Consider the following 57,671-nt stretch of genomic DNA (forward strand, 5'->3'; position numbering starts at 1 on the left):
TAGTTGATGTGAATGACCAAAACAAACGATACGTGCAGCAACTTCTTTTGCTCTTAAGCTTAAACCTAATAATGAGGATTTCACACCGTACAGATGACCATGTGTAATCCATACATTGCCGTTATCTGTATCTATTAATTCTTCGTTTTTATAGCGAGCATCGGTATCGCAATTCCCTCTCACTGCGACATACCCAGCCATTTCAGCTTGGTCGCTACTTAATTCAGAGTCCCCACAATGAATCATATAGTCGACATTTTGACTGTGACGTGCTTTTAGTTCTTGCAGGATGTCACCATCACCGTGGCTGTCACTAACGATGAGTAACTTCATGTTATCCTCCTCCTTAAAGAATAGTTGGAAGATCTTTTTCTAATTGCTTTAATGCATGTCCTCTATGGCTAATGGCTGCTTTTTCTTCTGATGTTAACTCTGCCATCGCCTTGTTCTTTGCATTCGCCCAAAAGATGGGATCATAGCCAAAGCCATTGGTTCCTTTTCGTGCATAAAGAATTTTACCTTCACACGTTCCTGAAACGGTATATGTTTTCTTTCCAGGGATAGCTACCGCCAATGCACAATAAAACCGAGCATCCCGCTTATCTTCCGGTATATGTTTCATTTCTTCCAGTACTTTATCTATATTCGCTTCATCATTTTTTTCTTCCCCTGCATAACGAGCGGAAAATATTCCTGGGCGTCCTTCAAGGGCATCAATTGATAATCCGGAATCATCAGCGATCACCGGTCGATTCATTAAGCGCGAAATTTCTTCTGCTTTTAAAACGGCATTTTCTTCAAAAGTCGTACCCGTTTCTTCCACATCTGGCATATCAGGATAGTCATGTAATGTTTTCACTTCATAACCGAGTGGTGCAAACATTTTTTTAAATTCCTCTGCTTTGCCTTTATTCTTTGTGGCAATAATAATCTCAGACATATAGCGTTTCCTTCCTTTTATGTTCGTCATAAAAAATAAAGAGAAGAGGAGGCCCCTTTCCTCACTCTTCTCATTCTACTATAAAAGGATGGTGATACCAATTAATAGCTGCCAGTATTCACACTTTCAGGTCTTGAAACAGGCTCTAGCTTTTCGCCATCTTCATCAAGTAAATCAGCCTCGCCATTCACTGTCACAGCAACAGATTCAACATCTGCTTGTTCTGTCAGTGATAACGCTAAAACTTTTAATACATTTTCGCTAATGACATTTTCTTCCCCACTTGAGAAAATCGATTCATCGAAATCAAGCGTAATCGTTCCCTCTTCTACTTTCGGTTCACCTAGTAAAGCGACTTCACTCGGCAAGACAGCAGAAAGTTTAGATCCTAAAGAAGGGTCCCCTAACTCGTCAATGATTGCCATTACATTATTGTCGACATTATTTGATACTCGTTTTGTTACTGGGACGAAGTACTTTTCCTCTTCTTCGCCACCCATGTAATAAACGGTCACTGGTTTTGTATTTGTAATATCTGTGACAACAGAGTTATCATAATTGATACCGATAGAGCGACTTACTTCTTCGCCAATCGGTGTACCATTGACTGGCATTTCTTTAATCGCATTCCCATTTATGCTTAATTTTACTTGTTCTATTTCATCAAATTGGGTCAATGTCCATGTGACTGATTGCAGGACTCTTGCTTCATCTTCTGGATTATACTCAGCAAATTCCTTAGAAAAATCAACATGAGCCACTTTATCTTTTACATCAACCGTCATTTTTGTATCAGCTGGTAACACTGCGCGGAAATTATTTGGTAAGAGTTCAGTTACTTTTCCATCTACCACTAAATATTCTAACGCTTGTTTAGCAACAGAATTCGTACTCGGTAAATCTAATGTTTGTGATACAACATAGCCATTATTGTCAATTAAGTATAATTCTGTTGGAATCGTTGTTGTCTCTGCCGCCTCATCAGCAGCTCCACTTTCCTCACCAGTTGTCTCTTCTGTCTCTACATTGGCATCTTCGTTATTAATGGACATTTCACTCGGTGGGTCAATTTTCTCTTTCTCCTCTCCACCAAATAATCCACAACCTGATAACAAAGCAGATGAAACTAATACAGCGGACACTGCGATGGTCGCTTTTTTATTTAAAGACATAACCTTTCCCTCCTAAGACAGTTTGTACTACATGTATACGAGCCTATTTACAAAATAGACCGCCTTTAGGAAAGAAAGTCTTCTATTCTTTTAGACAAATTTGGACAAAGCTTGTTTAAACAAGATGATGTTTCGTTAAAACAGCCTTAATTTGAAAATAATCAATTGTATCATCATTGAGTTCATCCTTAATTGGCCTTAACTTTTCTACACCGACTTTATCTGCAGCTACAAGTACTTCCTCTTCTACCTGCTCATTGAAAACTTGGTCCCAATCAATCGGATGGCCTTCTGCTACCGCTCTAAAAATATGATTTTGAATCGTTATCGGTGAAAAAGAACGCTCTTTAGCAATCTCAGAAATTGTTTTACCTAATTGAAAGGCTTCATAGGACTGAATATGACTTCCTGTCCCTTCAGCCACCTTTTTATTTACAGGTTGTGCCTTCACAAAGTGTTGCTCTTTGATCTCGATGTCATTTTTCTCAGTAAAAACTTTAATCGCTTCTAGAAAAGCTTCCCCATATTTACTATACTTCATTTCACCAACACCTTTGATCGATAGCATTGCTTCTTTCGTAGCAGGGAAATACGTACACATTTCCTTTAAAGCCGTATCAGCAAAAACAACATAGGGCGGTACACCTTGTTCTTGTGCTAAGTTTTTTCTTAACTCCCTTAAGATAGCAAATAACTCGCTATTTTCTTCTCCAGCCGAACGTTCTTCTATCTCTTTATCTTCAGAAATTTTCATATATACTTGGGCTTCTCTTTTTAAAACCGGGATCGCTTCATCTGCTAAAATAACGGTCGGATATTGTCCATCTGTCATGGAAAGATAGCCTTCCGCAAGTAAATAATTGATCATATCAACAATTTGCTTTTCTGTTTTTTCTTTCATAAGCCCGTATGTCGTAAGTGTATGAAAAGACAATTGCTTAATCCGTTTATTCGCCGATCCTTTTAACACTTGAGCTGTTAGCTTAACACCAAAGCGCTCTCCCATTCGTTTAATACACGAGAAAATCATCATCGCTTCATTCGTGATGTCAACAGATTGTCTTTCATCTAAACAGTTAGAACATTTATTACATACTGAGACATCCTGATTGGCAAAGTAAGCGACAATATAGGATTGCAAGCAACTCTCTGTATGACAATAATTCGTCATCTGTCTTAGTTTTTCATATTCTTGTTCGCGAAGGCTTGTTGAAAGCTCGCTCTTTTCTATAAGGAATTTTTGTAGGAGAATATCTTGAGGAGAGTAAAGTAAAATACATTCACTTTCTTCCCCATCTCGTCCCGCTCTTCCAGCCTCTTGATAATAAGCCTCGATGTTTCGCGGCATATTATAGTGCACCACATAACGTACATCCGGTTTATCAATCCCCATCCCGAACGCATTGGTAGCAATCATCAACGACACTTGATCATGGACAAATTTTTCCTGAGCGTGTTTACGATTATCCTCAGAAAGACCAGCATGGTATCTTTCCACTTTATAACCTTTCTTCAGAAAATGTTCATATAATTGATCCGTCTGTTTTCTGCTAGAAGTATAGATAATACCTGATTCTTCTTTTCTACTGGATACATAGGCTTCTAAATACTTGCGCTTATCTCTTCCTTTTAACACTTGAAAAGAAAGGTTCGTTCGGGCAAAGCCCGTAACAAAAATATGCTCTTTTTCTATATGCAATAAGCGACTAATATCTTCTTCTACATTTTTCGTTGCTGTCGCTGTTAATGCAGCAATCACAGGCGTATTCGTAAGGGAGAAAATCCTGTCCACAACGGAACGATAACTCGGTCTAAAATCATGTCCCCATTGAGAAATACAATGCGCTTCATCAAAGACAATCATTGACAAATGAATGTTCTCCATAATCGTTAGAAACTCCATTGATTCCAGACGTTCCGGAGCTATGTAGACAAGCTTATATTCCCCTCTTAACAGTCGCTCTTCTGTTTCCGCATATTCCTTGTAAGAAAGACTACTATTCATATAGGCTGCAGGAATTCCTGCTTCAAGAAGGGCATCTACTTGGTCTTTCATCAGTGAAATTAAAGGGGAGATAACGATTGTCACACCGTCATTCATAAGTGCGGGTATTTGAAAGGAGAGTGATTTACCACCGCCAGTTGGTAAAATGCCAAGTACATTGTGGCCATGATTTAAATGCTGAATAATATCTTTTTGACCTGGTCGAAAACTTGTATATCCGAAATACTTCTGCAAATGCTCCTCTGCTGTTTGCATATTCCACCCTCACCTCATTTTTTTATTTATTTATATTTAAAAGCATAACGCATCCCGTTTCTTTCTCGCAATCTATTCATTAAAAAAACACCAAATACAATCAATGATCGTTCATTGATTGTATTTGGTGCCTCCATATTATCCGAGTTGTATACGCTCCACATCGTTTATCTCTCTATGCAACCATTTTGTGGCAATGTCTTTGAACATCGCTTCAGAACCTGTTGTGAAAAAGCGGTGCTGAGGCTCTTCTTCACTCGTGTTTAAAAAGCCGCGATCATAAAGAATCGTGCTCGCTTCTCGAGCGGTTTCATCTCCGGAACTAATCACGTTAACACCTTCACCCATGACTTGTTTAACTAAATTCTCTAGCAGTGGGTAATGTGTACAGCCCAATATCAATGTGTCTAAACCTTTATTTGTTAACGGACCTAACGTTTCTAGAACGATTTTCTTTGCAAACACACTCTCGTACTCTCCACTTTCTACCAGTGGGACAAATTTAGGGCAAGCTAAGCTATGAACGACCGTACGATTATTGATCCCTTTTAAAGCGAGTTCATAAGCACGACTCTTCACTGTTCCCGCTGTACCAATGATGCCAATAATATGATTTTCTGTGACTTTTAGCGCTGTTCTAGCTCCAGGAAAAATAACGCCAATGACCGGAATTGGTAGCTCATTTTTAATATCATCTAATGCCACAGCAGTCGCAGTGTTACAGGCAATAATGAGCATCTTCACTTCTTTTTCTAATAAAAACTTGGTCATTTGCCATGTGAATTCTTTTACTTCTTCCCCAGACCTCGGACCATATGGACACCGAGCTGTATCTCCTAAGTAAATAATATTTTCATTAGGTAACTGACGCATCACTTCTTTTGCAACAGTTAATCCGCCAACTCCTGAATCAATAATACCTATCGGTTGTTTCACTTTCTTCTCGCCTCAATCTCTTTTCATATCTTGATGCAACTTTCTTAGATTCTCCCTTAAATGAACGACCTCTTCACCGGAAAAATCCTTTAATACTTCTTGCAAATAATCTTGTCTTTTGTCGATTACTTCTTCTATAATTCTTTCGCCTTCCTCCAATAGATGGATTCTTACAACGCGGCGATCATTAGGATCTTTTACTCTTTTTACTAATTCACTTTTTTCCATACGATCGACTAAATCTGTCGTTGTACTAAAGGCTAAGTACATTTTATTCGATAATTCGCCAATTGTCATGTCCCCGTCCTCTAATAACCATTGTAAGGCAATAAATTGCGGAGGTGTAATCGTATAATTGCTTAAAATTTCACGGCCATGTTGCTTAATGATTCCAGAAATATATCGTAAATCCTTTTCTATATCTGCTACAACTTCATTTACATGTTCATTTCTATGTTCTCTTACGTTCATTCGCTACACTCCTATATATCATCGAAATATTCGGTTATTCCGTTACTTTTTAACCCTCATTTTATTGTCACCTTTTTCAGAAGAAAATTCAAGCGAGAACTGTAAGCAAACTAAAAAAATATGTCAAGAAAAGAAAAACGAGCATAGCGCCCGCCTAGAAATACTAAAACTCTATTACATTGATAACCGGCAATCCAGTCGGACTGCCGGTCTAAAATTATAACTCTAGCTCTCCCATACGAAGGAGCTCTACAACAGCTTGTGAACGCCCCTTTACACCAAGCTTTTGCATGGCATTAGATATGTGGTTCCGAACTGTCTTTTCGCTTATAAACAATTCACCAGCGATTTCCCTAGTTGTTTTATCTTGTACTAGCAGCTCGAATACTTCCCTTTCTCGTTTTGTGAGTAACGGCTTGTGAGTATAATCATTCTCCTTCAAGTATTGTAACCCTCCTTGCCTTTCGCCAGCCATGAATCGCGGGGTGGGTGTGTATTAGTCACCATATCATATGTATAATAAACAATGAGAGTGACTGAAATTCTTGAAGTAGAGAATGTTTATTTTTATAAATGTACGCCTGTCCCTATCTAAGATTGAGGTACATTTATTTTCTCATGAAAAGCATGCTTCATTTCATCGGTCCACGGCGCACCTTTACCAGTTAATTTAGATACCTGAACAATCGTTCCTCTACCTGTAAAGCAAATGTCACCATTCTCTCTTTTACCCATGTAATGAATATCTACCGAAGATTGTCCAATCCTGCCCGCTTTAACATAGATTAAAAGATTCTCATCGAAAAAAACTTGCTTTATATAGTCACATTGAAGATCTGCGACAACAATAAATGTTTCGTTCTCTTCCTTCACCCAATCATCCATAAGATTTAGACTTTTAAAATACTCGATGCGAGCCTCTTCAAAATATACAAATGGCACCGTATTATTCAAATGACCAAACATATCTGTCTCAGAAAAACGCACCTTAACAGGATGAGCAAATGTAAACTCTTCTTCCCATGCCACAATATTTTCTATATAATCAGTTTTTTTCATCTTTAGATCCTCCTTGAAAATGAATGAGCATTCAGTCGTTCTTTTTCTTATTATATCTTTTTTAAAGCGGATACAAAAGAAGAAATTCTTAGATATTCTTATGTTTCTTTCTCTGATTTTGTACCTGTAATGGCTTAAATGGATTATTCAAGTTAAATAATATTTAAGATAGGCCATACTAAAACGATTTGTGTGACATTTGGACAGGATGCCCTAACTACAATAAAAGCCCCAGCACATTCTTTTACGAAGGTGTTGGGGCTTACTTTAAATATATTCTATCCTAAAATCCAAACCACTTTTTAATCATTTCCCAAATCCATCTTGTGAATTCTCTTACCTTATCCTTCATGTGATCAATGATTTCTTGTTTACACTCAGACCAGCTAGTATCAGGGCCTGGAATACATGCGCTCGGCTCTTCGGGATTTTCTGGTTCACCTGGCTCTCCTGGATCCGTTGATTTCTCTTCTGCAATAATTCTTCCTTCCACATCCGGAGCCACTGGATTATGGTTTTCTAAATAGGTGGCAAACACATCATAATCCACTTCAAATAGTTCAGTCATTCTGCCCTCATCCTTGGCTGTTTTGAACATATCATATCCGTCTCCACCATCGGCTGTGAAAGCGTTGGTCGCAACGGTATAGGTTTCCTCTTCATTGATTGCTGTATATTCACCGTCTACTTTCACTTCAACGCCATGGACACGTTCACCCACTGGCTGTGCTTGGTCAAATTTAAAGCGAAGACCTGCCACTTGCATAAATTGGCCGGCACCTTCTTCAATATTTGCTACACTATGTTCTAATGCTTGTTTTATTTCTTCTCCTGTTAAATCAAGTGTGACTAACATATTACCGAAAGGCAACACAGTAAGAACATCGCCAAGCGTAATTTCACCTTGAGCAATAGATGCACGAATACCGCCACCATTCTGCATCGCAATTTGTGTTGGCACAGATTCATTAGCTTTAGAGAGCATACCATCTGCAATCAAGTTCCCTAAATTGGTCTCTTTCGTACGAACATCAGTACGTTCACCATTCAAGTCAACTTCACTGTACCCAACCACTTCTTGTTTTAATTCCTCAAGCGGTTCACTTAACTCATCAAGTTTATTCCGTGCCCATTCATCTTCTTCATAAACATATTCACCGTTCTCATCTTGACTAACAAGATCAAGTAACTCACCATTCCACTCTGACAGTACGCCTTCTTCATCAAAAATAATGTCTAAAGAGCCTAAATATTTATGATACTCATTAGCTTGAACGATTAAAGTTGGTTCTCCATCTTCATTTTTCACCACTGGCTCTTCTAATGTCGTATGAGAATGGCCTCCAACAATCACATCGATTCCTTGAACAGCTTCAGCTAATTCCTGATCGGGCGTATAACCTAAATGGGAAAGTGCTATAATCTTATTAATTCCTTCTTCTTCAAGGGCTGCGACTGTATTGCTAGCCGTTTCAACTGCATCTTCAAAAACAATGGCTTCATCTGGATTCGCCAAAAAAGAAGTGTCCTCTGTCGTTAAGCCAAATAATGCTACTTTTTCGCCATCTACTTCTTTAATGATGGCAGGATAAATCTTACCGTTTTCTCCAGGATTACCAAACTCATTTACTTTTAATTCACTTAAAATCACATCATTATCAACATTCACATTTGCACTAACAAACGGAAATTCTGCATTGGAAACAAAGTCAGCCAGCACTTGCGAATCTTTGTCAAACTCATGGTTCCCAAATGTCATAGCATCATAACCTAAGCGATTCATAAATTGTAAGTCCGCTTGCCCTAAGTACATATTAAAAAATAATGTCCCAGAGAATACATCTCCAGCATCGACTAATAGTGTATTTTCTTTTTCATCTCTTAGTTGATTCACTGCAGTAAATAACCTTGGTACATTTTCTAAATGAGCATGGGTATCATTTGTATGAAGGATACTCATTGAAAATGGTCCGTCATTTTCCTCTTCTACTGCGATGTCTAACTCAACTAATAACGGGTCATGGTCACTAGCTCTACCATGCTCCTCCATGTATAGAGAATTGATATTTAAAACATCTACTTTGGCGGTTTCTACCAAATGATTCGATACTAAAATATGATCAAGTACTTGCATATTTCCTTGGTAATTATACGTGTACTGTTCGTTTTCCGGTAAAGCCTCAATCATATTCGTTAGCTCTTCACCTTTTAATGTTTCTAATACTTGAGTGAATTGAAAATCATTCATATCCCCTAATACAACCACATTCGCCTCTGGGTTTTTAGACTTTATATCTTTCACGAATCCATTTACAGCTTCTGCCAACTGTAATCTTTGTGCTTCACTCACTAATTCTGGTGGTTGATTCTTCCCAAATAGTGGTTCATCACCTGACTTAGAATTAAAGTGATTCGCAACGATAATCACATCTTCTCCATTAAATTCAAACTGTGCAGCTAGTGATTTTCTTGTATCTTGAAAAATTTCGTTCGTTGGATCAATGCGACCTGGATTCAATGTTAATTGACCGTCTTCATATGCAACCGCGTCGTTAGCCCCACCTTTTGGTGCCTCTTTTAATGTGACTCTCTCTGGATTATAGAGATATCCAACTCGAATATTCCCACCCGGTTGACCGCCATCTTGCTTGTCTTCTGGTGCGATATCTACCCAGTCATACGTCGGACCACCGCTTGCGGCAATGGCTGCAATTAATTTTTCATAACTAGCTTTTGCAGTTGTGGTCCCATCATCCGTCGGGCCATTATCATCTTGTACCTCTACAAGACCAATAATATCAGGTGAATTTAACTCATTGACCATTGACTGTGCGATTCTATTCGTCTTTTCTTGGCTTGTACCTGCATAATAATTTTCTATATTATAAGAGGCAACCGTTAATTTTTCTTCATCTTGGCCAAGTTCCGTTGTTACTACTTTTTTTTCTGATTCAATTAGATCTGGTAATGAATCCATATCCACTAACACTTTAAAATTGCTATAACCATAACTAATTACACCGGTGACTGTACCATCAAAACGATCACCCGTTTTAGCTACATAATCATCCTCTTCTAATAAAAGATGCAACCTTTCTGGATTTGCATTATCTTCCGTTAATAATATCCCGCCTTGATCAGTATAAAGTTTATCCTCTTCCTGATTGGCAATGACAGGAATTTCCCCATATTTTTGAGGTGCAACGACTTGAGGATTCTCTACTGCGATGCGCATACCTTCTAAACTCTCATAAAAATCGATACCATCTTCCTCAGGGTCAAAAGTTTGCAATTCATCATTATCAATAATATCATGAGGAATAGGAAGATCTTTTCCTAAAACAATGGCTTCTGGCAAGTCATTTCCTGATGATTCAATGTTTATCCTTCCATTTTGGGCATTGATTTCTGTCATCGCTAAATCTGTTTCTAACTTTTCACTATATCCGTCAAGAACCCATTCTTTCACAAGCCCATCCACTGCAACTCTATCTCCAACTTTCACTTGATGCGTAGGCTTGTAAACGAGTATGCCTTCTGATGTATGTAGATTATCATCTGGCGTATCATCTTGCATATAAAAATTACTGTTATCTACTACTTTTGTTACAATACCTTGTACGGCTTTCACGTTTTGATTTACATAAGGAGACGCATGCCCCGCTCCTTGTATATCATGAATCCTCAGACCTTCAATACCATCCGATGGCTCTTCCTCTTCACCATCGTCAGGGTTTCCATCAGCAAATGTAATTGCAGTTGGATTTTTCAAGCCAGGTACGGTAAAATATGCTTCAAGATTCCCAGTTATTTGTACTTTTTCACCTATAATATCAGGATTAGACTGTAAGCCAAACGTCGCTCGAAAACTACTAGACACTTGAACAGGTAAAATCTTTGACGCATCTTGCTCATTCGCATCATCAGCTATCGCAATATTATAATCATTACTGAAAGGTGGATTAAAATTGTAATTATTCGTCGAAACTGTATGACCTACTATGTAACCTTCTACTGTTGCATTACCTTCGTTATTTTCAATCGCTTCACTCACTGTCAAAACATCTTCTTGTGCTGCTTGTCCCGCTAGAGGGCTGAAGCTAGAAAATACTAACATAAAAATGATCAATAAGGCCAACCATCGATTACTAGCTAATTTCATTCTGTTCCTCCTTCAAATTATTATTAATCTTTCAACAACTGAAATATACCAGTTTTTCTATGATTCGTGTTTATTTATAACAAAAATTCTACATTATTTGTCAAAAATAAGCGGAAAGTACTTTTTTTATTAATCAAATAATAGGTATTATGTTTTATTATTATGAATTTTCAGTACAAAAGACTCAATTTGATTAATAACATTGCTTTTTAAATGAAGATACATACGTTTAACTTTAATTGAATAAAAAAAACACTGAGGCTATAAGCCTCAGTGTTCTATAAAAACTATTACACACGGTCACTTCCAAAGAAATTTTTGAAAGATTGTAATGTTGTATCACGGTTAAGCGCGGCAATTGATGTTGTTAAAGGAATACCTTTAGGGCAAGATTGCACACAGTTTTGTGAGTTACCACAGTTAGCAAGGCCACCGTCACCCATAATTTCCTCTAAACGATCTGCCTTATTCATTTCACCAGTTGGATGAGAGTTGAATAAACGCACTTGAGAAAGTGGTGCTGGTCCGATAAAATCAGATTTACTGTTTACATTTGGACATGCTTCTAAACAAACACCACAAGTCATACATTTTGATAATTCATAAGCCCATTGACGTTTTTTCTCTGGCATACGCGGTCCTGGACCTAAATCATATGTGCCATCAATCGGAATCCATGCTTTTACTTTTTTCAATGAATCAAACATGCGACTACGATCAACTTGTAAGTCACGTACAACCGGGAATGTTTTCATAGGTGCTAAACGGATTGGTTGTTCTAATTGGTCAATCAAGGCTGTACAAGATTGACGCGGCTTGCCGTTAATAACCATAGAACAAGCTCCACAAACTTCTTCCAAACAGTTCATGTCCCAAGTAATTGGTGTTGTATGCTCCCCTTTTGTATTTACCGGGTTTCTTCGAATTTCCATTAGAGCAGAAATAACATTCATATTTGGACGATAATCAAGTTCAAATTCTTCTACATAAGGATTTGAATCAGGACTATCTTGTCTTGTAATTTGAAATAATACTGTTTTAGACTTTACTGCTGCTTCTGACACGATTAATTACTCCCCTTTCATCGAGTTTTTCTTAATGTTTCTTTGTATAGTCACGTTTACGTGGCTTAATCAAGCTGATATCCACTTCTTCGTAATGGAATTGTGGCGCTGATTTGCCATCAACGAATTTAGCCATAGTTGTTTTTAAGAATTCATCATCATTTCGCTCAGGGAATTCTGGTTTGTAATGAGCACCGCGGCTTTCGTTACGGTTATATGCACCAATTGTAATGACACGAGCTAATTGAAGCATATTTTGTAATTGACGAGTAAACGCTGCCCCTTGGTTACTCCATTTTGCTGTATCGTTAATGTTGATATTTTCATATCTCTCTAACAATTCAACAATCTTAGCATCTGTTTTTAACAAACGATCATTATGACGAACAACTGTTACATTATCAGTCATCCATTCACCAAGTTCTTTGTGCAGGATATATGCATTTTCTGTTCCATCAAGAGACATGATTTTATTCCATTTCTCTTGTTCTTGTTGAACTGCACCTTCAAATAATGAAGAAGATAAATCTTCACTTGATTTTTCTAATCCTTCAATATATTCAAGTGCTTTTGGTCCAGCGACCATACCACCATAAATAGCAGAAAGTAATGAGTTAGCTCCAAGACGGTTACCGCCATGTTGAGAATAATCACACTCACCTGCAGCAAACAATCCAGGGATATTTGTCATTTGATCATAATCTACCCATAATCCACCCATTGAATAGTGAACAGCTGGGAAGATTTTCATTGGTACTTTACGAGGGTCATCACCTTGGAATTTCTCGTAAATTTCAATAATACCACCCAATTTAATATCTAATTCTTTCGGATCTTTATGTGAAAGATCAAGGTAAACCATGTTTTCACCATTGATACCTAGTTTTTGGTTTACACAAACATCAAAGATTTCACGTGTAGCAATATCACGAGGAACCAAGTTACCGTAAGCTGGATATTTTTCCTCTAAGAAATACCATGGTTTCCCATCTTTATATGTCCATACACGACCACCTTCACCACGTGCAGATTCACTCATTAGACGTAGTTTGTCATCCCCTGGTATCGCAGTTGGATGGATTTGAATGAACTCACCATTTGCATAGTAAGCACCTTGTTGATACACGATTGATGCGGCAGAACCTGTGTTAATAATAGAGTTAGTAGATTTACCAAAGATAATTCCTGGTCCACCAGAAGCCATAATGACAGCATCTGCTGAGAATGATTGGATCTCCATTGTTTGTAGGTTTTGTGCCACTACCCCGCGACAAACACCGTCATCATCAATGACAGTCCCTAAGAACTCCCAACCTTCATATTTTGTTACTAACCCTGCTACTTCGTGACGACGCACTTGCTCATCCAATGCATAAAGCAATTGTTGACCTGTTGTCGCACCAGCGAAGGCAGTACGGTGATGCTGTGTTCCGCCAAAGCGTCTAAAATCTAATAATCCTTCAGGTGTACGGTTGAACATAACACCCATACGGTCGAATAAATGTATAATGCCAGGTGCTGCTTCTGCCATCGCCTTAACTGGAGGTTGGTTGGCTAAGAAGTCACCACCATAAATTGTATCATCAAAGTGAATCCAAGGAGAATCCCCTTCACCTTTTGTATTTACCGCTCCGTTAATACCACCTTGGGCACAAACAGAGTGAGAACGTTTAACCGGCACTAAAGAAAATAATTCTACTTGTCCGCCAGCTTCAGCAATTTTAACAGTTGCCATCAATCCGGCTAATCCGCCACCGACAACAATAACCTTTCCTTTACCCATATCTGACTCACTCCCTTAATACTAATACCTCTAAAAACCGAACAAATTATAGAAAAATGTATGTATTCATTATACAAAAGCAAAAATAGCACGAATACCTACAATTGATAATGCGACAAAAATGACTAAAGTTACATAAGTTGAAATCAATTGTGATCTAGGAGATACTGTAATTCCCCAGCTTACCATGAATGACCATAAACCATTTGCAAAGTGGAAAATTGCAGATAATACACCAACGATGTAAAATACTAACATGAATGGGCTAGACAAAATATCAGCCATCATATCATAATTTACTTCAGCACCGAACATTGCTGCAATACGTGTTTCCCAAACATGCCATACGATGAAAATCAATGTAATTACACCGGTTACACGTTGAACAAAGAACATCCAGTTTCGGAAAAATCCGAATCTTGAAGTATTATTTTTTGCTGTAAATGCAATGTAAAGTCCGTAAATTGCATGATATAACAAAGGTAAGAAAATAATAAATATTTCTAGGAAATATCTAAAAGGAAGACTTTCCATGAAATGTGATGCGTTATTAAATGCCTCTTCTCCCCTAGTTGCAAAATGGTTCACTACTAAGTGTTGGATTAGAAAGACCCCAACAGGTATAACTCCAAGTAATGAATGCAATCTGCGATTAAAAAACTCTCGATTACCCGCCATAAGTTTACCCCCTTGAATTTGTAGCATGACACGCTGAATATGTACATAACAAATCCTTCGCATCACTAAGAAAATGCAAATCATTTTCAAAACATTTATATGACATGTCCATTTTACTCCCATAGCCCATAAGCGTCAAGAAAACGGATACAGATTTTGTCGATATTACGAAAATTTTTTCTATTCTACTTTCACCCAAAAAACCATTGATATAGTTTTTTCTAACTCTATTTTGCGGTATATTAAAATAGCTTAGAATGCGCAAAAATATTCATTTATTACGCATAAACATACATTTTTATCAGGGTATTATTAGTGTTAAGATTATTCCCATAATTTACACTAGCTTTACAAACTAAAAATTTTTCCCTTTTTACTGTACGTATTCGTTTTTTCCAAGTAAATTGTATATATTAGACTTTAAGAAAGAGGGGAGATTTAGCATAATATGCCATCTCAAGAAGCCCAAATAGAAGAAACCGAAAACATGACAGAACCAATCGAACCAAACAAAGAAGTGATTCCAGCCTTTGGTTATGAATTAATTAGAGAAGAACTTTTACATGATTTGCTAGGAAAAGACGCACCAGATATTTTATACTGGGCAGGCAAGAGACTAGCCCGTAAATATCCTCTTGAAACAGAAGAAGACTTATTCAGCTTCTTTATCGAGGCTGGCTGGGGAAACTTGACGAAAAACCTCGAAAACAAAAAAGAAATCCAATACGAGTTGACAAGCGAACTCATTCAAAAACGTTGTAAGGAAAAGGCCCATGCCACATTCCAGTTAGAAGCTGGTTTTATTGCTCAACAAATCGAACAGAAAAAAGAAGTGATTTGTGAAACTTTCGAGCACCCACGTAAAAAAGGGGGGAAGGTTCTCTTCACAGTCAAATGGGATAAAAAGGACAATATCCATACCTAATAAATAGGTAAACAGTAAACAAAAAAATCCAAACTTCATTCTATTAAGGCATTGGAATGTTGTTTGGATTTTCCTGTCTTATTTAATTTTTTACTAAATCCCCGGCTAAATCAAACGTTTGATGCAAAGCTTGAGCAGCATTTAACATATGCGCTTGGTCTATCACAGCCGAGACTTTTATTTCCGATGTACTGACCATTTTTACAACGATGTTATTAGCAGCTAATACATTAAACATCTCAGCTGCTACCCCTGGGTTTGAGATCATTCCTGAACCAACAATCGAGATTTTCGCCAATTGTGATTCCCATTCAATCTGATCATAACTTAATGCTTCTCGATTTTTTTCTAGTATTTTAACAGTCTCTGTAAGATCTTGGTTTTTAATGGAAAAAGATAAGCTTGATGATTTATCATCTGTGATACTTTGGATAATAATATCGACATTTATATGTTCTTTCGCTAAGAGTGAAAAGATGGATGAAAGGCTTATTAAAGGGTCTTTAATCCCTAATACAGATACCCTTGTAATATCATCTTCAAAAGCAACCCCTCTAACAACTAAGTTCTCTTCCATTTCCGCAACCTCCTCAATTATTGTTCCTTCTTCTCTTTCCATACTAGAGCGCACTTCAAGCTTTACATTATAATTCTTTGCAAACTCAACTGCTCTAGGATGCAGAACGCCTGCACCAAGATTAGCTAATTCAAGCATTTCATCGTACGAGATAGATGGAAGCTTTCTTGCATTTTTTACATAACGAGGATCCGTTGTGAACACACCTGTTACATCGGTGTAAATATCACATTTATCCGCTTTTAATACTGCTGCAAGAGCCACTGCTGTTGTATCGGAACCACCTCGACCTAATGTGGTGATTTGGCCAGTCTCACTTAAACCTTGAAAACCCGCTACGATAACAATTCTCCCTTTTTTTAACTCTTGTGAAACAGGTTTTGTGTCAATATCAGTGATTCTGGCGTCGCCATGTACTGATTCCGTTTTAATCCCTGCTTGCCAGCCCGTAAAGGAAGTTGCCTCATACCCTTTTGCATTTAAAGCAATTGTTAATAAAGAGATCGTTACTTGTTCACCTGTAGATAACAACATATCCATTTCTCTCTTACTTGGAGCGGTTGATAATTCTTTTGCCATGCCAACTAATTGATCAGTCGTTTTGCCCATGGCCGACACAACAACAACGATATCATTACCATTATTTTTTTCTGCAATGACACGGTTGGCTACATTTTGAATATGATCAACCGAGCCTACGGAGGTTCCACCAAATTTTTGTACAATTAAGCCCACTTTTCTCCCCTACTTTCAAATCATTCGTTTCTATTTCCTGCCGCCTGTATGTACAACCAACACATTTCTACCCATATTCGGCATAAAAAAAAGCAATGAGATAAAACCCATCCCATTGCTGTGTAGTTAAACGTATGAACAATCTACGTACACACAGTGAGATAGCCCTCCAAGACAGATAGTCTTGACAATCCTGCATTTATTCAATGCAGAACCAGCGAAGAAAATATTGAGTCTTTCTTCACTTCGGCGAACATTCCCTTTCAAAGTCCTTCAACGAAGCTCAATCTTCTAAGGAACTTTTACTAATGAAGCTCGCACCTCTACCTTCACTTTCAAGTTAAAAAGTGATTTGATATAAAGTTAAAAACACTATACCATATTTGTTTTTTTCAGACAATAACTATTCATGCAACTTCTCATAAAGATCTTGTGCTACTTTTAGTGGTAAGCCAGATTCCCTAAGGTCTTCTACACTAGCTGATTTCATTTTTTTTACAGAACCAAATTCTTTTAATAACTGCTTTTTTCTTTTTTCTCCGATACCATCTATTTCATCAAGAAGTGATTGAAAAGCGCTCTTTCCACGTACTTGTCTATGAAATGTAATGGCAAATCGATGGACTTCATCTTGAATTCGTTGCAGTAAATAAAATTCCTGACTATTTCGAGCAAGAGGGATTATTGTTAATGGATTTCCGTAAAGTAGTTGAGATGTTTTATGCTTATCATCTTTGACTAATCCTGCTAAAGGAATATCTAAACCCAGTTCATTCTCAAGCACATCTCGCACGACTTCAACATGCCCTTTGCCACCATCAATGATGATTAAATCTGGTAGAGGTAGCCCTTCTTTTAAAACCCGACTATATCTCCGTCTCGTCACTTCCCTCATTGATTCATAATCATCTGGCCCTTTAACTGACTTAATCTTATATTTCCGATACTCCCTTTTTGCCGGCTTACCATCGATAAAGACAATCATAGCTGATACAGCATCGGTACCTTGAATATTGGAATTATCAAAAGCTTCAATGCGATAGGGTGTGTAAATCCCTAGCTCCTCACCTAAGCTTTCAATTGCATTCACCGTTCTTTCCTCATCACGTTCAATTAGCGAGAATTTTTCTTTTAAAGCAATCTTTGCATTTTTATAGGCAAGTTTTACTAGTTCTTTTTTCTGTCCTCTTTGAGGAATAAATATTTTCACATCTAAAAGCTGCTCAGCCATCGTCACATCAACAGAGTCTGGCAAATATATTTCTTTTGGTTTAAAATGATTAGCCTGTTCATAAAAACGTCCGAGATAGGTGAGCATCTCTTCTTCCGGCTCATTATAGATTGGGAACATAGATACATCTCTTTCAATGAGTTTCCCTTGCCTTATAAAAAACACTTGGACACACATCCAACCCTTATCAACCGCATAAGCAAACACATCGCGGTCAGTAAAATCCGTCATCGTAATCTTTTGTTTTTCCATCGTTGTTTCAATATGAATCATTTTATCTCTGAAGTCTTTTGCTTTTTCAAACTCTAGCGCGGCAGACGCTTCCTCCATTTTCGTTGAGAGTTCTTTTTTGATCTCTTTATAACCACCATTTAAGAAGCGAGTAATTTCATCTGTCATCTGTTTGTATGTTTCTGACTTTACTTCATTCACACATGGAGCTAGACATTGGCCGATATGGTAGTACAAACAAACTCTATCTGGTAAGGTGTTACATTTCCTTAAAGGATAAAGGCGATCTAATAATCTTTTTGTTTCATTGGCCGCCTGCACATTTGGGTACGGTCCAAAATATTTACCTTTGTCTTTTTTTACTTTTCTCGTGGTAATTAGTCTCGGATGTCTTTCATTTGTTAATTTAATAAAAGGATAACTTTTATCATCCTTTAACATAACATTATATTTGGGGTCATGCTTTTTAATTAAATTTAACTCTAATAATAATGCTTCCATATCGGAAGAGGTTACAATATATTCAAAATCATCAATTTCATTTACAAGCCTTAATGTTTTTCCATCATGTGAACCGGTAAAATAGGACTTAACCCGATTACGAAGCACTTTCGCCTTACCGACATAAATAATTGTCCCTTGGCGATCTTTCATTAAATAACAACCTGGTTGAGCAGGTAATAAAGATAATTTATTTTTTATATGATCATTCATAATGAGCTGTCACATCCATACCTAAAAAGAATATCATTGCAGGAGGAAATCATACCCTTCTTACTGATTTTGCCATAATCGTACTGTAAAAAACCCCGATCTTCTTAAAGTAGAAGCCGGGGTTTGTTTTTATGGTACTTCTTATGCACCATGTTTTTGAAGCAATTCAACTAATGCTTCTTTTGGTTGGAAACCAACCACTTTATCTACTTCTTTACCATCTTTAAATACGATAAGAGTTGGGATGCTCATAACACCAAATTTACCAGCAGTTTCTTGGTTATCGTCAACATCAAGTTTAACGATTTTCACTTTATCTCCCATTTCTCCATCGATTTCCTCAAGAACTGGTCCAATCATTTTACAAGGTCCGCACCATGGTGCCCAGAAGTCTGCAAGGACTAGACCTGAACCAGTTTCAGCAGTAAAGTTTTGATCTGTTGCATGTGTGATAGCCATAATATTTATATTCCTCCTAATAAATAACTAAAAAATCTTATCGAAAGTATATCATCGATTAATAATGGATGCTATTATTTTGCTCGTATAGATTACCCATTTTTTTATTGTATCATACTGAACCTTTAAAAGGGATCCAATGTCTATTTTATTCATCATTCATCTTTTTGCCAACATAATAAAGAAGCGAGTAGTACAAGTCTACCCGCTCATATCAGATATAAACGAAAATTATGCATTTACAAGTAATTCTTTAAACTCTTTCGTTAGTAGTGGAAGGACTTCAAATAAGTCACCCACAATACCATAATCCGCTACTTTAAAAATATTCGCTTCAGGATCTTTGTTGATGGCAACAATAATCTTTGAATTGGACATGCCAGCTAAATGTTGAATTGCACCAGATATACCGCAGGCAATATAAAGATCCGGCGTAACCACTTTACCTGTTTGACCGATTTGAAGTGAGTAATCACAGTAGTCTGCATCGCATGCACCACGTGAAGCTCCCACAGCACCACCAAGGACATCTGCTAATTCTTTCAACGGCTCGAAACCTTCTTCACTTTTCACACCGCGTCCACCAGCAACAATGACTTTCGCTTCAGAAAGGTCTACACCTTCTGTTGCTTTTCGTACAACTTCCTTAATGACTTGACGCAAGTTTTTAATTTCTACAGATAAAGATGAAACATCTCCAGTTCTACTTTCATCTTTTTCAAGTGGTGCGATATTATTAGGACGAATCGTAGCAAAAAGAAGTCCATCTGTTACAATTTTCTTTTCAAATGCTTTTCCAGAGTAAATCGGACGGGTAAAGACTAAATTACCACCCTCAACTTCTAGATCTGTTACATCAGAGATGAGACCGGATTCTAGCTTTGCCGCAATCCTCGGTGCAAGATCCTTACCTTGGGCAGTATGTCCGAAAATAATTCCTTCAGGATCTTCTTGATCAATAACGGCAAGTAAGGCTTGGGAATAACCGTCAGATGTATATTGTTTTAACTGTTCATCCTCTACTGTAACCACACGGTCAGCTCCATATTGAATGAATTCAGCTCCTAAAGCGCTTACAGAATCACCAAATAATACACCTACTACCTCTCCACCTTCAGCAGATGTTTTTGCTGCAGCAACTGCTTCAAAAGAAACATTACGCAATGAACCTTCTCTTACTTCACCTAGTACTAAAACTTTTCTAGCCATTATTATACCCCCAACGTTTTTATTCTTTTATGCTCGTTATTAGACAACTTTTGCTTCGTTATGAAGTAGACCGACTAATTCTTTTACTTGATCTTCTAATTCACCTTCAAGCACTTTTCCGGCTTCTTTTTTCGGTGGTAGGGAAATTTCGATTGTTTTTGTTTTCGCTTCTACATCATCTTCGTCTAAATCAAGATCGTCTAATTCAATTTCGTCTAAAGGTTTTTTCTTTGCTTTCATAATTCCTGGTAAAGAAGGGTAGCGCGGTTCATTTAAACCTTGTTGTGCAGTGACAAGCAATGGTAAAGAAGTCTCGATTACTTCAGAATCACCTTCTACATCACGAACAACTGTAGCTGTTGTACCTTCAATATCTAATTTAGTGATGGTTGTGATATAAGGAATAGCTAATAATTCCGCGACACGAGGGCCAACTTGACCTGATCCACCATCGATTGCTACATTCCCACCAATAATTAAATCAACCTCTTTATCTTTAAGGAATTCAGCTAAAATTTTTGATGTCGTAAACTGATCTCCTTCTTCGACGCCATCTTCTGTATTGATCAGTACTGCTTTATCAGCACCCATCGCTAATGCTGTACGAAGTTGTTTCTCCGCTTCTTCTGTCCCAACAGAAACAACCGTTACTTCACCACCATGTGCATCACGAACTTGGATTGCTTCCTCAATTGCATATTCATCGTAAGGGTTGATGATGAATTCTGCTCCATCTTCATTAATTTTGCCGCTTGAGATTGTGATCTTTTCTTCTGTATCAAATGTTCTTTTCATTAGTACATAGATGTTCATGGTTTCGCCTCCTAATTTTACAAACATTCCATTGCTTCATAAGATTTTGACAAATAAAACTAAATTGTTGACTGAGCGTATGCTCAGTCTTACAATAACCTATTCCCAAAAAAACTTTTCAAATCGATTATTTTTTTAAACAATTTGAATTATTAAATCTATTATAATAGATTATAAACCAAATTGGTAATGAAAAACGTTTATATTTAAAAAATTATTTTCCTGAGAAAACTGGATTTCGCTTTTCAACAAAAGCAGAAATACCTTCCTTCGCATCTTCACTTACGAAAACTTGACCAAAAAGCTCTGCTTCTTTTTTCACTCCATCATAATAGCGGTTGGATTTACTATAATTCAGTAATTCTAATGCTGCACCGACAGATACTGGGCTCTTTTTGGCGATTTTTTGTGCCATTGCGTAGGCATTTTCTAACAGTTCCTCTTCAGGGTAAGCATGATTGGCCAGACCGAGTTGTACAGCTTCTAGCCCAGTTATTGGATCACTCGTTAAAATCATTTCAGCTGCTTTTGCCGTTCCTACATATCGAGGTAAACGTTGTGTACCAGCAAATCCAGGAATTAATCCGAGCTGCAATTCTGGTAGTCCCATTTTTGTATTTTCTGCAACTAAGCGAATATGACAACTCATTGCAAGTTCCAAACCTCCACCTAAAGCTGCACCATGAATGGCTGCAATAATAGGTTTCTTGAAGGTTTCAATTCTCTCAAAGAGCCCTTGTCCATTTTCTGCTAATTGCGAAAAACCTTCATCATTCTGGATAGAAGTAAACTCTTTAATATCTGCTCCAGCAGAGAAAAAGCGGCCTTCACCATGAATGAGAATCGCCCTAATATCTTGATTTGGCTCGATCTGATCCAGTACTTCGCTTAATTCTTCAATCAACCCAGATGATAGTGCATTGGCAGGAGGGCGACTAATGGTAATTGTTGCAATTTCATTATCAATCTTCCAATTTAAGTATTCCACTTTTTCTTACCTCCATTATTTTTAATTACTGCTTTTGCAACCACTAATTAAAAGACGATGAACTTCAGGTGCTAACGCAGTTAAATCATATTTTTGATCATTCATCACCCATGTTGTTGCCGTTTCATCCATTGTCCCAAAGATCATCTGTCTAGCTAATCGGACATCAAGATTACTAGCAAACTCACCCGTTTTTTTCCCTTCGAGTAAGATTGAATCGATTAAGCCTAAATAACCTTTTAAGATTGCATTAATTTTTTGCCGTAAATCGATATTTGATTGTCTTAATTCTAATTGTGTCACGATAGCTAAATGTTTGTCTTGAGATAAAATATGAAAGTGGGTTTCGACCATCATTAATAACTTCTCTGCTGCTCTTACTTTTCCTGCTATTTTCTCCTCAATCATTTCAACAAAGTGACCCATTTTGTTTTCAAAGAGGGAAATTAAGATATCTTCTTTGTTCTTAAAATATAAATAAATCGTCCCATCAGCCACGCCTGCCTGTTTAGCAATCTTTGAAACTTGTGATTGATGGTAGCCATTCTCAGCAATGACTATCACTGCTGCATCAATAATTTGTCTATATTTTGGTTTGTTCTTCTTCAAAATCATTCTCCCCCTATATCACTCTTGCGCCTAACAAAGAGTATACCGGAATGGAGATACTCGTTTCCACCTAATCAACAGAACAACCATTCCGAATGATAAAAAATGAATGAATAGTCATTCATAAAATTATATTATTATCTAATGATTGTTCTGTCAAGAATCTTTGCATAATTATTATGTTTTTAAGTTGGACAAGCTCTAGGATTCAAAAAGAATGAGCCACATGGCCCGATTATTTTATCGCCTCATTTTGCTCTTCAGCAAATTTCTTTTTATCTTCCTCAATTAAAGATCTTCTTAGGATTTTTCCTACTGCTGTTTTAGGTAGTTCTTCACGAAATTCATAAATTCTCGGTACCTTATAAGCAGCCAAATGTTTTCTAGCAAACTGATTTAGTTCATCTTCTGTAATATTGGCACCTTCTTTTTTAACAATATAAGCTTTCACTGTTTCTCCGCGGTAAGGGTGCGGCACGCCAGCTGCTACTACTTCCTGGACACCTTCATGTTCATATAACACTTCTTCTATTTCTCTAGGATATATATTAAATCCACCGGCTATAATCATATCTTTCTTACGGTCAACTACATAAAAATAGCCGTTTTCATCCATATACCCCAAATCTCCTGTTAATAACCAACCGTCTTTTAAAGTTTGTTCGGTATCGTCCGGACGGTTCCAATAGCCTTTCATGACTTGTGGACCTTTCACACAAATCTCACCAATTTCACCAACAGGTAAAAATTCGCCATTTTCAGTAGACATAATTTTTGCATCAGTATCGGGCCAAGGTATACCAATACTACCTTTCACTCTCGGTTCATCCCAAAGGAAATTAGCATGTGTCACAGGTGAAGATTCTGTTAGCCCATATCCTTCTACTAATTTACCGCCAGTGATTTCTTCAAATTTTTGTTGAACTTCAACAGGTAGTGCAGCTGATCCACTAATACAGGAATCGATCGAAGAAAGATCAAATTCTTTAATTTTGGGGTGATTCAATAATCCAATATAAATGGTCGGAGCACCTGGGAAAAGTGTTGGCTTTTGCTTTTCAATCGTCTTCAAGGTCGTTTCAACATCAAACTTTGGAAGCAAAACCATTTTGTTGGCTTCCATAATCGTTAAGATCATAACCGTTGTCATACCATATACATGGAAAAACGGCAGTATACCTAGAATAATCTCTTCGCCTTTTTTCGTTTGATATAGCCATGCTTTACACATCGCAGCATTGGAAACTAAATTTTTGTGGGTAAGCATAACTCCTTTCGGAAATCCAGTCGTCCCACCGGTATATTGTAATAGTGCTAAATCTTCATTAAATTCTATATCATATGTTTGAACTGGTTTTACTTCACCTTTTAATATTTCTGTTAATAAATGATAATTGCCTTCGTGTCTAACATTGACTGATAAGCCATATTGCTTTTTCTGGATAAATGGATACACAATATTTTTTGGAAATGGTAAAAAGTCTTTGATAGCGGTTACAATTACATGTTTCAATTCGGTTTGCGGTAGTATTTTAGTCACTCTCGGAAAAAGTATATCCATTGTGATAATAGCAATCGCTCCTGAATCCTTCATTTGGAATTCAAGTTCTCTTTCCATATAAAGTGGATTTGTTTGGACGACCACTCCCCCTGCGAATAGAACACCATAATAGCTTATGACTGACTGCGGGGTATTAGGTAACATGATAGCCACTCGATCGCCTTTCGTTATTCCGATGCTTTGCAAGTAACCTGCAACTTTTAGCGCAGATTCATAGACATAACGATACGTAAACTCTTTACCCATAAAGTGAATGGCTTTTTTTTCAGGGAACTCATTTGCGGCATTAACTAAAAACTCCTGAACGGGCTGTTCTGGATAATCAAGTGTTGATGGGATTTCATTAGGGTACAGCTTCAGCCACGGTTTTTCTTCAGACATTTACGACCCTCCCCAAATATTATATTTTTAGAACATTTAAAATTGTTCACCTTTTATTATAATATACACTTGTAAGCAAAACAAATGGAAATTAGATAAATCTGTGCCTTATTTACTAAAGGCGCCTCTTTATACAAGTCCATTTATCTTATGCTAAATAGCATAAACCATAGCCACCATGAAGGAGGAAGAACGGTTGTATAGTAAGTAAAAGTTTGGCGGTACTTTTACTGTAAATAAAAAACTAGACAACTATTCGCTGTATGGCGCATACGAATAATTGTCTAGATGTAACGAATAAATCAATACCTTTATATCATAAAGATGATGCCCGCTAAGATAAATAATACGCATAATACAAGTAATATTTTTGCTAATCTCTCCATTCAATTACGCTCCCTAAGATATGCTTGCACCGATAATATAAGAAATTCCGATTGATAATATCATAGATATCAGTCCAACAGCGATATTATTATTTTGTATTTCATCATCTACTTTTATATTCGGACTCATGAATTCAAAAACAAAATAAGCGATTATCAATAAAATAAAACCGAACACGCCCCAACCAATCATGACAAGTAAATGATCATTATGCATAATTGAATGACGAAACACATTGGCTATCCCAAATATCTTACCACCCGTAGCCATTGCCACAGCAACATTTCCTTTTTTAATCTCTTCCCAATTCTTATACTTTGTTACTAGCTCAAATACTGCTAAAAAGACAATCATACATAGAATAACCACACTAAAGTAGGCAGCGGTATGAACAAATTCATTCTCCCAAAACTGATTCATTTTAAGTTCTCCCCACAATTTTTTAATGAATTCTTTTCGCACTTACATGTTTTTCATTCATGTGTAAAGACAATCATTATTTAAATTCTACCACAGTGACACCTGTTCCACCTTCACCAGCTTCACCAAAACGAATAGACTTGACGGAACGGTGATTTCGTAAATACTCTTGTACACCTTGCCTTAGCGCCCCTGTTCCTTTTCCATGAATGATAGACACGCGCGGATAGGCTGCTAGAAGAGCATCATCAATATATTTCTCAACTCTCAAAAGAGCGTTTTCATATCTTTCGCCTCTAAGGTCAAGCTCCAAACTGACATGATAATCTTTTCCTTTTACAGTTGCCATCGGTTTTGTTTCTATCGGCTTAGGTGCTTTAATAAACTCTAAATCTTTTTCTTCCACCTTCATTTTTAAAATGCCGATCTGGACACTCCATTCCTTTTCAGCTAGTTTTTCTAATAGTTGCCCCTTTTGACCGAAACTTAATACCTTTACTTCATCTCCAGGCTGGAATTGATGCGTTTGATTGGCACTTTTTTTCTTTTGCTTCTTCACTATTTCAGGTGCGGCGTCAGATAGACGTTTTCTTGCTTCAATCAGTTCATGCTCTTTTACTTCTGCGTGTTTTTCTATGCGCATTTGTCTAAGTTCGCTAATAATGCTCTCTGCTTCTTCTTTCGCTTTCTCTACAATAGATGCAGCTTCTTCTTTTGCTCTTTGTTCTAACACATCTTTTTCTTCATAATAGGAGACCATTTGTTTTTGCAAATCTTTATGAAGCTTCTCAGCGTTTTTTAATAAGGCATATGCTTCTTCACGTTCTGCCTCCGCTTGCTTTTTACTACTTTCCAATGAGGCAATCATATTTTCTACTTTGTTACTATCAGCACTTATATATTCCTTGGCATTGGTAATGACACGCTCATTTAAACCAAGACGTCCTGAAATTTCAAAAGCATTACTGCGCCCAGGAACGCCAATCAGTAATTTATAAGTAGGACTCAACGTTTCTACATTAAATTCAACACTGGCATTTACAACCCCTTCACGATTGTAACCATAAGCTTTTAACTCAGGATAGTGGGTTGTAGCAATGACTTTAGCCCCTCTGTTATACACTTCATCTAAAATAGAAATGGCTAAAGCTGCCCCTTCTTGCGGGTCTGTTCCTGCACCTAATTCATCAAAAAGGACTAAACTATTACCGTCCACTTTTTCTAAAATATCAACAATATTGACCATATGTGACGAGAAAGTACTTAAACTCTGTTCAATTGATTGTTCATCACCGATATCAGCATAAACAGCAGCAAATACCGCTACTTCCGACCCGTCTAAAGCAGGAATTTGTAACCCTGCCTGTGCCATCAATGTGGATAGACCAACTGTTTTTAATGTGACTGTCTTACCACCAGTATTTGGTCCCGTAATAACGATGGAAGAATAGTCTTCTCCCATCATTATGTCGTTCGCTACGACTTCATTAGCGGGTATCAGTGGGTGACGTGCTTTGAAAAGCTTAATATGACCTTTGTCATTTACAGATGGTTTACTTGCCTTTATGCTCTTTCCATATCTTGCTTTTGTGAACATAAAATCCATCTCACCTAAAACATACACAATGGTCTGAAGCTCATTATTATACTCATTCGTTAATAATGATAGCTGAATAAGAATCTTCTCTATTTCTTGTTGCTCTTTTACTCTTATATTTTGTAATTCATTATTTAGTTGGACAATAGACTGTGGTTCAATAAATAATGTTTGTCCAGAAGAACTTTGATCATGAATAATTCCACCATAATGACCGCGATATTCTTGTTTAACAGGAATAACGAAACGATCATTACGAATAGTAATAATCGCATCAGAAAGCATTTTCTGTGCGCTAGACGAACGAATCATTGATTCTAATTTATCTCGTACCCGACTCTCTCTCGTTCTTAATTGTGTTCTTAATTGGCGTAAATTTTCACTCGCGCTATCAAGGACATCTCCATTTTCGTCAATACTATTTCTAATCGCCGTTTCTAGTTCAGCTAACACAATGATTTTTTCACTATAGTTGAACAAAATTGGTATTTCATTTTCTTCTTCATCAGCAAAATCTTCAATAAAACGCTTCATTTGTCGACTTGCATGAATCGTACTAGCTACTTGCATCAGTTCTTGGGGACTCAACATCGCACCAATCTTTGTTCGTTTTAAGTGAGGAGTAATGTCAAAAATCCCCCCTAAAGGCACACTGCCTCTCATACGTAACACTTGAGCCGCTTCATCCGTTTCGTTTTGCAACTTAAGCACTTCAGAAAAGTCTGTTGATGGTACTAAGTCTTCCGCTTTTTTCCTCCCAAGACTTGAGGACACATAGGTTAAAAGCTGCTCTTTAACTTTATGAAATTCGAGCATTTTCAAAATTCTATCTTGCATGAGGTAATCCCCCTTCATTTCCGTATCTAACCGTTCTCTTTACTTATGATTCTTTAAAAACTGCAATAAATCATCAGCTTCAAATGTATTAAGCACTGTATCTTTTAATAACCATGCTTTCTTTGCAGCGGATACACCCACTTCCATATGATTGAGTGTTTCTATTTTATGAGCATCAGTATTAATGACAATCTTGACATCAGATTCTTGTGCTAATTTTAATGCTTCTGTTGCGAGGTCTAACCGATTTGGATTCGCATTTAATTCAAGTACAGTATTCGTTTCTTTTGCTAGTGCAAATAATTTCTCGATATTGACAGCATATCCATCCCGTCTCCCAATCAATCGACCTGTTGGATGGGCAATAATATCAACATGTGGGTTTCTCATTGCATTTTCTAATCGGTGCATAATCTGCTCTTCTGATTGTGAGAAAGCTGAATGAATAGAAGCAATGACAATATCCATTTCTTTCAGCACATCATCCTCATAATCTAGGGAACCATCCGGTAAAATATCCATTTCTATCCCTGATAAAACTTGAAAATCATCATATTGTTCGTTGATTTGGCGAATGATTTCTCTTTGTTTTAATAACCGCTCTTTTGTTAATCCATTAGCTACTTTTAAATATTGCGAATGATCCGTAATCGCCATATAACGATAGCCTTTTGTGCGACAGGCAGCAATCATCTCTTCGATTGAATTAGCACCGTCACTCCATGTTGTATGCATATGAAGATCGCCCTTGATATCTTCATTTTCGATAAGTGGCGTGTTTGCGGTATATGTTTCAACTTCCTGCCCGTCTTCGCGAATTTCAGGAGGAAACAAAGGTAAATCAAAATGAGCATAAAAATCTTTTTCTGATTGGAATGTTTTGATCGTTCCTTTTTCTATATCTTCAACACCGTACTCACTAATTTTTTCTCCGCGCTCCTTCGCCAATTGACGCATACGCACATTATGGTCTTTTGAACCAGTAAAATGGTGAAGTGTAGAAGCAAATTCTTCAGGTGTTACGATTCGGAAATCAACAGAGACATCATATTTGTATGCCAGCACTACAGATACTTTTGTGTCCCCTGCCGCAATCACTTCTTTAATCTCATCTAATTGTAAAAGTTGTTCTTTCACTGAAGCAGGCATTGTCGTTGAAATAATAAAGTCCAAATCTTTAATCGTCTCTCTCATTCTTCTAATACTACCTGCTCGAGAAAAACGGTCGATGTTATTAAATGATGATAAAAATCCTTCAATTTCCTCAGCAATCGGAAGCATAAAAGCAAGGGGCAGACGGTCTGGTCTTGTGCCCACATTGGCTAATGCTTCGAGAATTTTTTCTTCTGTTTTCTTCCCAAACCCGGCTAAAGCTTGTACTTGATGATTCATACAAGCCGTCTTTAAATCTTCAGCACTCTTAACCCCAAGCTCTTTATACAACTTAGCAATTTTTTTACCACCTAAACCCGGCAATTGCAAAAGTGGAATCAAACCTGCTGGTACTTCTTTCTTTAATTCATCAAGGACACTAGTTGTGCCTTCTTCTACAAACTCTGCGATTACGGTAGAAGTCCCCTTACCGATACCAGGTAAAGTCGTATAATCATCTATTTCATCCAACGTTAAATCACTTGTTTCTAAAGCCGTTGCTGCTTTACGAAAGGCAGCCGTTTTAAAAGGGTTTTCTCCCTTTAACTCCATATAAATAGCAATCGTTTCTAATAAATGAACAACATCCTTTTTATTAATTGTCATAAGTGTATCGCCTCATTTACATTCATATTTTCTTAGTCTTTCCCGTTTTCTTGCTACCTATAAAATCATACAATATTTCAATAGTTCTAGACAGTCTTGACCCTTAATGGTAGCCCCATCCAATAAAAGATTGGCTTCAAATAAAGAAAACTTCTCTTCCTAAGGTAGAGAAGTTAAGAAGCTACATAATCAATCCATAACTCTTTTATCTGCTGGGAAAACACTGGTGTATGCTCAATAATAAGGTTTGCCATAAACGAGCCGTCCAGAGTTGACTGCACACTATCTATTGGCAATAATGCTGCTATGTATAATAAGATAAACATGATAAGATAAACTTCTATAAATCCTATAATACTTCCAGCCCAACTGTTTAATTGTTTTAATATCGGAAAACTTGCGAGAAAATCTAGCATACTGCCGATAATTTGTAATACAATCTTAACTGCAAAGAAAATGATTGCAAATGCAATTGCGCGATAATAAGCTGTCTCTAAGTCTGTGTTTCCTAAGATCGTTTCAAGCTGTGAATTCCCGAAGTTCGGATATGGAATCCATAAGGTTAATTTAGGAGCTAACGGCTCATAATATAGTCTTGCCACAACAAAGGCGACAATAAAGCCTAATAGATGGATAGCTTGAAGAATTAATCCTCTTCGTAGACCTATGAAAAACCCGAAGATTAACATAATAATAATGGCAAGATCAAGCATAATTCGTGTCAGTCCTTTACTCTATTTAATTCTTCTTTAAGACGTTCTACTTCGTCTTTAAGTTTCAAATAATCGTTCATTGTGTTCACAGCTGTTAAAACAGCAAGTTTACTAATATCGAGCGAAGGATTCTTTGCACTAATATCTCTCATTGTTTCATCCACCATGGATGCAACTAAACGGATGTGGCTGGAGCTCTCCGTGCCGACAATTGTATACGGGATACCATATATATCAACCCTTGTCCGGTTTTTATCAGTATTTGACAACATGTAAGCCCCCATTCTGAAGAATCCTAAACATTATCATAACACGAACCATTTTTTGAGGGAAGTCAAAGCTTGTCAAAAAGACAGAGGAATTGTCAAAATAGGAGGAATCAATGATGAGCCAAATTGTATTAAAAAAATCAACAGCAGAACTGCAACAAATGAAAACACATTACCAAGCTCTACTATCACCGAAACAGCCTCCCGGTAGTATTTTTACTGCTAAAACAAACAACTGTACAATAACTGCCTACAAATCAGGTAAAGTATTGTTTCAGGGAGCTGGCTGTCAATCGGAAGCAGATAAATGGGGTGGCTCTAGTAGTGCAGTCGCACCGAAAAAGAAAGCAAGCGCGCCGAAAGGATCTAAATTACCGGATCGTTTTGCATCCTTATCCGTTGTTGGCTCAGATGAAGTTGGGACAGGAGATTATTTTGGACCAATGACAGTGGTAGCGGCTTATGTAAGTGCAACGAATATCCCGCTATTAAAAGAGCTGGGCGTGCAAGATTCTAAGAATTTAAACGATCAAAGAATTATCCATATCGCTAAGCAAATTAAAGAAGTCATTCCCTTTAGTTTACTTACACTTCATAATGAAAAATATAACAACATGCAACAAAAAGGAATGTCTCAAGGCAAGCTAAAAGCCCTCCTTCATAACCAAGCTATTAATAGTGTGCTTGGAAAAATGTCACCGGAGAAACCAGACGCTGTCTTGATCGATCAATTTGCTCAAGAAGGAGTCTATTATAATTATTTAAAATCTCAAGCCAATATCCAAAGAGAAAATGTATATTTCAGTACGAAAGGTGAATCTGTCCATCTCGCTGTCGCAGCTGCATCGATTCTTGCGCGCTATGCGTTTCTCCTTCGTTTCGAGGAATTAAGTAAAAAAGCTGGCTTCCCACTAACAAAAGGTGCCGGCCCTAAGGTAGACGAATGCGGAGCGAAATTAATACATATACATGGTGAAGATTCTCTAAAGTACTTTGTGAAACTTCATTTTGCTAACACCGAAAAAGCAAAGGCTCTTTATAGAAAAAAGTATAAAGCTTAAGGCAATAGGGTGAGGTTGGGACATAAGTATGCTAGCTAATGATTTATCCGAATGATTAGGAGTTCTAGCATCTAATCATTCGGTTTTTTGTTGATTTGAACCCTTATATGAAAAGAATAGTGAAATGGAGTAGAAGACACTCGACTCCTGCGGGAAATAGAGGGAAAGCTGAGACCCCACAGGCAATGCCTTAGGAGACTCAGCCCCTCCCCGCGAAAGCAAGTGACTGTAGCGCTATGGAACGGACTTTTTTTCAAATGATATTTTAAGATCAATTTGTTATTGTTCTTTTTTGAGGTTAGCTCATTTAGTTATGTCTCAGCCTTTTTTGAGACCTGTGATTCTTCCTTTTGCCCCCACTCTCTCACGCTTATTTCTATAGCGAAGTTCCCCTTTTACCTAAACTGTGCAAAAAAAGTGATACTACCGCAAAATAACGGTGAGTATCACTTTTATGATTATTTATCCGCGAAGGACAGCACCAGCTTTTTCTTCTAATGCTTTTAATACTTTGTCATGTGTTTTTACTACTTCTTCATCTGTTAATGTCCGTTCTGGATCAAAATATTTAAGTGAGTAGGCAATGGATTTTTTACCTTCTTCCATTCGATCGCCTTCATATAAATCAAATACATGAACGTCTTTTAATAATTTACCGCCTGCTTCACGAATGACAGTGCTTAATGCTTGAGCCGTTGTTGTTTGATCGACCACTAAAGCAATATCTCTCGTAATAGATGGGTAACGAGGAATAGCTTCATAGCGTAATGGATTCATTTCAGCATGTAGTAATTTCTCTAATGATAGTTCAAAAACATACGTTTCTTTTAAGTCTAATTCTTTTTCAACATTTGGATGAACTTGACCAATAAACCCGATACTCGTTTCATTTAAGAATACTTCTGCTGAGCGACCTGGATGTAGACCGTCTTTCTCCAATTTGGCAAACGTGATTTGCTCTAACAAGCCAAGCTTACTAAATAATCCTTCTAGAATTCCTTTCAGAACAAAGAAATCAACTGGCTTTTTCTCCCCTTGCCATTGGTGTAGCTCCCATAAACCTGTTATGGCCGCAGCTAAATGTTCTTTTTCCTCAGGTAACTCATTCTTAGCTGTACTTAAGAAAACAGATCCTGTTTCATAAACAGCAGTAGCGTCAATTTGTCTCGCACTATTATACTTAAGGACTTCTAATAAATGCGGAATTAAGCTAAGACGTAACACACTACGCTCTTCACTCATCGGCATCGCAAGCTTGATTGGCTCTCTTACTTCTAAGCAATAGTTTTGCGCTTTTTCTGCACTCGTTAATGAGTAAGTGATGGCTTGATATAATCCAGCACCTTCCAAGTATTGACGAACAATACGTCGTTTCTTTTGATAAGGCGTTAGACTACCTGCTGAAGCCGTTCCACCTGGCAATGTTGAAGTAAGATTATCGTATCCGTATAGGCGACCCACTTCTTCTACAAGATCCTCTTCAATCGTAATATCACCACGTCTTGTTGGCACTGTTACTGTCATTTCATTCTCTTCAACCACTGTCGTGAATTGCAATCTTTCTAAAATGTTATTTGCTTCGCTCACTGATAACGTTGTTCCAAGGACACGATTGATTTTATCAATGGTAATGGAAATAACAGCAGGTTCTACTTTTAATGTGTCAACTTCTACTGATCCCTCTAATACTTCTCCGCCTGCATATTGCGTGAGTAATTGCGCTGCTCTTTCTGCAGCTGGACGGATACGCTGTGGATCAACACCTTTTTCATAGCGCGCACTCGCTTCACTTCTTAATCCGTGATCTTTCGAGGACTTTCTAATTGCACCGCCAGTGAAATAAGCTGATTCAAGTAGTACGGTCGTTGTTTCATTACCTACTTCTGAATTTGCTCCACCCATTACACCAGCTAAAGCAACTGGTACTTCCCCATTTGTGATAACTAGGTGATCAGTTGTTAATTCTCTCTCAGCATCATCAAGCGTAGTGATTTTTTCACCTTGGTTGGCACGGCGAACAAGAATTTCTTTCGAACCTAGGCGATCATAATCAAACGCGTGTAATGGCTGACCGTATTCAAGTAAAATATAGTTCGTAATATCAACAACATTATTATGTGGACGAATACCAGCTGCTGTTAAACGAGCTTGTAACCATAGTGGTGATGGAGCGATTTTTACATTTTTGATTACTTTAGCGACATATAATGGATTATCATCTGCTGCTTCAACCTTTACAGTGATGTAATCAGCCGCTCTTTCAGAAACAGTCTCTACCTTTGGTTGTGGTAACTTCACATCTTTTCCTAAAATAGCAGCGACTTCATAAGCCACACCAAGCATACTTTGGCAATCTGCACGGTTAGGTGTTAACCCTAATTCTAATACTTGATCATCTCTGTGTAATTGCTCTAATGCATTGGTTCCAAGCTCTGTATCTGCTGGAAACACATAAATTCCTTCACTATAATCTTTAGCGACTAGCTTACTTTCAAAACCTAGTTCTTGAAGAGAACAAATCATTCCATTCGAAGCTTCGCCACGTAATTTTGCTTTTTTAATTTTAAAATTCCCCGGTAATACTGCACCTACAGTTGCTACTGCCACCTTTTGTCCTTTATCAACATTAGGAGCCCCGCAAATGATTTGCACAAGTTCACCATCACCAAGGTCTACTTGACAAATATTTAATTTATCAGCACTTGGATGTTTTTCTTTTTCAGACACATAACCGACGACAACACCTTTAATTCCTTCATCAAGTGTCTCTACACCTTCAACTTCAATCCCGCTCTTTGTGATTTTCTCTGCTAATTCTTCTGGTGTAATCCCAGATAAGTCAACATATTCTTGTAACCATTTATATGAAACGTACATTTCGTTGTCCTCCCCCTTTATTCATGAATTGAGAATTGCTTTAAGAATCTACTATCATTTGTATAGAAATGACGAATATCATCGACACCATACTTTAACATTGCGATACGCTCAGCGCCCATTCCAAAGGCAAACCCTGTATATTTTTTAGAATCAAAACCTGCCATTTCAAGTACATTTGGATGTACCATTCCTGCACCTAGAATCTCAATCCAACCGGTTTTTTTACATACATTACAGCCTTCTCCAGAACAAATCATACAAGAGATATCCATTTCTACAGATGGCTCAGTAAATGGGAAGAAACTTGGACGAAGGCGAATTTCTCTCTCTTCGCCGAACATTTTTTTCGCAAATACTTCTAGCGTACCCTTTAAGTCTGTCATACGAATATTTTCATCTATAACAAGTCCTTCAATTTGCATAAATTGATGAGAGTGAGTCGCATCATCATTATCACGACGGAATACTTTTCCTGGACAAATAATTTTCACTGGACCTTTCCCCTCATGCTTTTCCATCGTTCTAGCTTGCACAGGAGAAGTATGTGTTCGTAATAAAATATCCTCTGTAATATAGAATGAATCTTGCATATCGCGGGCAGGGTGACCTTTTGGTAAGTTCAGCGCTTCAAAATTATAATAATCCTTCTCCACTTCAGGTCCTTCCGCTACGGTATAGCCCATTCCGATAAATAAGTCTTCAATTTCTTCTACAACCCTAGTTAAAGAATGATGATTACCAGTATGTACAGGGCGACCTGGTAATGTGACATCAATTGTTTCTGCAGCAAGCTTAGCTTGAATTTGCGCTTCTTCTAATTGCACTTGTTTTGCCGTTATTCCTTGCGTAATTTGATCACGTACTTCATTTGCTAATGCACCCATTTTTGGGCGTTCCTCCGCTGAAAGCTTCCCCATTCCTTTTAATACTTCTGTGATCGGGCCTTTCTTACCTAAATAAGCAACGCGGATATCATTTAATTCTTTTAAATCCATTGCCGCAGAAACCTTCTCTAACGCTTCTCCTTGCAATTCTTTTAAACGCTCTTGCATCTTTAAATTCCTCCTTTTAATACTTTTTTGGCAAAATAAAAAACCTTATCCCATGAAAGGGACGAGGTTTGGAATCGCGGTACCACCCTTTTTAATACAACAATAACAAACATGCTGTATTCGCTTCATTTCGATAACGGCAAAAAGCCGGCGCATCTTTACATCAAAAATTTTCGATGGTCCCGATGTCTGCTCCAGAGCTGAAATTTCGAGTAAGCCGCTCATAAAAATGCTTTCAGTCACAGGCATTTTCTCCCTATATGAACAAAACATACTTTACTTTGTCTCTATCATAGCTTTTACTTATTTCATTTTGCTATTTATTATATTACATTATGAGTTGACATTCAAATTGTTCTCACGTTTTTTTTACGCATTATACATTTCGCAAATAATATAGCAATATACCTGCTGCTACAGCTACATTTAAGGACTCACTCTTACCATATAAAGGAATATACAGATTGGCGGTTGTTTGTGTAAGTAAATCTTTGTTTACACCATTCCCTTCATTACCAACGAGCAAGGCAAAATCATCCAGTGGTGCAAAGCTTTGATACTCCTTACCTCCTTCTAATGCTGTACCGTATACAGGAATATTATTTTCCTTTAATGCCGTCATCCATTCATCCAACTTGCCATGGATAATTGGTAAATGAAAATGACTGCCTTGAGCAGATCGTAAAACTTTGGGATTATACGGATCCACTGTTCCGTGACCGATGATAACCGCATCCATGCCAGCTGCATCAGCTGTACGAATCATTGTTCCTAAGTTTCCGGGATCTTGCACTTCATCTAATAGTAATAATTTCTTCGCAACAAGCGAATCGAAAGATCTTTCTTCTTCTTGATAACAGACGGCCACAATTCCTTGTGGTGTTTGTGTATCAGTTAAGTCTCCAATTACATGTGCCGGTACAATATAAACGGAACAGTCTCCTATATTCCAACTTTGTGGTATATCCTTTTCCTCACTAATAATTAACTCTTTTACACGATTTTCTTTTAATGCTTCTTCAACAAGGTGAAACCCTTCAACGATAAACGTACCTGTTATATCTCTTTCTTTCCTCTTTAGAAGCTTTTTCCACTGCTTCACCTGCGGATTTTTTGCTGATTGTATGTACTTCATTTTTTCGCTCCTTCAACATCACACGTGCCATTAATATTTCATTATACCGAAAAACTCATACATAATAAATCTTAAATGAGAAACCCTATAATCGTAACGAATTCTAACGAAGGATGTGTTTACTTTTATGAATTTAAATTTACGTAATGCCATCTTACACAATGTTTCAGGTAATTCACAAGATGAATTAAAAGATACCATTGTTGATGCGATACAAACAGGCGAAGAAAAAATGCTCCCTGGCCTTGGCGTATTATTTGAAGTCATTTGGCAAAATTCATCTGAAACTGAAAAAAAAGAAATGCTAGAAACGTTAGAAAACGGATTACAATAAGAAAAAAACAGCCTATCATCAGGCTGTTTTTTCTTATTCATAAGTTAATTTTGCAACTGTATCACTATCTAGTCGTTTAATCACAGCTGTAATTAGTTTTACTGCGTTTTCAAAATCATCACGATGAAGAATACCTGCATGTGAATGAATATATCTTGTCGCAATTGTAATTGAAAGCGCTGGCACACCTTTATATGTTAAATGTATCGATCCTGCATCCGTGCCACCACCTGGTACAGAATCAAACTGATAAGGGATATTGAGTTCATCAGCTGTATCTGTTACAAAATCTCTTAAACCTTTATGTGACACCATAGAAGCATCATAGAGAATAATTTGAGGACCGTCACCTAATTTACTTAGCGCATCCTTTTCCGTTACGCCTGGTGTATCTCCTGGTATACCCACATCAACAGCAATGCCGATATCCGGCTCAATCATGTGTGCAGCTGTTTTGGCCCCACGTAAGCCAACCTCTTCTTGTACTGTACCTACAGCATATACTGTATTCGGATGGATTTCATTTTTCAATCCTTCAAGTACTTTAATGGCAATCGCCAACCCAATTCTGTTGTCCCACGCTTTCGCAAGTAACATTTTCTCATTATTCATCACAGTGAATTCGAAGTATGGAACAACCATATCACCTGGTTTTACGCCCCAATCTAATGCTTCTTCTCGGCTAGAAGCACCGATATCAATAAACATATCTTTAATCTCAATTGTCTTCTTACGCGCTTCTGCTGGCAAGATATGCGGCGGTTTCGAACCAATTACACCAGTCACATCACCTTTTGTAGTGACAATTGTCACACGTTGGGCCAACATCACTTGTGACCACCAACCTCCAACTGTTTGAAACCGTAAAAAGCCTTTCTTATCAATACTTGTCACCATGAAGCCTACTTCATCTAAATGACCGGCAACCATAATCTTGGGTCCATCTGCTTGACCGACCTTTTTAGCAATCAAACTACCAAGTCCATCAGTTGATAATTCATCTGCTAACGGTTCTATGTATTTTTTCACCACTTCACGTACTTCTCGTTCGTTACCTGGAACCCCTCTTGCATCAGTTAGTTCTTTTAGCATCGTTAATGTTTCATCAAGCTTAGGCATATTTCGACTCCCTTAATATATTTTAAGCCCATTATACATGGTCAGTCCCTCTTTTGTAAAAACTGAAACTACTTCTTACTGTACTTCATTTCTATAGAACTTATACATATATGTGTTAACAAGCGGTACCTAACTTATTTTCCGGAGGAACCAAACCCGCCGCTGTTTCTCTCTGATTCTGTTAACTCACTCACTTGTGCAAGTTCAACATGGAAAACTGGCGCTATCACCATTTGGGCAATTCTCATATGTTTTTCTACGTGAAAGTCTTCTTTTCCATGATTAATCAAGATGACCTTCACTTCTCCTCTATAGCCCTCATCAATCGTTCCTGGACTATTTAAAACCGTTACACTATGTTTTAAAGCTAAACCACTTCTTGGCCTTACTTGTGCTTCCGTCCCTTTTGGTAACTCCATCTGAATACCTGTGCTAATTAATGCCGACTGTCCTGATGGTATGATTACCTCTTCAATTGAAAACAAATCTAGCCCTGCGTCACCCTCATTTGCACGATAAGGCATTTTAGCATCATTGTGTATCAATTTAATGTTTAATATGTTTGTCATTGTTTATCCCTCATCTTATTTTAGAATATGTTCATCGTGTTGCATGAAATACTTACTAATGGGTATATAAACCGTAAATGTCCCTCAGGCTTTCTTTCAATTGAAAAGCCAATTATTTTTTCATAACAAAAAAATTATAACAAATTTAAACAAAGTTGAAACCTTTTTCAGTCTTATTCGTAAACACTTAAAAAATGTATAAAGGAGTATTCTTTATGTTATTGATCATTCGTCTATTACTGATCATTTTGATTATTTTGCTCATATATAGCGCCGTTAAGTATGTTACAAATCCGATGCGTAAATTAGAAAAAGCCCATAAGCAAAAAAAATACTTTTTTTATGACGACGCAAATAACGCTCAGAAAAATTTCTTTATTACTTATAAAGGGGTTATGTTTGAAGGGGAAAAATATTTAGGTACAACAGATAATTCCTTTGATGTGGTTTCAATTTTTATTTGGCCTCATCAGCCATCAGAATTACAAGGACTTGTTGGTGAGGACTTTATGTTTATCGAAGGCAAATTAAAAACCCATTATATAAATGCAAAAATCGACTGGAAGAGCCCCGTGAAAGAGCTGATGGATAAAAAGCGTAATCAATGAAAGAGCCCAAACTTCTAACCCCAACAAATTTTTTTGTTGGGGTTAGATTTTATTTCCCTAAATAGACAGGTAATAGATTTACTACAATTGGTATATGCCTCTTTTGCTACAATCAAAACATTCCCCTCTCTTTAGCCAATAAACAAAAAGGTCAGGATCCACGACCCTAACCTTTCATTTAAGAAACTTTTTTCACCTTCGTTGCTTTAAAAAATTCTTGCCATTTTATCACAGTCACTTTCTCTCTAATTAGATAAAGAAGAATGGATAAAGAGAGTAAGATCATCACAATCATTGTTGGTGTAAATCTACTGATAAATTCACCAAACACAGTATAAAAAATAGCTAATGGAATATTTGTTATCAAAGCACCTTTGCAGAAATCACGAAATTTCGGGTTTTTTTCTAGCAAGCAAAAGTTAAGTAAATGAAAATGGATAAATGGAATCAAACGGAGAATGGAAATTTGGCCAATGGTTAAATTACGATATTCTCCAAACCATTTCTTTTTTAAATGAGACAGTTTTTCATGAAAGGTCGGGAGCTGATAAATCAATACATAAAAAAATAAACAAGATAACATTAACCCAACTAGAGATAAGATACTACCAAATAAACTGCCAAATAAGACGCCACCGGCAATACAAACAAGTGGCACAGGGATAAAAAGGAACTGCCGCAAAATGTGAAACAAAATAAACGCAAATGGCGCGAGTATACCTGCTGTCTCAATAATCCCCTTAGCAAGAGCAAGATGTTCATTCACCTGATATACGCCCACCTTCCATGAACTACAAGATTCTTGGATGTTAGTACATCATATGGCAAGAGCAATAAAATTATGCTCACTCACTCCATTATGAAGTAAACAAGGAATATCAACTGTACTATAGATAAAAAAGGGAGACCGTATTTAAAGGAAAAATGCTTCGTCTTATGTCTATAACGCCTCATTCCCCAAGTCATCCCTATAGCTCCAAAGAAAAGAGCAACCAGCCATAGATTCTGCTCACTAATGCGGTATTCCCCCCTTTGCGCTTTTCTTTTATCTATTTTCATCATGATTGCTGCAATACAATTCATCATCAAAAACACGATTACCATTACTAACATTACTTTTTACGCTCCTATTCTCATTTCGTTATCGCTATTATAGCTAATAAGGTAGGTAGATGGCATCTTATAAGTAGGATGCGGTATATTGTTCTGACCATTCGCTAAGGTCATCACTATGCCAATATGCTCACTTCTTTACTTTTCACCCTCTAAAAAAGGAGGATTGATTGTAGAACGGTTTATTGCCCTTCCATAACAAAAAAAGCCACCCCCGAAAGAGCGACTTTTAAACTTTCTTATTTAGAAAGGTTTTGTTTTGCAACATTTGCTAATTCTGCGAATGCATTTGCATCAGAAACAGCTAATTCTGCAAGCATTTTGCGGTTTACTTCGATACCAGCTAGTTTTAAACCGTGCATTAAACGGCTATAAGAAAGACCGTTCATACGAGCAGCTGCGTTAATACGAGTAACCCATAACTTACGGAAGTCGCGTTTTTTCTGACGACGATCACGATAAGCATAGTTGTAAGATTTCATTACTTGTTGGTTAGCAACTTTATATAATGTATGTTTAGAACCGTAATAACCTTTAGCTAATTTTAATACCTTTTTACGACGTTTGCGAGTAACTGTACCGCCTTTTACACGTGGCATAATATTTCCCTCCTAGTTTGCGAGTTTACTTAAGACCTACTAACATATTGCGGATACGCTTGAAATCACCAGTAGACACAAGAGTACCTTTACGAAGCTTACGTTTTTGTTTTTGAGATTTATTCGCGAACATATGGCTTCTGTAAGCGTGAGAACGTTTTAATTTTCCAGATCCTGTTCTTTTAAAACGCTTAGCAGAACCACGGTGTGTTTTCATTTTTGGCATGTGGAATTCCTCCTCTTACTTTTCGTTTTTAGGTGCAAGTATCATAAACATGCTTCGGCCATCCATTTTCGGATGAGATTCAACTGTTGCGACTTCAGAGCAAGCCTCTGCAAATCGAACAAGAACACGCTGTCCAATTTCCTTATGCGTAATCGCACGACCTTTAAAACGAATAGAAGCTTTTACTTTATCGCCTTTTTCAAGGAATTTGATTGCGTTACGAAGCTTTGTATTAAAGTCATGTTCCTCAATTGTTGGACTAAGACGAACTTCTTTAACACTGATAATTTTTTGATTTTTACGTGCTTCTTTCTCTTTTTTCTGTTGCTCGAACTTAAACTTACCATAGTCCATGATACGGCCTACAGGAGGCTTTGCATTCGGTGCTACAAGAACAAGATCAAGATTTACACGTGCAGCTATTTCTAGCGCTTCATTTTTAGATTTGATTCCTAGTTGCTCGCCATTTTGGTCAATAAGACGAACTTCACGGGCGCGGATACCCTCGTTTAACAACATATCTTTGCTAATAGTTAGACACCTCCATGGTTTTATATGAACACAATGTTTGGGTCACTTTTCTTAAAGAAGCTTCCAGCTGCACCGAATGATTACGATTAAGGCAAATAAAAAAGTGCGGGTGAAGACACCCACACATTACGTACAATGTTAAAATTCACGTAAACCTGCTAACTGCCTAAAAGCGTCAATCAGGTGAGAAGCGGGTGCTTCTTCTTTACTCAAACTGTATTCAAATTACCTTAGAAACTATATCACAAAGCATAATGTTTGTCAAATGGAATTGTTTTTTCACAACATAGAAAATGATATCAAAAGTTGCGGTGTTTGGCAACAATTTTTGAATTTTTTTTGTACCCACCTTTATCCAGCTCAACAACATGCATGAAATGATGTGAAGTTAAGACACGGAAAAAGGCCCTTGGTACAATCAAACACTTTGTCTGTAATAATTTTTTATCCTCTTTGAACTTCCTTCTCAATCAATTGTTTAAATTCATTGAAGGAAATCGTTTCTGATTTTTGTTCCCCATATTTACGTACATTAACCGCCTGTTCACTTACTTCATTGTCGCCGACAACGAGCATATATGGGATTTTCTGCATTTGTGCTTCACGAATTTTATAACCCATTTTTTCATTACGATCATCGATTTCAACGCGAATTCCTGCAAGTTGTAAGTCTTCTTTTACTTTTTTCGCATAATCAAAATGGATATCATTAGAAACAGGAATAACCTGCACTTGAACAGGTGCTAGCCATGTTGGGAATGCACCTTTGTATTCTTCGATAAGGAAAGCAACAAAACGTTCCATCGTAGAAACAACACCACGGTGAATAACAACAGGGCGATGCGGCTTGCCATCTTCCCCAACATAAGATAAGTCAAAACGTTCAGGAAGCAAGAAGTCTAACTGAACAGTTGATAAAGTTTCTTCTTTACCTAGCGCTGTTTTTACTTGGACATCAAGCTTAGGACCGTAGAATGCCGCCTCTCCATCTGCTTCATAGTATGGCAAACCAATTTCATCCATTGCTTCTTTTAACATTGATTGTGCTTTTTCCCACATTTGATCATCATCAAAGTATTTTTCAGTATCCTCAGGATCGCGATAAGACAGACGGAAAGAATAGTCGTTAATGTCAAAGTCTTTGTATACTTCGAGAATTAAATTGACAACGCGAATAAATTCTTCTTTAATTTGATCTGGACGAACGAATAGGTGGGCATCATTTAATGTCATACCACGCACACGTTGCAATCCTGATAATGCTCCAGACATCTCATAACGATGCATTGTACCTAATTCAGCGATACGGATTGGTAATTCTCTATAGCTATGGATGCCTTGTTTATAAATCATCATATGGTGAGGACAGTTCATTGGACGAAGAACAAGCTCCTCATTATCCATTTTCATTACAGGGAACATATCTTCTTGATAGTGATCCCAGTGTCCTGAAGTCTTGTAAAGTTCTACATTTGCCATAATTGGTGTGTATACATGGTCATAGCCTAAACGCACTTCTTTATCAACGATATAACGTTCAATATTACGACGAATAGTCGCGCCTTTTGGTAACCATAGCGGTAAACCTTGTCCAACCTTTTGCGAGTTCGTAAAGAGGCTTAATTCCTTACCAATTTTACGGTGATCACGCTCTTTTGCTTCTTCAAGCAAACGCAAGTGCTCCTTTAAGTCATCTTTCGTAAAGAATGCAGTACCATATATACGTTGTAACATCTTATTGTCGCTATCTCCACGCCAATATGCGCCAGCAATACTTAGAAGCTTAAATTCTTTAATCTTCCCTGTAGAAGGAACATGGACACCTCGACAAAGGTCAAAGAATTCACCTTGTTCATAAAGAGTAACTGTTTCGCCTTCAGGAATGGCGCCAATCAATTCAATTTTATATTCATCGCCAATTTCTTCATAGATTTTTAAAGCTTCTTCTCTGCTTACTTCTTTACGAACAATCTCAATATTTTCATTGATGATTTTCTTCATTTCTTTCTCGATTTTCGGTAGATCATCAGGTGTTAATGACTCCTCCATGTCGATATCGTAGTAGAAACCACTCTCAATAACTGGACCTACACCTAATTTAACATTTTTATACAAACGCTTAATTGCTTGTGCCATTAAGTGGGCTGAACTGTGACGCATAATTTCAAGCGCCTCATCACTGCCTTGGGTAATGATTTCCACAGCCGCATCCTCTTCAATTGGACGACGAAGGTCGAATAATTCATTATTCACTTTACCTGCTATGGCTTTCTTTTTTAAGCCAGGGCTGATTGATGATGCAATTTCTTCCGTTGTTGTTCCTTTGGAGAACTCCTTTATTGCTCCATCTGGAAACGAAACTTTAATCATTTCTGACATCATAAATTCCTCCTTGTTTTTGAAAAAATAAAAAACTCGCCCCTAAAAAAGGGACGAGTATCATATACACGTGGTTCCACCCTACTTCTCACTTTAAATAAGTGACTCGTAGCAAGTTAACGGTCTTGTCGCCGCCAATACTTAATCGAAGCCATAGACATCTTTACGTATTGGAGTTCAAAGGTGGTAAGCATTCCATTCGTGTTAGGAAGATTGCAGCCTTGTCTTCCCTCTCTATAAACCGTAAAAGAATACCCATATCCTTATCATTACTGTTCATTGATAATTTCAATATGTAAGTATTATAGTTTTTAATTTACGGAAAATCAAGAGGGTTCACTTATATTTTTACACGCATGCTGTTTACGCAGATTAAATTCACTTATATGAAGGGTTTCCAATCTTTCTTCAAAGATATTTTTAATTGTACGAACTAAAGGTTGTTCTTCGTTTTCACTATATAAACATATTTCCTTAGGAGCGATTGAGAGTAATGGTGCGATTGTAACTGAATCTACATAGACAGGGTGATTAATTAATAACCTTCGATCCATCATTGCCGTTAGGTCCATTCGAGAAAGCTCTTCAAAATCCTGATTAAAAAAGCGGACTTCTTCTCCTAGATATAAGTGAATGGTAGGGTACTTATTTTCTCTATCCTTAATAAAGTCTCTTAACGTTTGAATAAACATTTGATATTCCTGTTCCATTTTATATTCATCAATGGACAGCTCGACATACTTAGTCATATCGTCTAAAAGCGGTTTAAGACGGAACTTTATAAAAGCATCATAGGAAAAAGAGATATCATCATGCACTAGGCGATCTATAGCCGCTCGTAATTGCTCATACATATCCACTCTCTGTAAAAAAGTAGATAAATCTTCTCTTTGCCCTTCTAATATGGAATGAATGATTTCAAGGATTTGTTGTTGTTCTTCCGAATCTTGATAATAAAACTTCTCAGCCATTATCTTTCTAAACCAACTATCGCATTTACTCTCCATTAAAAAAGCATAAAATGTTCGTTTCACTTCTTCAATAGACCGTCCACTACATTGCTCAGGATACATTCTTACTATATATTGACCTTCATTATGAAGAATTGTCGTTTCGCCTTCCGTATAGTTCTGAATCCGGATTGCGTGCTGAAACAGCTCCTCGGCTTCGTGCTTATTCCGGAAAATGATCTCTATCAACCAAATCCCCCCTTAATATTATCTGATTCATATATATGGGAGACTTGGCCAAAATAGAAGTCATGAAGAAAAACTATTGAAAATTATCTTTCCTAAACTCTGCGATTCGGTCCTTCAACAAGCACAGGATCGGTTAAATACTTGATTCTTTCCATCACTCTTCTCGCCTTCATCCGCTCCTCTTCCCCTCGTTGACTATAGGTAAGATGATGCTCAAGTCCTTTATAATCAAAATTCGATGTAAAAAAGGTCGGTAACTTTTCAAGCATACGATATTGTAGAATCGGTGACAAAATCTCATCCCTTGTCCAACTTGACATCGTTTCTGCACCAATATCATCAAACATAAGGACAGATGATGTTCGAATCGCTTCAAGTTTATCATTTAAAGTCGAATCACTAATCGAGCTTTTCAATTCCCTAAACAATTCTGGCACATAAACAATCATTGATGAAACTTGCTTCAGTGCAAGTTCATTAGCAATTGCACCTAATAAATAAGATTTACCGACACCAAATTGGCCATATAAATATAATGCCTTCTGACCATCACCCTTTTTAAAGTTCATACAATAACTAAGAGCTTTATTAACTGCCTCCATTCTTTTGCCATCATCGTTGTACACCGTATCAAAAGTGGCATTTAGTATATCTTTAGGTACATACAAACTCTGAATCAATTTCTCATTTTTTCTTTTTTCATCATAGATTTGCTTTCTTGGACATTTATCATATTTAATATCAATCAGTCCACGTTCAATGACGAGCTCTGGGTGGTAGCCTTGCATAAAATTGATACAACTACCTAAGCTCGGACAACGATTACATTCCTTACTTAGCTTGCTATATTCATACAATTTAATTAAGCTTCTCTCAACCATATCTGCTGATAGTTCATCCTTATGTGCCGTCAAAAAAGCACGGACATCTGGATCATTTAATGTTTCTGCTCGTTGCTTTTCATATCTCGTTTTAAAATCTTGATTACCAGCGAGTTTTTTAAGCGTATCATTGATTCTTTCCACTTATTGTCCACCCCCATTTCTTCTTTTCATCAGTTCTTGAAATTCTTTCATATTAAGATCTAAATGTTCATCTTTCTGCTCCTGCTTCTGTTGGACAGGCTTATTTTCACTCGTTTCTTCTTCAAACCAATCAGGTAAAAGCTCTGTTCTCGTCACAGCTTTTTTCGTATTAGATTTTGAAGAACGCTTTCCTACTTTTTTATTCTCTGCCCATTTTAAATATTGTTGATGTTCTTTTTTCGCCAAAGCCATGGCATTGGCTGTAGTTTGAATACTCTTTCTCGCCCAATGACTTGCAATCGTTTCCACATATGCCTTTGTCAGCTTTTTATCTGTTTTACGCATCACATAATCAATCAAGACATTCATCACGCCAGGAGGCAACTTCTGATGAAACATCACATCTTCAAGTATTTTTATTTCGGTTTTAGAAGGTTCTGCACCTCCAGATAAATCTTTCAAAAATTGAATAGGAGAAGTTGTATCAAAGTAATGAATAAGCTCCTCTTCTTTGCTTTTTGGCTTTTCAGTTATTGAAAGACTATGAACAGGCTGAGTTTGCGTGATTAATGATGGCAGTTCGTCACGATGGTTCATTTGATACCAATCCCTTGCCGATTTTCGCAATTCATCCATCTCAACTTCATCATCTTCATTCATCGCGCTTATAACAATATTCTTCATTTCCATGACATCAATATTATATAAAAACGCTAAATTACTAATGGCATCTTTTACTGTTTGCGTAAGTGCTTTTCGAGGGACAAGCGACTCACTAAGGCCCGCTTCTAATAACGAAAAATTAAATGTTTGCCATGGAATTTGAATCTTCACCGATTCCATTCTATCTACCCATTCACCCTTTGGAGAAATAGATAAATCATCATTATATTCTTTAGCGATCTGTTGCCCAGATGTATAAACCTCATGAAAGGCGGTTGTTACTTCCTTATAGTCAGAATGAAGGTTTGAATACTCCTCATCACTAAAAAAGCGCTTTAGTCTCGTATATTGCGTTTTCCCGATTTTTTTGTAAAGAAAGATATTGAGCATGCCATCTAGGAAAAATGTACTTGGAGAAAGGGGTGGTTGTAATTGATAAATAAATTCACGATTTTCTCCTTCTTTTACATACACTTTTAACAAACCGATTCCTTCAAGTTTTTTTCTTGCCTCATATATTTCTTTCAAGCTTAGGTCCATCATACTCATCAGTCCATGATGGTTACGCGAAGATGATGACCAAATACGGTTTTCCTCTACTTCCATCCATAAAGTCATATATAAACTATACGCAATGGTCCCAATAAGTGGCTGATAAAGAAATACTAAGATTTTCCGATCGTAGTCATGTAACAGCCCATTTAAAGCCACTGTATAATGATCACTTGGGATGACTTCAGTCCAATGCTGGGCCATGAAAAATACCTTCTTTCTTTCATATGTTGAAAAAAATGAGCAAAGAAGCTAAATTCACCTTTAGCCTATTTGCTCACCTTTACGCTTGTTCCTTCTTCATTAACTCTTTTAGCTCTTCTATAAATACATTAATATCTTTGAATTGACGATAAACAGAAGCGAAGCGAACATAGGCAACATCGTCAACCTTCACTAGCCTGTCCATGACCATTTCGCCAACATCATCACTTTTTACTTCTGAAACTCCGTTGCTTCTTAATTCCTTTTCAACTTGAAAAGTGATATCTTCGAGTCTTTTTAATGCAACCGGTCGTTTTTCACAAGCTTTTATTAGTCCACGCAATATTTTCTCTCTGCTAAACTCTTCTCTTGTTCCTTCTTTTTTCACGACAATCAAAGGAATTTCTTCTACCTTTTCAAAAGTTGTAAACCGATAACCACATTTTTCACATTCTCTTCGTCTTCGTATCGATTTACCTTCATCAACAGGACGAGAGTCTAGCACACGAGTATTATTATGTTGGCATGAAGGACATTTCATACAATCAACTCCGTCTCTTCTTTACATTCCTAAAATGTATCTTTACTTACTATCATATAAAAAAGGAGTTGTCAGTACAAGTAGATATGTTTTTTTCATATTAAAAAGAGTGCAATGATTCGCTTGCACTCTTGAAAACTTCTTTATTATAACACATTGGCTTTTGTTGCGTTCTTAACTTGAACAGGACCCATTCCACGAGGAATTTCTATATTCTCACGTGTATCAGCACCTAAAGCTTCTGCGATATGGTCAGCTGCGATATGAGGATTAAGATCACCGCAAGTATAAACATCAATGCTTGCATAACCATGCTCCGGAAAACTGTGTATAGTTAAATGCGACTCTGAAATAATGACAACCCCACTTACACCTTGTGGTGCAAATTTATGGAATGCCACCTCTCGCACTTCTGCTCCTGATTTTAGTGCAGCTGCTACAAATGTTTGCTCAATAAATGACATATCATTCAATTTTTCAAAATCGCATCCCCAAAGCTCTGAGATGACGTGACGACCCATTGTTTCCATATTCAAATTTCCCCCTTTACTAATTGACATGAATTTCTACTGGGTAAAGCATATAACTACCACGGGGGAAAGTTAGTCCAAAGAGGTCCTAACCCTTTAAGTAGCCATTTAGCGCCTTACTCGTTGAGAAGTTCACGATTTTTAGTATACTTTGTTTAATGTTCTTTTGCAATAAATCCTAGAAAATTTATTTAAGTGAATTTCAATTATAATTACATCTTCACATGAAGGAAAGTAGTGAATCATTGTTATTATCAACGTTTATCCCCTTCGTTAGCCAAGGAAAATGTCACAATTTATTCAAACTTTTTTAGTCATCATCTTAAAAAATTTACATCAGGACAAACAAACATTCTGATTTTGAAGAATTGACTGTATAGGTGATAATTTATGAAGTATTCACTTTAGTTTCTTTTTAGCTTTCTAGTAAGAATGTAAAAAAATAGGCAATCCTTTAAAAGGATTGCCTACATCAAATTATGCGTTCACTGCAGATTTATTTAACTCTTCCGCCACGTATTTCACTAAATCAACTACGCGACAAGAATAACCCCACTCGTTATCATACCAAGCTAAAACTTTTACTTTGTTCTCACCGATCATCATTGTGGACAGTCCATCAATAATGGCAGAGTGTGGATTTGTTGTAAAATCAATTGAAACAAGTGGTTCTTCTGTTATATCTAAAATGCCTTTTAATTCATTTTGTGCCGCATCTTCAAACGCAGCATTTACTTCATCAATTGTTACATCCCGCTTTAAATCAACAACTAAATCAACAAGTGATACATCTGGCGTTGGCACGCGCAGAGCCATACCATGTAACTTACCTTTTAATTGTGGTAATACAAGAGACAATGCTTTCGCCGCTCCTGTTGATGTAGGAATGATTGACTGCGCACAAGCTCTAGCACGGCGAAGATCCTTATGTGGGTTATCAAGGTTCTTTTGGTCATTTGTATAAGCATGTACAGTCGTCATTAAACCGTTTTCAATCCCGAATTTATCTTCTAATACTTTTGCCACTGGCGCTAAACAATTGGTTGTACAAGAAGCATTAGAAATAACATCATGTTCAGCAATGTTAAGCGCTTCATCATTAACACCCATCACAATTGTTACATCTTCATTTTTCCCTGGAGCCGTTAAAACAACTTTCTTAGCACCTGCATTTAAATGAAGCATCGCTTTATCTTTAGAGTTGAATTTACCTGTAGCTTCAACAACAATATCAATCTCCATTTGTTTCCAAGGAAGTTCCTCAGGGTTACGATTGCTAAGTAATTGAACTCTTTTTCCGTTCACTACAAGCGCATCATCTTCGGGAATCACTTCGCCTTGGAATGCACCATGTGTTGAATCATATTTAATTAAATGTGCTAAAGTTTCTGGTGGATAACTAGCATTTACTGCTACTACTTCCAATGTATCATCAAGAATGGCCTTTCTAAACACCATTCGTCCTATTCTCCCAAACCCATTAATCGCTATTTTCGCCTTCATCTTACGGCCCCTTCCGTATAAATGTTATACTTTTTTAACCATTTTCATGCTAATAGTATAACATATTAACCACAAAATGTGATGAGCAAATTGCGGATATTTTAAAGTTCCACTATTCAGAAATATCGCGTGTGTAAAGAAGCAATAAAACGCGTGACATTACGTAAAAAGGCCATCGCTACAGCTATATTTCTTTAGTGGCAAAAAAACATCCACTTATTATTGTGGACGAAAAGGGTTGAAATATTACTTCTGAAACAAGAAGTCTAAGTTGTAATTGTGTTTTACTGTTTATCTTTTAATTGTAACAGTAAATCATCTAATTGCTTCTCTGTACTTGCAAGTTCGCCATTATTATCAATTAAGAAATCCGCTAGTTGCACTTTTTCTTCCAATAGCATTTGTGATCGAATACGTGCATTCGCTTCATTTGCATCAAATCCATTTCTCTTCATTAAACGCTGAAGCTGATTTTCTTTATTCACATATACTAAAACGGTGTAATCCACCATATATGTGAGTTTACTTTCAAATAAGAGCGGAATATCTAAAACGACCATTTTTTCACCATTAGCAACGGCTTCGTCTTTTTGCTCGTTCATTCTTCTCCTTACAGCCGGATGGACAATACTATTGAGCTTCATTCTTTCCTCTTCACTATAAAAAACAATGGAGCCTAATTTTTGACGATTAATCTCCCCATTTTCAAGCAGAATCTCTTGACCAAAATGGGAGACAATTTCATCATAAGCAGGCTCACCTTTTTCAACTGCTCGTTTCGCTTCAACATCTGCATCTATTACTGTAATCGCTCTTTCTTTTAACATGGTGGATACTGTACTCTTGCCGCTTGCAATACCACCAGTGAGTCCGATAATTACTGCCATTTTAACATTCACACCTTTTTTATCAAATTAAATTTTCCAGATTCCAAGTATAATTAAAATTAATCCTGGTATAAACGAACACCGTTGCATCCACTGAGATTTAGAAAATACCGAGCCAATACTCATCCCACCGAAAACAAACAATGAACTCATAACCGCCACACATACAGCTAAATAATAGGGGGAATACCCAAGCATAGCCGCTCCAATACCTGCACCAAAGGCATCAAGTGATAAAGCAAACCCTAATAAAAAGGCTTCAATACCAGTAATTGTACCAGATTTATCAATATCGGCTACCATTGGCTTTCTTAAAATGTTAATAACTACACCAAGAGACTTGATTTCAAAATTCAAAAGAATTTTCTCATGTGGGAGGGCATCCTTATCCTTTTCCTTTTCAGGGCGGAAAAACTGATACAGTACCCAAGCACCTAATAGAATAAGGATGATACCGCCAATACTATTTGCAAAGGTAGGCGAGATAAACTTTGCTATTGTATGTCCAATTCCCATTGAAATGAGGAGAGTAAAGGCTGAACAACAAGCAATAATTAAAATTGATTTAATTGGAATTTTCATTTTTCTTAATCCATACGTTAAACCTACACTAAAACTATCTAAGCTAACAGCTATAGCTAGTATAATAAGTGTCATCATTTGCGTCATATAAAAGAGCTCCTTCCATGAAATGGCTAACATATTATATGGAAGAAGCCCATCCAATGTTATCTATAATCTAGGCTTAGATGACAAAAGAAAATATAATTATTTTATTTTTGGCTGACAATGTGGACAATAAACGGTTCCACGTCCACCGGCAATGATTCTCTCGAGCGGTGTAGCACAAACTTTACAGTCCTCTCCACGACGACCATACACAAAAAGCTCTAACTGAAATAACCCTATTTGGCCTTGGGAGTTCACATACGAACGTATCGTACTGCCCCCTCGTTCAACAGCTTCAGACAGTGTTGCTTTAATTTCCCGATAAAGTTTGTCTACTTCCTCTTTTGTTAATGTTTTAGCAGAGCGCTCTGGATGAATACCTGCTTTAAACAAAGATTCATCGACATATATATTACCCAAGCCTACAATTAGTTTTTGATCCAAGAGAGCTGCCTTAATAGGTCTTGCTGTCTTATTCAATGAAAGTTGTAATATCTCTGGAGAAAAAGCATCTGATAAAGGTTCTACACCTAATTGCGATAGCGGAAGTTGGCCGAGCTCTTCACCGCGTTTAAATAAATGCATGGTGCCAAATTTGCGCACATCTTTATACCTTAACTCTGTTCCATCTGTAAAGGAGAAAATCACATGTGTATGTTTATCAATCGTTTCCGATTTCGGATATACCCCATATCTCCCTTCCATTCGCAAATGAGAAACAAGGGCTAAATCATCCGTATAAAGGATCAAAAATTTCCCTCGACGCGCAACCGCTTTAAATGTTTCACCTTCTAACGCCTTTGCAAATTGAACAACATCGTCTGGTTCTTTCACCATTTTCGGCCAGTGTACTGTCACTTGGTCAATGGTTTTCCCGATAATCAACTCTTCTAAAGTTCTTCTTACTGTTTCTACCTCAGGTAATTCAGGCATTCATAATAACTCCTTTTTTTCAATCCGATTGCGAACTCACTTATTTCGCATCAAACCATGTTGGGCCGTATGAATAATCTACTTTTAACGGCACTTTTAACTCTACGGCATGCTCCATTACATCTGGAACAATTTCTTTTAGTTTTTCAATTTCTTCTACCGGTGCTTCAAATATCAGTTCATCATGCACTTGTAATAAAAGCTTGGATTGTAATTGTTCCTTCTCTAGGCGGTCAGCCATATCAATCATCGCTTTTTTAATAATATCTGCGGCACTGCCTTGAATTGGTGTATTCATAGCCGTTCTTTCCGCAAAACTACGAAGATTAAAATTCCGACTTGTAATTTCCGGTAAATATCTACGACGGTGAAGTAATGTTTCTACGAACCCTTTTTCTTTTGCCTCTTGCACAATGTCGTCCATATATTGTCTAACAGCAGGGTAGCTTGTTAAGTAGCGATCAATAAATTCTCCAGCTTCTTTTCTTGTAATAGATAGACTTTGTGAAAGGCCGTAATCACTTATTCCGTAAACAATCCCAAAGTTAACTGCTTTTGCATGACGGCGCATATTTCCCGTTACTTCTTCTTTAGAAACATGAAAGACTTCCATAGCTGTCTTCGTATGAATATCTAGATCTTCCTTAAATGCAGAGATTAGTTTTTCATCAGCTGCAATATGAGCGAGAACCCTTAATTCTATCTGTGAATAATCTGCGGCAAAAATAACCCAATCTTTTTTTGAAGGAATAAATGCTTGTCTAATCTTTCTACCTTCTTCTAAGCGAATCGGGATATTTTGTAAGTTAGGATCAGTAGAACTTAATCTTCCCGTTTGCGTTAACGCTTGATTAAATCGGGTATGCACTTTATCTGTTTCTTTATTGACCACCTTTAGTAAACCTTCAATATAGGTGGATTGTAGTTTCGCTAATTGACGATATTCAAGGATTTCTTTGATAATCTCATGTTTGGATTCTAATTTTTCTAATACATCTGCTGACGTAGAATAGCCCGTTTTTGTTTTCTTCATAACTGGTAAACGTAGCTTATCAAATAAGATTACCCCTAATTGTTTCGGAGAATTAATATTAAATGCTTCACCAGCATAGGCGTGAATTCGATTCTCAATGGCTGCAAGTTTCTCTAATAACTCTGTTCCCATTGAACGCAGGCGATTCAAGTCCACTTTAATACCTGCCGATTCCATATCAGCAAGGATCAATGATAGGGGTAATTCTAATTCATAAAAAAGTGCAGACTGCTGGTTCGTTTGTAGCGAAGTATCCAACTTCTCATAAAGCGAATCCATTGCCACTGCTTTCCTTAGAATATGAGGGGCAAGTTCTTCTTCGTTTGGAATACTCCTTTTTGCTCCTTTTCCATAAAAAGCTTGATCAGATTGAATTGCAGAGTATCCGTGATTGCGCGCAATAGAAGCTAAATCTTCAATTGTTTCAGATGGATTGATAATATAAGCTGCTAAAAGGATATCAAAATGGATACCTTTTAAATGAATACCATGATGTCTTAGTGAAACTTCAGACCTTTTCGCATCATATACAACCTTTGGAGAGGCATCATCTTCTGCCCATTTTTTAAACACTTTCGATTGACAAGCGTTTTTTGTTGAAATAAAGAAGTGTCCATTTTTGTTGGTGACTGCTATTCCAAGAATATCTGCGTAATGATAATTATCCTCTAACACTTCAATATATAATGCGCTATCTCCATCTAACTGTTCCTCGGTAAAATCTGTAACAATCTCATAGTTAATTTCTTCAAGCTCAGCCGTTTGGTCTTCTGCTAAATCAAAGCTTATTTTTTCTAATAAAGAATTAAAACCGAGGTCTTTAAATAAATGATATAATTTTTCTTCATTCCCACCTTCGTAGGCTATTTTATCTAGCTCTACTTCAATCGGCGCTTCTCTTAAAATGGTTGCTAATTCTTTACTCATTAAAGCTTGGTTTTGAAATTCCTCTAGCTTTTCTTTTAATTTGTTACCACTCACTTGATCAATCGATTGCATTAAATGTTCTAATGTACCAAACTCCTTTAATAACTTGAGTGCGGTTTTCTCCCCAACACCTGGCACACCCGGAATATTATCAGAGCTATCTCCCATTAGGCCTTTCATATCAATGATTCGTTCAGGTGTGATACCATACTTTTCCTCGATATGCTGAGGGGTGTACTCTTCAATATCAGTAATTCCCTTTCTCGTAATTCCTACAGTTGTCTTTTCTGAACTGAGCTGCGTTAAGTCTTTGTCCCCTGAAATGACCTTCACTTCGAAACCATCTTGCTCAGCTCTTAAAGATAGGGTACCAATAATATCATCCGCTTCATAATTCGCTAACTCATAACGAGCAATTTGATAAGCATCTAGCAGCTCTCTAATCACCGGGAACTGTTCTGAAAGTTCTGGCGGCGTTTTTTGTCTGCCACCTTTATATTCTGTAAATGTTTTATGTCTAAATGTAGTTTTACCGGCATCAAATGCAACGAGAATATGAGTAGGTTTTTCATCTTCCAAAATTCGCATAAGCATCATCGTAAATCCATAGACTGCATTCGTATGTATGCCTTTATCGTTATTTAATAAGGGAAGAGCAAAAAAAGCCCGATAAGCTATACTATTTCCATCTATTAATACGAGTTTTTTCTTTGACATCTCGTCACCAACCTCCTTCGCTTTTCACAAAGTCATTCTATTGAATGCACCTCGAAAAAAAGCCATTATCTATTTTATATTTTATCATGTCTAAAAGAATAAAGAAAAATTAGAGGTGGAATTCATTAGGCAATTGTTCGTTATCGTAAAAGATTTACATAATTTGATGAAGTATTTTATATTTATGGAGGAAAAAACGGTAGGGATTTATAGGTGAGGGCATCACCAAAATAGGAGATGTTTAATATCATTCATTTGCATTTTACTTAGTGCTGATTCACATAACTGAACTTCAGTTTAAAAAGAGAGAGCGGGGTAGCTCTCTCTTCTTCACATCATGTGATGAAGGGGTTTTACAAGACTAATTGTAACTCCCTATTGTTAATGGCATTAAAAAACAATGTAAACTTTTTGTAAAAACTCTCATTATTCGCTATCTGGAAACTCCTTATAAAACGTGAGTAAAAAGGCCGTGCCTTTCCCACTCTTGCTTTTAACAGTAATCAATCCTTTATGTGCTTCTAATAAATGCTTAACAATTGCCAGACCAAGGCCTGTACCACCTGAATTCCTACTCCTTGCTTTATCTACGCGATAAAACCTTTCAAAAATCCGCGGAATCTCACTTTCTTTAATGCCTATCCCTGTATCAATGATTTTTATATACACTTTTTGTTGATCTTCCGTTACACGAATAGACACTTTACCTTCATTCGGCGTGTAAGAAATAGCATTAGAAACAATATTAAGGAAAATCTGCTTGATTCTGTTTACATCTGCTTCCATTTCGATAACTTCATCATCACATTTTAAATCTATGGTAATATTTTTTTCCTCTGCTCGCCTCTTAACCATCATCACTACTTCATTTAATACACCAATAATATTTACCTCTTGGATAGAAAGGTGAAATCCTTGTTGCTCTATTTTGGATAAATCAAGTAAATCTTGAATCAGTGTTTGCAATCGTTCACTTTCTTGGAGGATAATCGTTAAAAATTGTTTAAGAGTATCTTGATCATCCATTGCTCCATCTAAAAGTGTTTCCGAGAACCCTTTAATAGAAGTAATAGGTGTTTTTAATTCATGTGAAACATTTGCGACGAAATCTCTCCGCACCTGCTCTAATTTCTTAATCTCAGTAATGTCATGGAAAACAAGAAGTACACCTTTCCATACATCATTCGTGCCGATAATCGGAACACCGTAAACTTCAAAATGTTTGCGATGAATACCAATAAGTATTTGTATTTGCTTTCTTACCTTTTGCTCTGTCATAAATAATTCTTCAATAAGCTCAGTGATTTCTTTATATTCAATGACATCATAATAAAGTTCGTCCATGTATTCTGTCACATCAGCATGAAAAACTTCCCTATATGTACGATTCACAAGGTTAATATAACCTTTACTATCTATTAAGATTAGCCCACTGCCCATGTTTTCAATGAGTGTACTGAGTCTATCTTGATGCATTTCTCTAGATTTCTCCATATCTTGCAAGTTACGTGCAAGAATATTAATTGAGCTATTTAACTTACCTGCTTCTCCAACATCATTATCATATGTTCTCGCTCGATAATTACCTTTCGCTAACTCAATAGCCACTCTTGTCGCTGAATCAATTGGCCTTGTATATCTATTCGTAATAGAAGCTCCTAAAAATATAATCAAAACCAATGCTAAGCTAAGACAAATAATTAAAATCCACCAAATTTGCGAGTAACCACTTTTTACTTCATC

General features: G+C 37.0%; 51 protein-coding genes, 1 riboswitch and 3 other annotated features (2 of these 55 cut by a window edge). Of the genes, 4 read left to right on the top strand and 47 right to left on the bottom strand.

All coding sequences use genetic code 11. The features are described from left to right. The 12 genes from MHH73_RS16305 to MHH73_RS16360 all read right to left on the bottom strand — a co-directional run. Nucleotides 1-333, bottom strand: the 5' portion of a protein-coding gene (locus MHH73_RS16305) for a metallophosphoesterase (RefSeq protein WP_341068132.1). The gene continues 180 nt to the left of window position 1, outside the view; the window shows 333 of its 513 coding nt (coding positions 1-333); its start codon is at nt 331-333; its stop codon lies off the left edge, out of view. A gap of 13 nt (nt 334-346) precedes the next feature. Continuing rightward, complete coding sequence (locus MHH73_RS16310; protein ID WP_341068133.1) at nt 347-940, bottom strand: XTP/dITP diphosphatase; 594 nt, start codon at nt 938-940, stop codon at nt 347-349. Nucleotides 941-1,041: 101 nt separating this feature from the next. Then, complete coding sequence (locus tag MHH73_RS16315) at nt 1,042-2,112, bottom strand: GerMN domain-containing protein (RefSeq protein WP_341068135.1); 1,071 nt, start codon at nt 2,110-2,112, stop codon at nt 1,042-1,044. 115 nt (nt 2,113-2,227) lie between these two features. Continuing rightward, the gene (gene recQ / locus MHH73_RS16320) at nt 2,228-4,372 is read right to left on the bottom strand and encodes a DNA helicase RecQ (RefSeq protein ID WP_341068138.1); all 2,145 of its coding nucleotides are present in this window, start codon (nt 4,370-4,372) and stop codon (nt 2,228-2,230) included. 138 nt (nt 4,373-4,510) lie between these two features. After that, nucleotides 4,511-5,308, bottom strand: a complete 798-nt coding sequence (gene racE / locus MHH73_RS16325; protein WP_191810124.1) for a glutamate racemase — start codon at nt 5,306-5,308, stop codon at nt 4,511-4,513. A gap of 12 nt (nt 5,309-5,320) precedes the next feature. Further along, the gene (locus tag MHH73_RS16330) at nt 5,321-5,779 is read right to left on the bottom strand and encodes a MarR family winged helix-turn-helix transcriptional regulator (protein ID WP_095372354.1); all 459 of its coding nucleotides are present in this window, start codon (nt 5,777-5,779) and stop codon (nt 5,321-5,323) included. A gap of 217 nt (nt 5,780-5,996) precedes the next feature. Then, a complete protein-coding gene (locus MHH73_RS16335) occupies nt 5,997-6,221 on the bottom strand; it encodes a helix-turn-helix domain-containing protein (protein WP_066191568.1) in 225 nt (74 codons plus the stop codon). 149 nt (nt 6,222-6,370) lie between these two features. Continuing rightward, a complete protein-coding gene (locus MHH73_RS16340; protein ID WP_191810122.1) occupies nt 6,371-6,838 on the bottom strand; it encodes an acyl-CoA thioesterase in 468 nt (155 codons plus the stop codon). Between the two features lie 283 nt (nt 6,839-7,121). After that, nucleotides 7,122-11,000, bottom strand: a complete 3,879-nt coding sequence (locus MHH73_RS16345; protein WP_341068143.1) for a 5'-nucleotidase C-terminal domain-containing protein — start codon at nt 10,998-11,000, stop codon at nt 7,122-7,124. Between the two features lie 290 nt (nt 11,001-11,290). After that, nucleotides 11,291-12,064 (bottom strand): succinate dehydrogenase iron-sulfur subunit, encoded by a 774-nt coding sequence (sdhB, locus tag MHH73_RS16350; RefSeq protein WP_191810118.1) that lies wholly within the window; start codon nt 12,062-12,064, stop codon nt 11,291-11,293. Between the two features lie 31 nt (nt 12,065-12,095). Beyond that, complete coding sequence (gene sdhA / locus MHH73_RS16355; RefSeq protein ID WP_191810116.1) at nt 12,096-13,847, bottom strand: succinate dehydrogenase flavoprotein subunit; 1,752 nt, start codon at nt 13,845-13,847, stop codon at nt 12,096-12,098. A 69-nt stretch (nt 13,848-13,916) separates the two neighbouring features. Then, nucleotides 13,917-14,525, bottom strand: coding sequence for a succinate dehydrogenase cytochrome b558 subunit (locus MHH73_RS16360; RefSeq protein WP_191810113.1), 609 nt, complete (start codon nt 14,523-14,525; stop codon nt 13,917-13,919). A 448-nt stretch (nt 14,526-14,973) separates the two neighbouring features. Here MHH73_RS16360 and MHH73_RS16365 point away from each other — a divergent pair, with 448 nt between their 5' ends. Continuing rightward, nucleotides 14,974-15,450, top strand: a complete 477-nt coding sequence (locus MHH73_RS16365) for a YslB family protein (RefSeq protein WP_404826062.1) — start codon at nt 14,974-14,976, stop codon at nt 15,448-15,450. 82 nt (nt 15,451-15,532) lie between these two features. Here the strand turns inward: MHH73_RS16365 and MHH73_RS16370 are convergent, their stop codons facing one another. The 13 genes from MHH73_RS16370 to zapA form a co-directional block, all read right to left on the bottom strand. Continuing rightward, entirely contained in the window at nt 15,533-16,762 is a 1,230-nt protein-coding gene (locus MHH73_RS16370; protein WP_191810111.1) for an aspartate kinase, read from the bottom strand. Between the two features lie 154 nt (nt 16,763-16,916). Next, a riboswitch (Lysine riboswitch) is annotated at nt 16,917-17,096 on the bottom strand. A gap of 69 nt (nt 17,097-17,165) precedes the next feature. Further along, the gene (gene uvrC / locus MHH73_RS16375) at nt 17,166-18,938 is read right to left on the bottom strand and encodes an excinuclease ABC subunit UvrC (protein WP_341068148.1); all 1,773 of its coding nucleotides are present in this window, start codon (nt 18,936-18,938) and stop codon (nt 17,166-17,168) included. Between the two features lie 141 nt (nt 18,939-19,079). Continuing rightward, complete coding sequence (trxA, locus tag MHH73_RS16380) at nt 19,080-19,397, bottom strand: thioredoxin (protein WP_191810107.1); 318 nt, start codon at nt 19,395-19,397, stop codon at nt 19,080-19,082. A gap of 231 nt (nt 19,398-19,628) precedes the next feature. Continuing rightward, on the bottom strand, nt 19,629-20,606 hold the full coding sequence (locus MHH73_RS16385) for an electron transfer flavoprotein subunit alpha/FixB family protein (protein WP_191810105.1): 978 nt from the start codon (nt 20,604-20,606) through the stop codon (nt 19,629-19,631). 39 nt (nt 20,607-20,645) lie between these two features. Then, the gene (locus MHH73_RS16390; RefSeq protein ID WP_341068151.1) at nt 20,646-21,419 is read right to left on the bottom strand and encodes an electron transfer flavoprotein subunit beta/FixA family protein; all 774 of its coding nucleotides are present in this window, start codon (nt 21,417-21,419) and stop codon (nt 20,646-20,648) included. Between the two features lie 214 nt (nt 21,420-21,633). Next, nucleotides 21,634-22,407 (bottom strand): enoyl-CoA hydratase, encoded by a 774-nt coding sequence (locus tag MHH73_RS16395; RefSeq protein WP_191810101.1) that lies wholly within the window; start codon nt 22,405-22,407, stop codon nt 21,634-21,636. Nucleotides 22,408-22,428: 21 nt separating this feature from the next. Continuing rightward, the gene (locus MHH73_RS16400; RefSeq protein WP_191810099.1) at nt 22,429-23,016 is read right to left on the bottom strand and encodes a TetR/AcrR family transcriptional regulator; all 588 of its coding nucleotides are present in this window, start codon (nt 23,014-23,016) and stop codon (nt 22,429-22,431) included. 235 nt (nt 23,017-23,251) lie between these two features. Further along, the gene (locus tag MHH73_RS16405; protein WP_191810096.1) at nt 23,252-24,958 is read right to left on the bottom strand and encodes an AMP-binding protein; all 1,707 of its coding nucleotides are present in this window, start codon (nt 24,956-24,958) and stop codon (nt 23,252-23,254) included. A gap of 399 nt (nt 24,959-25,357) precedes the next feature. Further along, complete coding sequence (locus tag MHH73_RS16410) at nt 25,358-25,765, bottom strand: DUF350 domain-containing protein (protein ID WP_191810095.1); 408 nt, start codon at nt 25,763-25,765, stop codon at nt 25,358-25,360. A 76-nt stretch (nt 25,766-25,841) separates the two neighbouring features. Further along, on the bottom strand, nt 25,842-28,199 hold the full coding sequence (locus tag MHH73_RS16415; RefSeq protein WP_191810093.1) for an endonuclease MutS2: 2,358 nt from the start codon (nt 28,197-28,199) through the stop codon (nt 25,842-25,844). A gap of 39 nt (nt 28,200-28,238) precedes the next feature. Further along, complete coding sequence (polX, locus tag MHH73_RS16420) at nt 28,239-29,957, bottom strand: DNA polymerase/3'-5' exonuclease PolX (RefSeq protein ID WP_341068157.1); 1,719 nt, start codon at nt 29,955-29,957, stop codon at nt 28,239-28,241. 173 nt (nt 29,958-30,130) lie between these two features. After that, nucleotides 30,131-30,670, bottom strand: a complete 540-nt coding sequence (locus MHH73_RS16425) for a CvpA family protein (protein WP_191810089.1) — start codon at nt 30,668-30,670, stop codon at nt 30,131-30,133. Nucleotides 30,671-30,678: 8 nt separating this feature from the next. Beyond that, nucleotides 30,679-30,942 (bottom strand): cell division protein ZapA, encoded by a 264-nt coding sequence (zapA, locus tag MHH73_RS16430; RefSeq protein WP_225230364.1) that lies wholly within the window; start codon nt 30,940-30,942, stop codon nt 30,679-30,681. A 110-nt stretch (nt 30,943-31,052) separates the two neighbouring features. On the opposite strand from zapA, the gene rnhC reads away from it, so the two are divergent. Beyond that, nucleotides 31,053-32,000: a ribonuclease HIII gene (gene rnhC / locus MHH73_RS16435; RefSeq protein WP_341068160.1), complete on the top strand. Its 948-nt coding sequence runs from the start codon at nt 31,053-31,055 to the stop codon at nt 31,998-32,000. Between the two features lie 462 nt (nt 32,001-32,462). Here the strand turns inward: rnhC and pheT are convergent, their stop codons facing one another. The 3 genes from pheT to MHH73_RS16450 form a co-directional block, all read right to left on the bottom strand. Further along, nucleotides 32,463-34,877: a phenylalanine--tRNA ligase subunit beta gene (gene pheT / locus MHH73_RS16440; RefSeq protein ID WP_341068162.1), complete on the bottom strand. Its 2,415-nt coding sequence runs from the start codon at nt 34,875-34,877 to the stop codon at nt 32,463-32,465. Nucleotides 34,878-34,894: 17 nt separating this feature from the next. Then, on the bottom strand, nt 34,895-35,932 hold the full coding sequence (gene pheS, locus MHH73_RS16445) for a phenylalanine--tRNA ligase subunit alpha (protein ID WP_191810081.1): 1,038 nt from the start codon (nt 35,930-35,932) through the stop codon (nt 34,895-34,897). A 54-nt stretch (nt 35,933-35,986) separates the two neighbouring features. Then, nucleotides 35,987-36,235: a binding site (T-box leader), on the bottom strand. 73 nt (nt 36,236-36,308) lie between these two features. Then, nucleotides 36,309-37,067 carry a TrmH family RNA methyltransferase gene (locus tag MHH73_RS16450; RefSeq protein WP_341068164.1) on the bottom strand — a complete coding sequence of 253 codons (759 nt, stop codon included), beginning with the start codon at nt 37,065-37,067 and terminating at the stop codon, nt 36,309-36,311. A 127-nt stretch (nt 37,068-37,194) separates the two neighbouring features. Between MHH73_RS16450 and sspI the strand changes: the two genes are divergently transcribed. Beyond that, complete coding sequence (gene sspI / locus MHH73_RS16455; RefSeq protein ID WP_095372333.1) at nt 37,195-37,401, top strand: small acid-soluble spore protein SspI; 207 nt, start codon at nt 37,195-37,197, stop codon at nt 37,399-37,401. Nucleotides 37,402-37,434: 33 nt separating this feature from the next. On the opposite strand, the gene MHH73_RS16460 is transcribed toward sspI, so the two are convergent. Both MHH73_RS16460 and dut read right to left on the bottom strand, forming a co-directional pair. Further along, nucleotides 37,435-38,520 carry a M42 family metallopeptidase gene (locus tag MHH73_RS16460; protein WP_341068166.1) on the bottom strand — a complete coding sequence of 362 codons (1,086 nt, stop codon included), beginning with the start codon at nt 38,518-38,520 and terminating at the stop codon, nt 37,435-37,437. A 134-nt stretch (nt 38,521-38,654) separates the two neighbouring features. Continuing rightward, complete coding sequence (dut, locus tag MHH73_RS16465; protein WP_341068168.1) at nt 38,655-39,089, bottom strand: dUTP diphosphatase; 435 nt, start codon at nt 39,087-39,089, stop codon at nt 38,655-38,657. A 215-nt stretch (nt 39,090-39,304) separates the two neighbouring features. Here dut and MHH73_RS16470 point away from each other — a divergent pair, with 215 nt between their 5' ends. Then, entirely contained in the window at nt 39,305-39,697 is a 393-nt protein-coding gene (locus MHH73_RS16470) for a sigma-w pathway protein ysdB (protein ID WP_191810073.1), read from the top strand. Between the two features lie 178 nt (nt 39,698-39,875). Here MHH73_RS16470 and MHH73_RS16475 read toward each other — a convergent pair whose 3' ends face one another. The 17 genes from MHH73_RS16475 to pnpS all read right to left on the bottom strand — a co-directional run. After that, on the bottom strand, nt 39,876-40,463 hold the full coding sequence (locus tag MHH73_RS16475) for a TVP38/TMEM64 family protein (protein WP_191810071.1): 588 nt from the start codon (nt 40,461-40,463) through the stop codon (nt 39,876-39,878). 83 nt (nt 40,464-40,546) lie between these two features. Further along, nucleotides 40,547-40,810: a DUF1294 domain-containing protein gene (locus MHH73_RS16480; RefSeq protein WP_445662528.1), complete on the bottom strand. Its 264-nt coding sequence runs from the start codon at nt 40,808-40,810 to the stop codon at nt 40,547-40,549. 239 nt (nt 40,811-41,049) lie between these two features. After that, nucleotides 41,050-41,409 carry a 50S ribosomal protein L20 gene (rplT, locus tag MHH73_RS16485; protein WP_095372327.1) on the bottom strand — a complete coding sequence of 120 codons (360 nt, stop codon included), beginning with the start codon at nt 41,407-41,409 and terminating at the stop codon, nt 41,050-41,052. A gap of 25 nt (nt 41,410-41,434) precedes the next feature. Then, the gene (gene rpmI, locus MHH73_RS16490) at nt 41,435-41,635 is read right to left on the bottom strand and encodes a 50S ribosomal protein L35 (protein ID WP_095372326.1); all 201 of its coding nucleotides are present in this window, start codon (nt 41,633-41,635) and stop codon (nt 41,435-41,437) included. Between the two features lie 15 nt (nt 41,636-41,650). After that, entirely contained in the window at nt 41,651-42,154 is a 504-nt protein-coding gene (gene infC / locus MHH73_RS16495; RefSeq protein WP_191810067.1) for a translation initiation factor IF-3, read from the bottom strand. A gap of 103 nt (nt 42,155-42,257) precedes the next feature. Then, nucleotides 42,258-42,378: a sequence feature (ribosomal protein L20 leader region), on the bottom strand. A 232-nt stretch (nt 42,379-42,610) separates the two neighbouring features. Then, nucleotides 42,611-44,545 carry a threonine--tRNA ligase gene (gene thrS / locus MHH73_RS16500; RefSeq protein WP_191810065.1) on the bottom strand — a complete coding sequence of 645 codons (1,935 nt, stop codon included), beginning with the start codon at nt 44,543-44,545 and terminating at the stop codon, nt 42,611-42,613. 46 nt (nt 44,546-44,591) lie between these two features. Continuing rightward, nucleotides 44,592-44,824: a binding site (T-box leader), on the bottom strand. A gap of 47 nt (nt 44,825-44,871) precedes the next feature. Further along, the gene (gene ytxC / locus MHH73_RS16505) at nt 44,872-45,744 is read right to left on the bottom strand and encodes a sporulation protein YtxC (RefSeq protein ID WP_191810063.1); all 873 of its coding nucleotides are present in this window, start codon (nt 45,742-45,744) and stop codon (nt 44,872-44,874) included. Nucleotides 45,745-45,836: 92 nt separating this feature from the next. Next, the gene (gene dnaI, locus MHH73_RS16510) at nt 45,837-46,769 is read right to left on the bottom strand and encodes a primosomal protein DnaI (RefSeq protein ID WP_341068174.1); all 933 of its coding nucleotides are present in this window, start codon (nt 46,767-46,769) and stop codon (nt 45,837-45,839) included. Further along, the gene (locus MHH73_RS16515) at nt 46,770-48,188 is read right to left on the bottom strand and encodes a replication initiation and membrane attachment family protein (protein ID WP_191810059.1); all 1,419 of its coding nucleotides are present in this window, start codon (nt 48,186-48,188) and stop codon (nt 46,770-46,772) included. Between the two features lie 79 nt (nt 48,189-48,267). Next, complete coding sequence (nrdR, locus tag MHH73_RS16520; protein WP_191810057.1) at nt 48,268-48,729, bottom strand: transcriptional regulator NrdR; 462 nt, start codon at nt 48,727-48,729, stop codon at nt 48,268-48,270. Nucleotides 48,730-48,875: 146 nt separating this feature from the next. Beyond that, entirely contained in the window at nt 48,876-49,259 is a 384-nt protein-coding gene (speD, locus tag MHH73_RS16525) for an adenosylmethionine decarboxylase (protein WP_191810055.1), read from the bottom strand. Between the two features lie 477 nt (nt 49,260-49,736). Next, nucleotides 49,737-50,762 carry a glyceraldehyde-3-phosphate dehydrogenase gene (locus tag MHH73_RS16530; RefSeq protein WP_191810054.1) on the bottom strand — a complete coding sequence of 342 codons (1,026 nt, stop codon included), beginning with the start codon at nt 50,760-50,762 and terminating at the stop codon, nt 49,737-49,739. Between the two features lie 284 nt (nt 50,763-51,046). Then, nucleotides 51,047-51,649, bottom strand: a complete 603-nt coding sequence (gene coaE, locus MHH73_RS16535; RefSeq protein ID WP_341068181.1) for a dephospho-CoA kinase — start codon at nt 51,647-51,649, stop codon at nt 51,047-51,049. A gap of 27 nt (nt 51,650-51,676) precedes the next feature. After that, the gene (ytaF, locus tag MHH73_RS16540) at nt 51,677-52,318 is read right to left on the bottom strand and encodes a sporulation membrane protein YtaF (protein WP_191810049.1); all 642 of its coding nucleotides are present in this window, start codon (nt 52,316-52,318) and stop codon (nt 51,677-51,679) included. 99 nt (nt 52,319-52,417) lie between these two features. Continuing rightward, nucleotides 52,418-53,251, bottom strand: coding sequence for a DNA-formamidopyrimidine glycosylase (mutM, locus tag MHH73_RS16545; RefSeq protein WP_191810047.1), 834 nt, complete (start codon nt 53,249-53,251; stop codon nt 52,418-52,420). A 40-nt stretch (nt 53,252-53,291) separates the two neighbouring features. Next, on the bottom strand, nt 53,292-55,928 hold the full coding sequence (gene polA, locus MHH73_RS16550) for a DNA polymerase I (RefSeq protein WP_191810045.1): 2,637 nt from the start codon (nt 55,926-55,928) through the stop codon (nt 53,292-53,294). A gap of 426 nt (nt 55,929-56,354) precedes the next feature. Next, on the bottom strand, nt 56,355-57,671 hold the 3' portion of the coding sequence (gene pnpS / locus MHH73_RS16555) for a two-component system histidine kinase PnpS (protein WP_341068184.1). 438 nt of this gene lie beyond the right edge of the window; 1,317 of the gene's 1,755 nt are visible here — the last part of the coding sequence; its start codon lies off the right edge, out of view; the stop codon is at nt 56,355-56,357.

This window comes from Cytobacillus sp. FSL K6-0265, from assembly GCF_038003465.1.
In the GTDB taxonomy this organism is placed as follows: domain Bacteria; phylum Bacillota; class Bacilli; order Bacillales; family Cytobacillaceae; genus Cytobacillus; species Cytobacillus stercorigallinarum.

Bases quoted from the DNA above. Each gene is read 5' to 3' on its own strand.
- MHH73_RS16310 (WP_341068133.1), bottom strand. From the start codon at position 940: ATGTCTGAGATTATTATTGCCACAAAGAATAAAGGCAAAGCAGAGGAA.
- MHH73_RS16315 (WP_341068135.1), bottom strand. From the start codon at position 2,112: ATGTCTTTAAATAAAAAAGCGACCATCGCAGTGTCCGCTGTATTAGTT.
- recQ (WP_341068138.1), bottom strand. From the start codon at position 4,372: ATGCAAACAGCAGAGGAGCATTTGCAGAAGTATTTCGGATATACAAGT.
- MHH73_RS16330 (WP_095372354.1), bottom strand. From the start codon at position 5,779: ATGAACGTAAGAGAACATAGAAATGAACATGTAAATGAAGTTGTAGCA.
- MHH73_RS16340 (WP_191810122.1), bottom strand. From the start codon at position 6,838: ATGAAAAAAACTGATTATATAGAAAATATTGTGGCATGGGAAGAAGAG.
- MHH73_RS16345 (WP_341068143.1), bottom strand. From the start codon at position 11,000: ATGAAATTAGCTAGTAATCGATGGTTGGCCTTATTGATCATTTTTATG.
- sdhA (WP_191810116.1), bottom strand. From the start codon at position 13,847: ATGGGTAAAGGAAAGGTTATTGTTGTCGGTGGCGGATTAGCCGGATTG.
- MHH73_RS16360 (WP_191810113.1), bottom strand. From the start codon at position 14,525: ATGGCGGGTAATCGAGAGTTTTTTAATCGCAGATTGCATTCATTACTT.
- MHH73_RS16365 (WP_404826062.1), top strand. From the start codon at position 14,974: ATGCCATCTCAAGAAGCCCAAATAGAAGAAACCGAAAACATGACAGAA.
- uvrC (WP_341068148.1), bottom strand. From the start codon at position 18,938: ATGAATGATCATATAAAAAATAAATTATCTTTATTACCTGCTCAACCA.
- trxA (WP_191810107.1), bottom strand. From the start codon at position 19,397: ATGGCTATCACACATGCAACAGATCAAAACTTTACTGCTGAAACTGGT.
- MHH73_RS16385 (WP_191810105.1), bottom strand. From the start codon at position 20,606: ATGGCTAGAAAAGTTTTAGTACTAGGTGAAGTAAGAGAAGGTTCATTG.
- MHH73_RS16390 (WP_341068151.1), bottom strand. From the start codon at position 21,419: ATGAACATCTATGTACTAATGAAAAGAACATTTGATACAGAAGAAAAG.
- MHH73_RS16405 (WP_191810096.1), bottom strand. From the start codon at position 24,958: ATGTCTGAAGAAAAACCGTGGCTGAAGCTGTACCCTAATGAAATCCCA.
- MHH73_RS16410 (WP_191810095.1), bottom strand. From the start codon at position 25,765: ATGAATCAGTTTTGGGAGAATGAATTTGTTCATACCGCTGCCTACTTT.
- MHH73_RS16415 (WP_191810093.1), bottom strand. From the start codon at position 28,199: ATGCAAGATAGAATTTTGAAAATGCTCGAATTTCATAAAGTTAAAGAG.
- polX (WP_341068157.1), bottom strand. From the start codon at position 29,957: ATGACAATTAATAAAAAGGATGTTGTTCATTTATTAGAAACGATTGCT.
- MHH73_RS16425 (WP_191810089.1), bottom strand. From the start codon at position 30,670: ATGCTTGATCTTGCCATTATTATTATGTTAATCTTCGGGTTTTTCATA.
- zapA (WP_225230364.1), bottom strand. From the start codon at position 30,942: ATGTTGTCAAATACTGATAAAAACCGGACAAGGGTTGATATATATGGT.
- rnhC (WP_341068160.1), top strand. From the start codon at position 31,053: ATGATGAGCCAAATTGTATTAAAAAAATCAACAGCAGAACTGCAACAA.
- pheT (WP_341068162.1), bottom strand. From the start codon at position 34,877: ATGTACGTTTCATATAAATGGTTACAAGAATATGTTGACTTATCTGGG.
- pheS (WP_191810081.1), bottom strand. From the start codon at position 35,932: ATGCAAGAGCGTTTAAAAGAATTGCAAGGAGAAGCGTTAGAGAAGGTT.
- MHH73_RS16450 (WP_341068164.1), bottom strand. From the start codon at position 37,067: ATGAAGTACATACAATCAGCAAAAAATCCGCAGGTGAAGCAGTGGAAA.
- sspI (WP_095372333.1), top strand. From the start codon at position 37,195: ATGAATTTAAATTTACGTAATGCCATCTTACACAATGTTTCAGGTAAT.
- MHH73_RS16460 (WP_341068166.1), bottom strand. From the start codon at position 38,520: ATGCCTAAGCTTGATGAAACATTAACGATGCTAAAAGAACTAACTGAT.
- dut (WP_341068168.1), bottom strand. From the start codon at position 39,089: ATGACAAACATATTAAACATTAAATTGATACACAATGATGCTAAAATG.
- MHH73_RS16470 (WP_191810073.1), top strand. From the start codon at position 39,305: ATGTTATTGATCATTCGTCTATTACTGATCATTTTGATTATTTTGCTC.
- MHH73_RS16480 (WP_445662528.1), bottom strand. From the start codon at position 40,810: ATGTTAGTAATGGTAATCGTGTTTTTGATGATGAATTGTATTGCAGCA.
- rplT (WP_095372327.1), bottom strand. From the start codon at position 41,409: ATGCCACGTGTAAAAGGCGGTACAGTTACTCGCAAACGTCGTAAAAAG.
- rpmI (WP_095372326.1), bottom strand. From the start codon at position 41,635: ATGCCAAAAATGAAAACACACCGTGGTTCTGCTAAGCGTTTTAAAAGA.
- infC (WP_191810067.1), bottom strand. From the start codon at position 42,154: ATGTTGTTAAACGAGGGTATCCGCGCCCGTGAAGTTCGTCTTATTGAC.
- thrS (WP_191810065.1), bottom strand. From the start codon at position 44,545: ATGTCAGAAATGATTAAAGTTTCGTTTCCAGATGGAGCAATAAAGGAG.
- MHH73_RS16515 (WP_191810059.1), bottom strand. From the start codon at position 48,188: ATGGCCCAGCATTGGACTGAAGTCATCCCAAGTGATCATTATACAGTG.
- nrdR (WP_191810057.1), bottom strand. From the start codon at position 48,729: ATGAAATGTCCTTCATGCCAACATAATAATACTCGTGTGCTAGACTCT.
- speD (WP_191810055.1), bottom strand. From the start codon at position 49,259: ATGGAAACAATGGGTCGTCACGTCATCTCAGAGCTTTGGGGATGCGAT.
- MHH73_RS16530 (WP_191810054.1), bottom strand. From the start codon at position 50,762: ATGAAGGCGAAAATAGCGATTAATGGGTTTGGGAGAATAGGACGAATG.
- coaE (WP_341068181.1), bottom strand. From the start codon at position 51,649: ATGGCAGTAATTATCGGACTCACTGGTGGTATTGCAAGCGGCAAGAGT.
- ytaF (WP_191810049.1), bottom strand. From the start codon at position 52,318: ATGACGCAAATGATGACACTTATTATACTAGCTATAGCTGTTAGCTTA.
- mutM (WP_191810047.1), bottom strand. From the start codon at position 53,251: ATGCCTGAATTACCTGAGGTAGAAACAGTAAGAAGAACTTTAGAAGAG.
- polA (WP_191810045.1), bottom strand. From the start codon at position 55,928: ATGTCAAAGAAAAAACTCGTATTAATAGATGGAAATAGTATAGCTTAT.